Here is a 55,295-nt window from a genome sequence, read left to right on the forward strand (position 1 = left end):
GGTTCCCGTGTGAAAGTAGGTCATTGCCAGACTCCCCTAAAGAAGCCCAGCTCGGAAGAGCTGGGCTTTTTGCTTTACGCGGCGGAAGTGGTGGGGGGCTGAACACCAGCAAATCCAGGCCCCAAGCCAGCGGCGCAAATCTAACCCCAAAACAAAGCCCAGCTACGCTGGGCTTTGTTCATTCAGGCATGGAATACAGCAATCGTGGGGGGCTGTGAATGAATTTGTAGTTGGGGTATGTCTCTTAGGTTATTAATGTGTATGGCCTATGGGGCGATACCCTGCCTAGTATTCATCTTGGTTAATTTCAAACCTTAGAGCAATATTTAGCTCGTCCGTGCTTTTTGCAGATTACGTGGCGTGTCGATCACATTACCGCGTTGCAATGCGCAATGGTAGGCCAGTAGCTGTAGCGCAATCACGTAGGTGATCGGGCTGAGGCTACCCAGGCCAGTTGGCATGTGGATGACATGAAAACGCTCGCTGGAGGCGAGATTGCCATCGCTTAACACGAAGATTTCGCCGTGATTGCTGCGGATTTCGTGCAGATTGCTGAGCATGCGCTCGGCGTGTTCATTCCAGGGTAGGCAGGCAATGACCGGTAGTTCTTCATCAATCAGCGTGATTGGGCCGTGTTTGAGTTCGCCAGCGGCATAGCCAGTGGCATTCTGGTAAGCCACTTCTTTGAACTTGAACGCGCCCTCGAGTGCCACCGGGTACATCGCATGGCGGCCAATCACAAACAGATTGGCTTTGCGATGCAGCTCGCTGGCCCAGCGCCGGATTTCTTTGCTGTGCTCAAGGGTGGTTTGTACGGCCGCGCTTAAACGGCGCATTTGCTGCTCAGCCGTTTGCAAGGCTTCAGTGCTGAGTGCCTTACGTGCTTGCCCAAGCGCAAGAGCAAACTGATATAGCAGCAATAGCTGGGCGGTGAAGGATTTGGTGGAGCTGACCGAGAGCTCATGGCCGCTTTCGGTTAGTAAAGTGTGGTCACAGAGGCTGGTGAGTGTGCTACCGGGGGCATTCGTGAGTGCCACAGTTTGCGCCGCACCTTTGCGCTGCGCGAGGCGAATGGCTTCGAGCGTGTCGGCGGTTTCACCGGATTGGGAAATCCCAATCAGCATTTCATCGGGTGCAGGATGCACTTCACGGAAGCGATATTCGCTGGCCAACTCTACCTGCACTTTGCAGCCGCCGAGCTGCTCTAGCCAATAACTGGCGATCATCGCAGCATGAAAACTCGAGCCACTAGCGACCAAGGTAATGCTGCGCAGCGCGGAGAGCTTTGCCAATAGCGCGGTGCTAAATAATTTACCGCTGTGATAGCGATCAACTTGGGCTGCCAGCGTATGAGTCTGGCTCTGGATTTCATCCAGCATATGGTGCGGCACCTGAATCTGCTTGCCCGAGCTCATGCTGATGGGGGCGGTGCTTTCATCGGCGGCGATGAATGTGGGCTGGCTAAGGCCAAAGCGGACAACTTCCTGTGGTTTCATCTCGTAAGCGCTATTTGCGCTTTGCCGCATTGCCTTGGCACTGGTGGTGCAAATCTGGCGTAGGCCATCTTCCTGCCCGATCCATAGGCCCAGGCCGCCCTGAAGTGCGTACAGATACTGCGGTTGTAACTGGTCTTGCACGATCACGGCATAGTGGCCGCTGAGGGTGGCTGCGAGCTGATGTAGGGCGCTGGCCAGCGTCTGGCCGTCATTGAGTTCACTCGCCAGCATGGCTGTTACCAGCTGCGATAGGCTGGCACTGGGTAAAAGCTGATAACGCTGACACCAGCTGGCGTGTTCATCGCAATGCCCCAGTGCGGTTACGCTGAGGCGGCTTTGATGTAGATGGGGGCTAATCGCTCCGCTGGTGGAAAAGCTCGCCATGAGCCAATTGCTATGGGCTTGCGGAAACTGGATGGCCTGCACCGGTGCGGCCAACGTGAGCTTGTGCAGCGCCGGTTGCGCTTCACCCGCCAGAATGAGGGCCAGCTGATGTTCATGATGACCCAGTAAGGCGCAATGTTGGGTAAAGGCGGGTAGGACGTTTTGCGGGGCGGTAAGGGCAAGGATGTCGGGCATAGAAGGGATCAATCCGCAGTAAAAACGGCAGTAATTTGCCATCTCCTTATATTAGGAAAAAACCACTGCTTTGCCCGAGCAATCTACCGCTAGGTGTGGCTTTCCGGTGCGGTTTTGGCGCCTTTGAAGAGCGCCAAGGCGGCTTCACGCTGCACTGCGTGATCCACAATGGGAGCGGGATAATCCAGCCGCCCAAATAGATTGGCCTGCGTGCTACGGCCCTTGGCCGGTTGCCACGGCGCGTGCAGCTGCGCATCAGGCAAGTGCGCCAATTCCGGGCAATAGCGGCGGATAAATTTGCCTTGCGGGTCAAATTTTTCCGACTGGCTAACCGGGTTAAAAATGCGGAAATAGGGCTGCGCATCGCAGCCCGTTGAGGCGGCCCATTGCCAGCCGCCATTATTGGCGGCCAGATCGAAATCCAGCAGGTGCGTGGCGAAATAGCGCTCGCCCCAGCGCCAATCGATCAGTAGATCTTTCACCAAAAAGCTCGCTGCAATCATGCGCAGCCGGTTGTGCATATAGCCGGTTTGGTTCAGCTGGCGCATCGCCGCGTCCACAATCGGATAGCCCGTTTGGCCCTCGCACCAGGCGGCAAACCAGTCTTCGCGGTTCGGAAATGGCAGCTGATCGTATTCTGGCTTGAATGCGTGCGCCACTACATCAGGGCGATGCCAGAGCAGTTGCTGATAAAACTCCCGCCAGATTAATTCCGACAGCCACGTCTCCGCGCCGCTGCCACCGTGTTGTTGGGCAAAGCGCGCCAGCTCGCGGATCGAAACGGTGCCGAAGCGCAGGTGAACCGATAAATACGACACGCCTTTCACCGCTGGAAAATCACGCGCCTGCTGATAATCCGCAATCCGCTGCTGAAAATCGGCAAACAAGGCCTCGCCACCGCTGATGCCCAGCGGCATGCGCAGCTCGCTTAAATTGGTTTTCTCAAAGCCGAGTTCTTTAAGAATCGGAAAATACTGCACCGGCAGCGGCATGAGCTTATGCAGGAGCGATTGGCTGGGATAGCTCACCAGATCGGCTGGTTGCAAGCGCGCCAGCCACGCGCGCTTATAGGGCGTGAACACGCTATACATCCCACCGCTTTGGGTCAGGATCTGGTTTTGTTCAAAGATGACTTGGTCTTTGTGGGTATGTAGCGCTATGCCATTCTGCTTAAGCGCGCTAGCCACATACTCATCCCGGGTAATGGCAGTGGGCTCGTAATCACGGGCGCAATGCACACTGCCGGCTCCCAGTTTCAGCGCCAGAGCCGGGATTTCGTGGCGTGGATCGCCATGGCGGATCAATAGATCGCTGCCATGCTTGCGCAACTCGGTTTTCAGCTCTTTCAGGGTTTCCCAGATAAATTCCACGCGCCGATCAGCGCGCGGTAAATCTTGCAAAATCGTGGTATCGAACACAAAGGCCACCGCCACCTGATCGGCCTCTTGCAAGGCCGCCGCCAATGCCGCGTGATCAAAGAGCCGTAAATCCCGGCGCAACCAAACCAAAGCTGTGTTGGCCATGGTGTTTCCTGCTGAGTAACAAATGATACTGAATGGTAGCGCATTTTGGTGGCGATTCGCGAGGTGAGAAAACGTCAGCCATGGGTAATCTGTCTTGACTGTATATGTGTATTGATAAAATAATACACACATACAGTTGTGGAGCACCCGGATGTTCTTGCTAAACCCCCATTTGCCCACGCCGATCTATCGGCAAATCCAAGATCAGGTGCGCCGTCTGATCGCGGGTGGACAGCTTGCGCCGGGCGATGTCTTGCCCTCCGTGCGCGAAATTGCCGAAGCGCATGCGGTGAATCCGATGACGATTTCCAAGGCTTATAGCTTGCTCGAAGCCGAAGGACTGCTGTTGCGTCAGCGGGGTAAGCCGATGACGGTGGCCGCGGCAAGCGCTCATCACCGTAGCCCGCAGCAGCAGCTCGAACCGCTGCTCAATGATTTAATTATGGCCGCCCGTCAGCTTGGGTTGACCGACGCCGAGCTACAAGCCGCGCTGATGACCGCGCTGCAAAACCCTAGTCAGGAGTAAACCATGCATGTAAGCGATTCATTTCTAGTTGCCCGTGATGTCGAATTGGGCGCCGTGCAGTGCAAAGGCCAAAGCTTCACCATCGAGTCGGGGCAGGTGATTGGTTTGGTCGGCAAAAATGGCGCGGGCAAAACCACTTTGCTCGATGGCTTGTTCGGCTACACCTTTTTGGCAAGCGGTGAGGTCAAGGTATTTGGTCATCCGCCCACCGCAATGCCGAAAGAGGTTTGCAGCCAAATTGGCTTTGTCGCGCAAGTCGACGATTTAATGCCGTGGCTCACTGGCAAAGAAATGCTGGCCGCGGCCAAGCTGTTTCATACCCACTGGAATAAGGAGCTGGTTGAGCGTCTTGTTAACAATTGGCGCGTGCCGCTCTCGCAACTGATAAGCGAAATGTCGGTCGGGGAGCGGCAAAAGCTAGCTTTGATTGCGGCGATGGCGCATGAACCGAAATTACTGGTGCTCGACGAGCCGGCGGCCAGCCTCGATCCGGTCGCACGCCGCGCTTTAATCGAAGAAATCATCGCCATCGTTGCCGATGGCGAGCGTTCAGTGCTGCTATCTAGCCATATTTTCAGCGATATCGAGCGCGTGGCTAGCCATCTGTGGCTATTGGAAAACGGGCGCCTCAGTTTCGATGGCGAATTGGACGAGCTTAAAGAATCTATCGTCCGCCTACATTTGACTCACCCCTTGAAGATTGCCGACTCACTTGCGCTTACCACGAGCCGGGTGGTGCGCACCGAGATCAGCGCCGAGCGTGAAACATGGATTATCCGCGGCTGGAACGAACAGCTCGCCGCCGAATGTGCTGCAGCAATCACTTCACCGTATCACGTTGAATCTTTGGGTTTGGAAGCCGCTTTTGTGGAGATTTCGCAATGAGCTTCGTCGCGGACGTGTTCACCCATTGGCAAGATCCGGCGATCCGGGCGCAGCGAAATTGGATTTTTACCCTGCTCTGGGGGCGCACCAGCAATCAGCGGCTGATCTGGCCTTTGGCGTATATGCTGTTGTTGTGCGGCATGGCGATCTTTCCTACTGATTTTGTACGAGCGCTTTATTTTCCCTTGGCTTTTCTAGCCTTTGCGCCAAGCCTGAATACGGCCGCGCTGATTGAGGCTCTTGGGCGCTGGCGGATACGCAAACCAGCTGGCGCAGTGCTGATTGCGCAGGCACTGTTACTCAATAGTCTGGTATGGAGCTTGATTGGTTTGCTGTTCTGGTATCGCACAGCCAACCCAACAGTCTGGGTGCTCATGGGGTTTGCGTGGCTATTTGGTCAATTTATGGCCTTTGCGCTGCCGCAGGCCTTTGCCCAACGTAGCTTGCATCCCGCCCAAGGCCACGCCTGGCCAGTGCTGCTGGCATTGGCGGTGCTGTTTGTGCCGTTGTTTGCGCTATTGCTGTATCCACAGTATGAGATCTGGATTAGGGCCGCCTTGCTGCTGTGTACGGTGGGTTTGCTGTTAGGGTTGCGGGTGCAAATACAGCGCTTTGGCCAGCCACGAGTCATGTCGCCTCGCCCTGCAAGCACTGCTGCGCAACAGGCATCGCTAAGCGCTAAATCAGCGCTGCGGTTCCGGATCGAGACGAATTTAGGCTTTGCTCTGGATGCCAAAGGTTGGCGCAAATTGCTCGGTCAGTTATTGCTCACGCCTTATGCGCTGATTTTGCTGTATCAACATGTGTTGCCGATGCCTGCGGTAAATCAATGGGGTGCTGGTGCTCTGTTTGCGATGCAGACAGGGGCGTTCCTCGTGCACTTTTCGGCTCGTCGCCAATGGTCGAATGCCTGGTTAAGCCGCACGCATAGCCGTAGCCAACTCTGGTGGCAGGATGAGCAGCTGTTTGTGGGTGGCCTGCTGCTTATCACGGGGCTGAATTGTCTGCTGCTGCGCTTATTGGGGATGGATAACGGCACGCAAATCATGAATGCCGCGCTCCTGTTTGTGGTGGGCATGGCTTTCCTGCGCTATCTGGTGCTGAGCTTGCCGTGGCTTAATTTATTCGGCCTCAATGCCAGGGGGCGCACCGATCTGCAAGGCATTGGCTTGGCGTTTATTTTGCTCATGCCGATTTGGTTCGCCGTCGCTTGGGTTTGGAGCAAAGGCGTGCAAGATCAAATTGAACTGATGATTATTAGCTTGGCTGCGCCGACTCCGATCCTTGCGTATTTTTCTTATCGCTATGCGCTGCAGATTGATTTGGGGGCGATACGCCGCGCCAAATTGAGTTGATGTCATGGGTATATCCTTGTAGCCGATAGGTTGATTGGTTTACAGGGCTATACCTAAGGCATGGATGCCGCGGCAGAGGGCGAGGTGTTTGTGCGGCGTTGGCGCAGCGACTTTGCCAAAGCTATGCGATAATCACGGCTATGGAAAACACTGCCTCTCTGAATCTCAGTCGCCATTTTCTGGTGGCGATGCCGAGCTTGAGCGATCCGATTTTTGCGCGCTCGGTTATTCTGATTTGCGAGCACACGTCCTCCGGGGCGATGGGCATCATTCTCAATCGCCCGCTGGGCATGACTCTGCAAACCCTGTTTGATCAGCTCGAACAAGAGCTGCATCGGCCCGATGTGAGCGAGCTGGGCGTGCATTTTGGCGGCCCGGTGCAGACCGACCGCGGCTTCTTGCTGCATACCCCGATTGGCGATTGGCAATCGTCGCTGATTGTGAGCAGCGAGCTGGCGCTGACCACCTCGCGCGATATTCTCACCCAGATTGGCGAAGGCGGCGGCCCCGAGCGGCTGTTTGTGGCCCTGGGCTTCTCGGGTTGGGAAGCGGGCCAGCTGGAAAAAGAAATCGCCGAGAATTCTTGGCTCACCGTGCCGATGCAGGATATGCAAATCCTGTTCGATACGCCGGTGGATGCCCGCTACGACGCAGCGCTGGCGCTGTTGGGCATTGATATGGCGATGCTCTCGAAAGAGGCGGGGCACGCATGAGTACGGTGCTGGGCTTTGATTTTGGCGAAGCCCGCATCGGCGTGGCGATGGCCAGTACCGAGCTCGGGATTGCCCATCCGCTGGAAACCATTAGCGGCGAAGGCAATGACAGCAAATTCGCCCGCATCGCCGCCCTGATCGCCGAATGGCAGCCCAGCCAGCTGGTGGTGGGCCTGCCCACCCATCTGGATGGCACCGAACACGAAATGACCCGGCTGGCGCGCAAATTTGCCAATCGGCTCACCGGCCGCTTTGGCCTGCCGGTGGCGCTGGTGGATGAGCGCTTGTCGAGCGCGGGCGCAACCCAGGCTTTAAATGAAACCGGCTTGCGCGGGCGCAAGCAAAAACCAGCGCTTGATCAGGTGGCGGCTATGCAGATCTTGCAAAGCTATCTGGATGGCGGGGTGTAAAGCAATGATTAATGGGTATGTCTGTGTAAGCCAATTGATAAAAGGCTTGGTAGGCAATACCCCCGTAGGAATGATTGGCCGGCTTTGCTGGCCATTGTTTTAAAGTGCAGTAATCCGCAGCGAGGATGCTATGTATAACCCGCAATTGAACGCGCAAGGTGAGCTGATTCACCTGCTGACCACCGAAGGTCTGCCGCGCCGCATTCTGAACCAGATTTTGGATAAAGCGGCCGAATTTGTTTCGGGTGGCGAGCTCGTTAACCAGAAATTCACCGATCTGGCTGGTACGTCGGTGTTTAATCTGTTTTTCGAAAACTCGACCCGCACCCGCACCACCTTTGAAATCGCCGCCAAGCGGCTGTCGGCTGATGTATCTAGCTTGAATATTCAGGCTTCCAGCACCGCCAAGGGCGAAACCCTGCTCGATACCGTGCACAACCTCGAAGCGATGGGCGCCAATCTGTTTGTGGTGCGTCATTCGGAATCGGGCGCGGCGCATCTGATTGCCAAGCATGTGAAACCGGGCGTGGCGGTGGTGAATGCCGGCGATGGTCGCCATGCGCACCCCACGCAGGCGATGCTGGATATGTTCACGATTCGCCACTTCAAAGGCGACTTTACCAATCTGCGCGTGGCGATTGTTGGCGATATTCTGCATTCGCGCGTGGCGCGCTCGCAGATTCATGCGCTCTCGACGCTGGGTTGCCCCGAAATCCGCGTGATTGCGCCGAAAACCTTGCTGCCAACCGGTATCGAGCAGCTGGGCGTGCATGTGTACCACGATATGGAAGCGGGCCTGAAAGACGTGGATGTGGTCGCCATGCTGCGTTTGCAAAACGAGCGCATGGCCGGCGCGTATCTGCCCAGCACGCAAGAATTTTTCAAATTCTATGGCCTTACCCCAGAAAAACTGGCGCTGGCCAAACCTGACGCGATCGTGATGCACCCGGGCCCGATGAACCGCGGGGTGGAGATTGATTCGGCCGTGGCCGATGGCGCGCAAGCCGTGATTCTGCCGCAGGTGACGTTTGGTATCGCGGTGCGGATGGCGGTGTTGAGTATTGTGACGGCGAATCAGCGGGGGCTGCTGTAAATGAATGCGCATATGAAACAGATCCAGATTCTGAATGGTCGGCTGGTTGATCCATTGCAGGGCACCGAAACGCAGGCGGATTTATTCGTGGCCGGTGGCCAGATTGTCGGCGTGGGGAGCGCGCCAGCGGGCTTTGTGGCCGAAGAAACCATCGATGCTCGCGGGCTGGTGGTGGCGCCGGGGTTGGTGGATTTTGCCGCGCGTCTGCGTGAGCCGGGTCAGGAATACAAGGCCACGCTGGCCTCGGAAATGGCCGCTGCCGTGGCCGGAGGCGTTACCAGTGTGGTGTGTACGCCCGATACCGATCCGGTGTTGGATGAAGTAGGCTTGGTGACCATGCTGCGTCAGCGCAGTAAAACCCTCGATCTGGCCCGCGTTTATCCAGTGGGCGCGCTGACGCGCGGACTAAAAGGCGTGGAAATCACCGAGATGGCGCAGTTGCATGAAGCCGGCTGCGTGGCGTTCTCGCAAGGCGATGTGCCGATTGCCGATCTGCAAGTGCTGTACCGCGCCATGTTGTATGCGGCCAATTATGGCTTTGAGCTGCGCCTGCGCCCGGAAGAAGCCTCTTTGGTGAATGACGGTGTCGCGCACGATGGCCCGTATGCCTCGCGCCTGGGGCTGACCGGGATTCCGGTGGTGGCCGAAACCATCGCCATTGCCCAGATTACCCAGCTGATGCGTGCCACCGGTTGTAAAGTGCATCTGGCGCGCGTATCAAGCGCAGCGGGTTTGGAGCTGATTCGTGCGGCCAAACGCGAAGGGCTGAAGCTGACCTGCGATGTGAGCATCAACCACATTCATCTGGTGGATCTGGATATTGGTTTCTTTGACAGCCAATACCGCTTCGACCCGCCACTGCGCAGTGTGGCCGACCGCGATGCGGTCGTGGCCGCGCTGAATGATGGCACCATCGATATGATCTGCTCGGATCACGCCCCGGTGGATGATGATGGCAAATTGCTGCCGTTTGCCGAAGCTGAACGCGGCGCGACGGGCTTGGAATTACTGCTGCCATTAACCCTGGCCTGGGCGCGGCAGCAGCACATCAGCCTGCCGGTTGCGCTGGCCAAAATTAGCTCGACGCCAGCCAAAGCACTGGGCTTTGCCGCAGGGCTGGCCCTGGGTCAGCGCGCCGACTTGCTGATTTTTGATCCCGAAGGCAGCTGGTATGTCTTGCCGGAGAAGCTTAAATCACAAGGCAAAAACACACCGTTCATCGGGCATGAAATGATTGGCCAAGTGAAGTACACGCTGGTGAAAGGCAAATTGGTGTATCAAGGCTGATCTGGATCAGCGCAGCTAAGTCGCTGATTCCCGAAACTATAAGCGGATGGCATGCCATCCGCTTTTTCTTTGCGTGCGCAATAAATCGCTTGTGAGCTAGGGCAATGTCAGCGGCATGGCGGTTTTACGCTTTCAGGAAGATTGCAGTATCCTATTGGCTGCAAAAAGGGGAGAGAACCAATGCGTCATACTTTGCTGGCGGTCTGTGTGGCCGCTGCCTTGGCGGGCTGTGGGGAAAAAGCCGCCAAACCTGAAGCGGCTTCGGCCGTCGCCACGGTGGCGGATACCCAGGCCGCTCAGAGCTGGCTGAAAGCCAATGTGAAACCACTTAATAGTCTCAGTGCGGGCGAAGGCGTGGATAACGCCGATCTGGCCGAATTTGCCAGCGCGATTGGCGACGCCAAAGTGGTGGTACTGAATGAAAGCCATTACGCCGATGCCAATGCCTTTGAATTGATGAACCGCTTGGTGCAATACCTGCATCAGCAGCAAGGCTTTGATGTGCTGCTGATAGAAAGCGCGATGTTCGATGTGGATGGCATGTGGCGCAGCGCAGTGGATAAAAATGCCAGCCTCGCCGAATTGGCGCCGGGCCGCGTGTTTTATATGTATTCGCAAACCGAATCGGGTCGCAAAGTATTGCAGTATCTCGATCAGGCCCGTACCACTGCGCAGCCGCTGCAATTGGCCGGGTTTGATATTCCGTTGGCAGGCGCGAGCTCGACGCATGATTTATTGCCGCTGCTGGAAGCTTTCTTGAAGCAGCGCGGTTCTACCGTAGTGAGCCAGCCGGCTTGGGCTGAATATCTGACGGTGGCGAAAAAAGCCATCTCGCTCAATAGCGAAGGCGCCAAGCTGGCCGAATTTAATCAAGTATCGGCGCAGCTGGAAAAAGAACTGTGCAGCGATACAGCTCAGCCGGCAGATGTGCGCCAAAGCGCGGGCTGGTGGTGCCGGCAGGTGCGCGGGATTGCCACCAATGTCATGCGCCAGCAACATCGTGAAGACAAAAACTACGATTATCGCGACACCGCCATGGCCGACAATGCCAGCTGGTTGCTCGATAATGTGTTTGCCGGCCACAAAGTGATTGTCTGGACCAATGCGGCCCACGGTATTCCCGCCACCACCGGCACGAACCCGGATACCAAGCAGGCGATTCATTCTTTCGGCTGGCATTTGCAGGCCAAGCTGGGTAAAGATCTGTATATCGCCAGTTTGCTGCCGCTGGGTGGGCAGATTAATAAATACTGGGATCAGGGCACGGCGCCGGTGCAGTGGCCGGCGGATGCTGTGGCCAGCGCGCTCAAGGCCGCGGGCTTGGTGCAGGGCTTTGTGAACGCGCCGCAAGATCCAGCCGCGGTCGCAGGCTTGAGCGGGCCGGTGCTGGGGAAAGATGTGAACGGGGTATTCTTCTACAACGAAGCTAAACCGGCCACTCAGGGGCAATACCCCATCTTGCCATTGCCAAACTAAGCCTAATTCCCAACCAATCTGCGCGTGGCTTCTGCGGCGCGCGGCGAAAAAAAGCCCGCCAATTGGCGGGCTTTTTAGCGCATGGCCAGTGATACTGGCCAGATCGCGCTTACTTGATTTCAGCCATGGTTTTGGTCAGGGTGGCGTTAGCATCGTCACCATCGAGCGCCCAGCTGAAGTTACCACGCAGGCCTTTGGCCTTCAGGTATTCATTTTTCAGGCGGATGGTTTGCACGTCGTCATAGCTCCACCAGTCGCCTGTGGTGGTGTACAAGTACAGCTGTTTGGTCACTGGGTGGTATTTGCGTACCCCAGCCACATCTTTCAGCGCTTTGTAATCACCATAACCGGCTTCGGTTTGTACGCCGACTTTACCCGCAGCGCGCGTTTTCTTCTGATACAGACCATCATTGGTGCTCGCTACACCGCCAAAGCCGCGACCATAGTACGGAATACCCAGCACGATTTTATCGGCTGGCATGCCATTGGCCATCAGTTTGGTTAGCGCATCGTCGATGTTGTAGGTGCGGGCGATGCCGACGGTTGGATCAGCAGGGTCTGGATACAGGTGCGAATGGAAGTTGGTGGTGTCATCCCAATCACCGTGGAAGTCATAGGTCATGACATTCACCCAATCCATTGATTTGCTGTATTGCGCTGGCTCGGTTTGGTCGATTTTCTCGCTACCCGCGCCAATGGCGGCGGTGAGGTAGAATTTCTTGCCACCTTGGCTCGCGCCGTATTCATCCAGCTGTTTGCGGAACTCGGCCATCAGCAAGGTGAGGTTGTGCTTGTCGTTGACCGCATCCACCACGTTATTGCCAATCCCTTGTACGCCTGGGTATTCCCAATCGATATCGATGCCGTCAAAGATACCTTTGGCCACGCCAGTACCGCCAGCCGGATCACCGCCTGATTTTTTCAGGTTGCCCTTCAGGTAAACGTCGATACACGAAGCTACCAGCGCTTTGCGGTTGGCATCGGTTGCCGCTGCCGTTGAGAAGTAACGCGACCAAGTCCAGCCACCCAGAGAGATAAAGATCTTCAGGTTCGGGTTTTTGGCTTTCAGTTTTTTCAGCTGGTTGAAGTTACCTTTAAGCGTGCTTTCCCACGTATCGGCAACGCCATCGACTGAGTCTTTGGCCGCGTAATCCATCTGGTAGTCGGCCCAGGCATCGCCACCATCGCCGGCGGTATTGCCATCGTTGGCTTTATTAATGCCGCTATCGCACTTGATGGTGCCATCGGCTTGTTTGTAGATATTGCCAAACGCGTAGTTGATGAAGGTCAGCTTGGCCGCCGCGCCGCTATCTTGCACCGCTTTGGCGAAGAAGGCGCTGTCGTACACACCCCACTGGGTGAAGTAAGAACCGACTTCACGGCTACCCACCGGTGCTGGTGCCGGGGTTGGGCCAACTGGGGTCGGCGCAGCTGTTGGTACCGTCGTTGGCGCGGTGGTTGGCGCTACCGTTGGGGCAGCTGTTGGCGCTGTGGTTGGTGCTACCGTTGGCACGGCGGTCGGTTTTGGCGTCGCGGTCGGTGCAGTCGTTGGGGCCGTCGTCGGCGCTACGGTCGGCACGGCAGTTGGCTTCGGCGTGGCGGTTGGTGCCACTGTTGGTGCACTGGTCGGCGCCGTGGTTGGGGCGGCTGTTGGCACGACGCCGCAGCTGCCGCCGGCTTTCCAAAGCGTTGGGGTCGTGGCTGGAGTCCAGCCCGCGCCAACAAAGGCGGTGTGTGCGCTCAAGGCGGTGTAGCTCACGCCGTTGTAGCTCACGACGTCGCCAGTTTTATAGCTGGCGCCTTCGGCCCATACGGCACAGCTGCCACTTGGTGGCACGGTTACGGCGGGCGTTGCAGTCGGTTTCGCGGTCGGTGTTGGGGTAGCTGGGGCGGCGGTTGGAGCAGTTGTTGGTGCTACCGTTGGCGCTGCAGTTACCACTGGGCTTGGGGTGGCCGTACCGGCACCGCAGCTACCCAGATCAGTCCAGACGCCCCACGTGCCCGCTTTGCTCGGGTCTTCGTTCAGCGTCCACCATTTATTGCTGTAGTTATGCCCGGCTTGGCTCACCACGGTGCCAGATTGGCCGTAAGTGGTGGCGGCCGACCATGGGGCGGCACATTCAGCAGCCATGACTTGGCTGCCAATGATGACCAGCGAACTGGCCAGCACTGTTTTACACAGTTTGTTCATCTCATCCATCTCCTTGTTGGGGTAGCGCGCTGGCAGATCGCCGCTGCGGCAGTAGCTCTATCTTGAGCCTTGGTGCGGCAAGCTGTGACCCAAAGGCCAGCAGGCGCGGGCTTAGAATGCGCCGGATGAGATCAAAAGTAAATAATTGGTATCACATTAATTTTTATTAAGATACCAGTTTGCCGGGTAGGCTGGCGCTACGCAGCGACGGCAATGGCGCGCCGCTGCCGGCGCAGGCCGCTAGCTCGGCATACAGCGGGGCTAAGTGGTAGCCCTGGGCACTGAGCCACGCCGCATCGTAATAGCTGTGGCGGTAGCGCTCACCACTGTCGCACAGCAGGGTCACCAGGCTGCCGGTTTCGCCTTTGGCGCGCATCGCCTGAGCTAGCTCTAAGATGCCCAGCCAGTTGCAGCCGGTTGATCCGCCAACCTTTTTGCCCAGTTTGTCACTGAGCCAGTGTGCAGCGGCGAGGCTGTAGGCATCGGGCACGTGCAGCATCAGATCAATCACGCTGGGGATAAACGAGGGCTCTACCCGCGGGCGGCCAATGCCTTCGATGCGCGAGCCGCAAGTCAGGGTGAGGTCTTGCCGGCCTTCGGCGTAGCTGGTGAAAAACACCGAGTTCTCCGGGTCGACGCAGCAAATACCAGTGGCATGCTGGCGATAGCGTACATAGCGGCCGAGCGTGGCGCTGGTGCCACCGGTGCCGCAGCTGGTGACGATCCAGCGCGGGATCGGATGCCGCTCCAGCGCCATTTGCTTAAAGATCGATTCGGCGATGTTGTTATTGGCGCGCCAGTCGGTGGCGCGCTCGGCATAGGTGAATTGATCCATAAAATGTCCGCCGGTGGCGGCAGCCAGCCGCTGCGATTCGGCGCTGATTTGCGTGGGGTCAGCCACCAGATGGCATTGGCCGCCGTAAAACTCGATGGCAGCGATTTTGTCGCGGCTGGTGCTGGCCGGCATCACGGCGATAAAGGGCAGGCCGAGCAGGCGGGCGAAATAGGCTTCCGATACCGCGGTCGAGCCGCTGGAGGCCTCGATCACCGTGCTGTGGGGGTGCAGCCAGCCATTGGCCAGCGCATACATAAACAACGAGCGGGCCAGCCGATGCTTCAGGCTGCCGGTGGGATGGCTGGATTCATCCTTCAGATAAATATCAATCCCGGGAAAACCGGGCAGCTGCAGCGGGATCAGATGAGTGTCGGCCGAGCGATTAAAATCGGCTTCGATGGTCTGAATGGCCTGATTGAGCCATTCGCGATGAGCGCGCATCTGGATACTCCATGTGGTATGTGCTGCTAAGCATTGATATTAAATGGCTTGGCAGCAATACCACGTTAGATATCTAGCTGCCCTTGTTGCAGTAGCCCTTGTTTCACTTCCACTTTAATCGTGGCATCGCTAAAGCGAATATCCAGCATTTCCCCAGCGCGGGTGGCCTCGGCGGCGCGCACCAGGCTGCCATCGCCGCGTTGCACCAGCGCATAGCCGCGGGCCAGTACCTGCTGTGGGTCCCACGGCAGCAGCCGGTATTGCAATTGCCCCAGCTGGTGCTGCGCCGCGGTCAGTCCTTGCTGCCAGGCTTGCTGCAAGCGCTGGCGGGCACGGGCCAATTGCTGTTGCTGCGGCAATAGTTGCGGTGCCTGATGCTGTAGCCGCAGCGCATAGCGGCCCAGCTGTTGCTGGCGATGCTGCTGCTGGTAATGCAGGGTTTGCTGCAATTGGCGGGCTTTTTGCTGTAATTCGCGTTGCTGCTGCGCCAATTTTTGCCCCGGATGCTGCAAACGGCGGCCGAGTAAATCCAGCCGCTGCATTTGCCGCTGCAGCTGTTGCGCCAGCTGGCGTTGCAGCCGTTGGCCCCGTTGCGTCAGTTGCTGTAATAGTTCTTGCCGGTTGGGGCTGACAAGCTCGGCGGCGGCGGTGGGGGTAGGGGCGCGCACGTCGGCCACAAAATCGGCCATGGTGAAATCGGTTTCGTGCCCAACCCCGCTCACCACCGGCAGCGGGCAGGCGGCAATGGCCCGCGCCACCGCCTCTTCATTAAATGACCACAGGTCTTCCAGCGAGCCACCGCCACGGCAGACAATCAGCACATCCACCTCGGCGCGTTGGCCGGCGGTGTGAATGGCGCGGGCGATCTGCAGATGCGCATCCGCACCCTGTACCGCGGTGGGGTAAAGAATAATCGCCAGCCCCGGCATGCGCCGGCGCAAGGTGCTTAGCACATCGCGCAGTGCGGCCGCGGCTGGTGAGGTGACGATGCCGATCCGTTGCGGGAAGTGCGGCGGGGCTCGTTTGCGCTCGGCGGCAAACAGCCCTTCGGCGGCGAGCTGTTTTTTCAGCGCTTCAAAGCGCTCAAACAGCGCCCCTTGGCCGGCCGGGCGCATGGCCTCGATGGTGAGCTGAAAATCCCCGCGCGCCTCGTACAGCGACACCACCGCGCGCACTTCCACCTGCAGGCCTTCGCGAGGTTGAAAATCCAGTAGCGCAGCGCGGCCGCGGAACATCACGCAGCGCACTTGCGCATTGGCATCTTTCAAACTGAAGTAGCAATGCCCCGAATCGTAGCGCTTGAAATTCGAGATTTCGCCCGCCACCCACAAGCTAGGAAAGCCACTTTCTAGCAGCAGACGAACATCCCGATTCAGTTGTGTGACAGATACTACAGCTTTCTGGGGGCTTGACAAATCCGGAATCACGGCAAAAACGCCTCGAGTAATCCACAAAATCGAGCATCCAAGCCATGCGGCTGGCTAATCCAATCTTGTAGTTGAGAATTCATGGTTAAGTTGTTGATTTGTATGCTTATTGATCTGGCGCAAAATATGAGAAAATGATGACGAAACTGGCCGGTAGCGCTTGAAAATGGCTGGCTGGCGCAACTTAGTCACAAAGTTATCCACAGAAATTGTGGGTAAACGGATTTTTCTCAATCAGATCTGTCGCTTAGTGTCCGGCAAGCGGATTGCGACACTTCCCCCGCGCGCAAATAGCGGCTAAAGTTACGCGGTTTTCTGGCTTTACTCCAGAGCCTCCGGATTTCTTTTGATTAGGGTTCCCATACTATGTTCGCCATCATCCAGGCAGCGGGCTGGCCAATCTGGCTGATTATCGCCGCTTCCATCGCCACAGTGACCATCATCATCGAGCGCCTGCTAAGCCTGCGTAAATCGCAAGTCTTGCCGGCCGGCCTGTTGGCCAAAGTGGTGCAGGATTATCGCGCGAACGGCGTCAATGCCGAAACCCTGAATAAACTGGCCGCCTCTAGCCCATTGGGCCGCGTGTTTGCCGCTGGCCTGAAAAACGTGAAAAGCTCACGTGAAATCATGAAAGAGTCGATCGAAGAAGCCGGCAGCGCCGTGGCTCACGATCTGAATCGCTATCTGTCGACCTTGGGTACTTTGGCCTCGGTGACGCCGCTGTTGGGCCTGTTTGGTACGGTAGTGGGCATGATCGAGATCTTCGGCTCGCAGTCACCCACCGGCGGCAGCAACCCGGCTGCGCTGGCCTACGGTATTTCGGTGGCCCTGTATAACACCGGCTTTGGCATTATCGTGGCGGTACCTGCGCTGATGTTCTACCGCTATTTCGCCAGCAAAGTGGATGATTTCGTGGTGGAAATGGAGCAGCAAGCCATCAAGCTGGTCGAAGTCGTTCACGGCGAGCGCCACCAATAATTCGCTAAGAACGGGCGGCAAGCCCACGGCCAGCATAGAGCTGACGCGAAACCTATCTGTACTTGGTAGTGAATGTCGGTTTCTTGTCGCTTTGGTCGCTGGGCGTTTCGCGCCGTTCTTGAAGCCTGTTGAAGGACTGAAAAGCCATGAAATTTCGTAAAGGACGCGGCCGCGTCGAGCCGGAAATCAATTTCATCCCGCTGATTGACGTATTGCTGGTGATTTTGATCTTCCTGATGGCCACCACCACGTATTCCAAATTCGCCGAGCTGAAAATCAATCTGCCTACGGCCGATGCGGAAAAACAGCAGGAGCAACCGAAAACCATTCAGGTGGCGATTTCGGCGCAAGGCCAGTATGCGATCAATGGCCAGACTGCGGCCTTTGGTAGCCCGGATGATTTCTCGGTGCAACTGCGCCGCGCGGCCGGCGAGAGCACTGACCCGATGGTGATTATCAATGCCGACGCCCAAGCCACCCACCAAGCGGTGGTGAACGTCATGGAAGCCGCCCGCCTGGCCGGCTTTGGCAAACTCACCTTTGCCACGCAAACCACGGGTAAATAACTCGGTACTAATCACCCTAACGGCGCTGCGGCGCCGTTTTTTTATGATGCGAGAGGATCGGTTTTACTAGACTTCGTATGATGGTGTTTGAATAGGATGAATAATCAAGAGATTATCTTAAATGCCGCTAAAGGGACTCAAGAGTCCGGCCTCTTATTGGCTATTGTTTTCTTTTTAGGGGTGTTTATTTTTGTGCAGATTGCCTTTTGGGGCGCTGTTTATTTGCACTTGTTCTTGAGTGTGCTTTTATTGCTTGGGATTGTGCTTCTATCTTGGCTTGCCGCGACGGACACTGAGTTAGTATTTAACCCGCAAGATCGATCTATTTATAGTAGAAGTTTATTTTTTGGTCGACGATCGACTGAAACAAAAGTGTGTCATGTGAGTGACTATGACTATCTTTATATTCCTGTTTTTGATGCCAAGGCAGATCGTTCAAGGCGATATTTTCTAACATTGTTTAGTGCCAAGCTCGGAGAGCAGGCTTTGTATCGCGTTGAAAAAGAAAAAGCCGAAAAAGAAATAAGTCGGATTTCAGAAATATTTGGTTTGCCAAATAAAGGCTTTTTGGATCGGGTGGGTTTTCGAAACTATGCGGGAAGTCGAAAAAAAGACTCTTTTACATGAGAATGGGGCTAAGGGTGCACCCTCAGCTATTTTTTACAGCGCTGCTTGATTGGCCTAAGTTCGTTTGACTCGCAAGCTAGGAGGTAGGTCAGAGGGGCGTAGGTGGTAGCACAGTTTTTATTGCGGGTTGAAACATGCAGTGTGCTGAATTAAGCGCGACCGAATGGCCCTATCAGGGGCTTTTATTTAGCCCCAGTACGCCCGATCCGCAGCAGCGGGTCTTGGTGTATCTGCATGGTGCGGGGGAGCGGGGTGAGGATTTGAGCCTACTCACGCGCTATGGCTTGCCGGCGTTGTTGGCTGGTGGGGCGCTGGCGCTGGATTTTGCGGTGTTGTGCCCACAAACTGCGGCCGGCCAAGATTGGCAAATCCCGCAGCTCTGCGCCTTGCTGGATCAGCTTAAGCAGCAGGGTAAAACAGTGTTGCTGGTGGGGTATAGCCTTGGCGCTCTTGCCATTACTGACCTACTGGCGCATACCCATGCAGAATGCGCAGGCTATTTGGTGATTGCCGGTCAGGCCCGCATGTCGCCGCTGCCGCTGTCCGTTGGCTCCGCGGCGATATTGACCGTGCAGGGTGACTTGGATGATTGGGCCGATACCCGGCAGTGGTTGGCCCAGCTGCAGGCGCAAGGGCATGCGGCGAGTGCTGTGGTCTTGTCTGGCGCGGGGCATTTTATTTCTGAGCTGATTTACCAGCAGCCGGCCATTCTGCGCTGGCTGAACGCCCGCGGGTTTGGCTGGCCTGTGCCGCAATAATGGTGTGGCCACGTTCGCAAGGCGTTCACGCCGCCGTGATGGCATTTAGCCTGCGACCTAGGGTTTTCCACTATACTGCGCGCCGCTAGCCCGGCCCCGATCGGGCGCATAACTTGCGGAGCGATGAAATGAAGCAATTGGCATTCCTGTTATCTGCCTTGTGCCTGAGCGTGTTGGCGCAGGCGGAAGACGGCAAAGAAGTTTACAAAAAAGAAGTGACCGCCACCGTGGTGTTTAAATCGGGCAAAACGGCCAATGGCCAGCCGATTTTGTATCCGACCACCGACGCGCCCGAAGCCACCATGCTGCATGTGGAAATTCCGGTCGGCAAAGAAACCGGCTGGCATCAGCACCCGGTGCCGGGCTACGCCTATATCCTCAACGGCGCGCTCACCGTTTACCTGAAAGACGGCAGTAGCAATACCTTCCGCGCCGGCCAGGGTTTTGCCGAAGTGGAAAATACCCTGCACAATGGCAAAAACGAAGGCAATGAGCCGGTGAAACTGGTGGTGGTATTTACCGGGATTGCCGGGCAGCCGGTTACCGTGAAAGCCCAATAATCCTTGCATACGGCCGCCCCGGCGTGGGTGGTCAGAGATCTCATGAAGCTTGAAGCCCTGTTGCTGCGCATTTGGTATTGCCCTCGGCCACCGTTGCTGGCGTGGCTGTTGTGGCCGCTGTCTGGCCTGTTTGCGGCGCTGGCGGCGGTGAATAAAGCGTGCTTCAAGCTCGGGCTGAAAGCCACTATTCAACTGCCGGTGCCGGTGGTGGTGGTGGGCAATATTACCGTTGGCGGCACAGGTAAAACCCCGCTGACGATTGCGCTGGCGCGCCGGCTGGCCGAGCTGGGCTGGCAGGTGGGGATTATCTCGCGCGGCTATGGTGGCGCTGCGCAGCAGCCGACCGAAGTACTGCCCGATAGCCTGCCGGCCACGGTGGGCGATGAGCCGCTGCTGTTGCGCCGCGCGACGGGTGTGCCGGTGTTTGTGGCACGGCAACGCGCCGCGGCCGGGCAGGCGCTGCTGGCGCGCTATCCGGCGGTGAATCTCTTGCTGTGCGATGATGGCCTGCAGCATTACGCGCTGGGGCGTGCGCTGGAAATTTGCGTGGTGGATGGCGCCCGCGGGCTGGGCAATGGCCTGCGCTTGCCGGCCGGCCCTTTGCGCGAAAGCCCGGCGCGCTTGCGCACAGTGAATGCCGTGGTGGTGAATGGGGTATCTGCCATTGAATCAATCAAATCAATTGCTATAGATGAATACCCGGCTGGGTATCTGGGTGACTATCAAATGACGCTAGCCGCCGGTGCTTGCTATCGGCTCGATCAGCCCAGCCTGACTGCCACTGCGGCCAGTCTGCCGGTGCGCGGCGTTTTGCATGCGCTAGTGGGTATCGGGAACCCCGAGCGCTTTTTTGCCACGCTGCGCGCGCAGGGCTACGCATTTCGCCCGTGCGCGTTTCCCGATCATCATGCATTTGTGCCGGCTGATCTGCCGGTTTTGGGCGCTGATGACGCGCTGATCGTGACGGAAAAAGATGCGGTCAAGCTGGCGGCGATGAATCCGCCGCCGCCAAGTGATAGAATCTGGGTTTTGCCGGTGGCGGCGCAGTTGTCGCCCGATCTGGCCTGCCGAATCGACGAATTTTTGAAGAGATAATCACAATGGATGCCAAATTGCTGGAAATTCTGGTTTGCCCGGTCTGCAAGGGCCCACTGGTGTTCAACAAAGCCCAGCAGGAACTGATCTGCAAGGCCGACCGGCTGGCATTCGCAATTAAAGATGGCATTCCAGTCATGCTGGAAAGCGAAGCCCGCGCGCTGGCCGACGGCGAAGAGGCTTAAGCGCATGAGCTATGTGGCCATCATTCCGGCGCGTCTGAAATCCACTCGTTTACCGAATAAGCCGCTGGCCGATATTGCCGGCCAGCCCATGATTGTGCGCGTGGTGGCGCAGGCGCTGAAAGCGCAGGCCAGCCAAGTGATCGTCGCGACCGATGCCCCCGAAGTGGCTGCCGCGGTCAAAGCCGCCGGGCAGCAAGTTTTGCTCACCCGCGCCGATCACCCCTCGGGCACCGATCGGCTGGCCGAAGCCGTGGATTTATTGCAGCTGCCCGATGAGGCGATTGTGGTGAATGTGCAGGGCGATGAGCCGCTGCTTGATCCCGCCCTGATTGATGCCGTGGCCGCCCAGCTGGCCGCCAACCCGGCGCTGGCGATGGCGACCGCCTGCCATCCGATCCATGACGCCGCCGATTTTTTTAACCCGAATGTGGTCAAAGTCGTGTGCGATGCCGCGCAGCGCGCCATGTATTTCAGCCGCGCGCCGATTCCGTGGGATCGCGATGCATTTGCTGAAGACAACGAAGACGAAGACTGGGTATTGCCCGCTGAGCTAGGCGCACAAAGGCATATCGGCCTATACGCCTATAGGGCAGGGTTTTTGCGCGCCTATGCCAAGCTGGCCGCTTCGCGTTTAGAAGACATCGAAAAACTGGAGCAGCTGCGCGTGTTGTGGCATGGCTACCAAATCGGCGTGTATCAGGCCAGCCATGCGCCGGCTGCCGGGGTGGATACGCCGGAAGATCTGGCCCGGGTGCGGGCGGTGTTTGCTGGCGAGGCTGAGGCCTAAATGAAATTGATGTGTGATGTGCTCGCACGCCACGCGGTGCATGCTGATGAATTGGCTCCAGCAGAAGAAGCCAAAACAATGATTGGATTCACTTTTTAATTAACACGGGGAACCGAGCAATGCGTTTAATCCTTCTGGGCGCACCAGGCGCTGGTAAAGGCACTCAAGCCAATTACATCCGCGAAAAATTCAATATCCCACAAATCTCGACAGGCGACATGCTGCGCGCGGCGGTGAAAGCCGGTACGCCACTGGGCCTGGAAGCCAAGGCGATTATGGATGCGGGCGGCTTGGTGCGTGATGACATCATCATCGGCCTGGTGAAAGAGCGTATCGCTCAGCCAGACGCAGCCAATGGTTTCCTGTTTGACGGCTTCCCACGCACTATTCCACAAGCTGAAGCGATGATCGCTGCGGGCGTGGATATCGACTACGTGGTGGAAATCGATGTGCCAGATGCAGCGATTGTGGAGCGTATGGCTGGCCGCCGTGTGCATGTGGCCTCTGGCCGCACTTACCACGTGACGTTCAATCCACCAAAAGTGGAAGGCAAAGACGACGAAACCGGCGAAGACCTGATCCAGCGTGACGATGATAAAGAAGAAGTGGTACTGAAACGCCTGGGCGTCTACCACGAGCAAACCGAAGTATTGGTGGGCTTCTACGGCAAGATGGCCGCCTCGGGCGACGCTAAAGCGCCTAAATACATCAAGATCGACGGCACGCAATCGGTGGATGCCGTACGCGACGCGACACTGCAAGCGCTCGGCGCCTAAGCCGCTCGCCGCCGCAACACCTAAACCGCCCTTCGGGGCGGTTTTTTTATGCTGACGATTTCATGCCTGAGCATGAAGTCAGGGCTTGCAATGGGGTAGGGCTACGATCTTGCCGTTTAGCGGCTAAAAGCCGCCGTCGACGCGGCAACGGCTGTTGCAGTGCGCAAAAATAGCAGGATCAGGCTGACTTGGAGCACCCCATGCCGCGCAATGCTGTATACGCCCAATCGGGCGGTGTAACCCCGGTGATTAATGCTTCTGCAGCGGGTTTGCTGCTGACGGCGCGGCAGTATCCGGTGCATTTTGGCCGGCTGTTTGCCGCGCAAAACGGCATTCTGGGCGTCTTAAATGAAGCGTTGATCGATACCGCCGTGCTTAGCTCGCGTGAGCTGCAGCAGCTGAAAAACACCCCTGGCGGGGCTTTTGGCTCCTGCCGGCATAAACTCAAAACCGAAAGCGAGCTGCGCCGGCTGCTGGCGGTATTGCAGGCGTGGGATGTGGGCTACTTTTTTTACAATGGTGGGGGTGATTCGGCCGATACCTGCCTGAAAGTGGCAGAGCTAGCGCGCGCGGCCAACTACCCCTTGCAGGCCATTCATATCCCCAAAACCATTGATAACGATCTGCCGCTGACCGATTGCTCGCCCGGCTTTGGCTCGGTGGCCAAGTATGTGGCCACCAGCGTGCGCGAGGCGGGGCTGGATGTGGCCTCGATGGCGGCGAGCTCAACCAAAGTCTTTGTGCTGGAAGTGATGGGCCGCCACGCCGGCTGGATCGCCGCAGCCAGCGCGCTGGCCAGCCGCCACCATGCCGAACCGCCGCATCTGATTTTATTGCCGGAAGTGCCGTTCGAGCGGGCGCGTTTTGTGGCTGCAGTTGAAGATACCGTGGCCAGGTATGGCTATGTAGTCATTGTCGCGGCTGAAGGCGTGAAGGATACCCAGGGGTTGTATCTGAGCGAAGCCGGTGGCAAAGACGCGTTCGGCCATGCCCAGCTCGGCGGGCTGGCCCCTAATCTGGTGGAAATCATCAAAGCCGCGACCGGCTTTAAATGCCATTGGGCGGTCGCTGATTATCTGCAACGCGCAGCCCGCCATATCGCCTCGGCCACCGATGTGCAGCAAGCGTTTGCCGTCGGGCAGGCCGCCGCCCAGTTGGCGGTGGCGGGGCAAAACGAAGTGATGGTCAGTATCGAGCGCCTGAGCGATGAGCCCTACACCTGGGAAATCGGTGCGGTGCCGCTGGGGATGGTGGCCAATATCGAAAAACCGCTGCCGGCGGAGTTTATCAGCGCGGATGGCTTTGGCATTACCCCCGCTGCGCGCCGCTATTTGCTGCCACTCATCCAGGGCGAAGCGCCGCCGGCCTTTATCGATGGATTACCGGACTATGGCCAGTGGTCGTGGGTGACAGAAGGCGCTAAACTACCCCCGTATCGCCCATAAGGCGGCTACCCATCTAGCATAGCGGTCCATACCCCATGGAAAAAATCCTGTTTGAAATTCTAAGTACCATCCTGGCCACCATCTCGGCGCTGTTACCCATTGCCAACCCCTTGATGACCGTGGCCATTTTGCCGGGCCTGGCGGCGCATTTATCCGATGCCGAGCGTGACGCCCAAGTGAAGCGCGCCTGTATCTATATGGCCGCCATTCTGGTGACCTTTTTGCTGGCCGGCGCGCTGATTATGGATTTTTTCCAGATCTCGATTCCCGGCCTGCGTATAGCCGGTGGCCTGATCGTGAGTTATTTCGGTTTTGATATGCTGTTTGCCGAGCCGCACGACCCCGCCGCCAATAGCACCCCGGGCAAGCGCGATATTTCCTTCACCCCGCTGGCCATGCCGTCGTTGTCTGGCCCCGGCTCGATTGCGGTGGTGATCTCGATGTCATCAGGGGTGCACGGCCAGACCGCCTTGCCGATCTGGCTAGGCTATCTGACGGTGGTGTGCGGCATTTTGCTGGTGGCCTATATCGCCTGGATTACCCTGCGCGCCTCCAGCAAGCTGTACCGGTTTCTGGGCGAGGATGGCATTAACGCGATTTCCCGCATCATGGGCTTTTTGCTGATCTGTATCGGGGTGCAATTCATTATCAACGGTGTGGGTGGCCTCTTGCACGACCCGCATTTCTGGCCGCACGCGGTCAGCCGCTAAAAAAAACGGCGCCTCGGCGCCGTTTTTTTTAGCTAAACCCTTGTTTAGGCGAGATTCATTTTCCGGCGGCGGGCTGCCAATAGGCCCACTAAACCCACTCCCATTAGGGCATAGGTTTCAGGTTCAGGCACGGGGGCCGTTACTGCCGAATCCACCCCACTTAAGTGGATATTCCAGTTTTTTCCCATTCCCGTGTGATTGGCGGGCTGGCTCCAAACTGCCAAGTCAATCGGGCTTTGATTGTCGTATTTGAAGCCCTGACTCAGGCTGCTACCTTTTGCAAAGTTATTGTAGGTTGCAGTGGTAAACAGATAGTCACCTGCACCTAGAAAACTGAAAATCAGGCCAGAATCAAAGCGTGTTTGGCCCGCTGCGATCGTTGAATCGTCATCATTTTCTTTTACCAGCGTCCAGTCGTTGCCAGTTTTACGCCATACCGCAGTGATAGGGTCAAAGTTCACACCATTTTTGAACGAATCGGTCCAAACGCGTACGTTAGTCGCGTCATTTGCAAGCGTGAATGTGGTTTTTACCACTTGATTGTGGAAATTCAGTGTACCAGCAAAGTCAAACACCGCGGCGTTGGCCGCAGTCGTGCCCAGCAAGCTGAGGGCGAGAACGAGTTTTTTCATCTCTTGGATCCTAGGTCTGATTAGTTATGTCTGAGGAAAAACCAAGAGTTGATAATGGCATTGATTACATAATTTGAAAGTGATTGGCTTAACAAATTTGTATTTATTCGGTCATTATTTTGTCATTTCAGATGAGCGGTAATTTGATCCTTTATTTGCTGCACCGCATCGGCGGCCAAGCAATCCAACCGCAGCACATCATCCATACCGCGCAACCAGGTGAGCTGGCGTTTACACAGCTGGCGCGTGGCCACGATGCCGCGATAGCGCATCTCGGCGTAGTCGCATTCGCCGGCCAAGTGTTCCCACATTTGCCGATAGCCTACGCAGCGCATCGAGGGCAGCTCGATATTGAGCCGGTATTTCTGTTGCAGGGCGCGCACTTCATCGGCAAAACCATTCGCCAGCATCAGGTCATAGCGCAGGGCAATGCGTTCGTGCAGTACGCCGCGCTCGGAAGGCTCCAGCGCGATCTTCAGCAGGCGATAGGGCAAGGCGGCTGCGCCAGGCTCGGCCAGAATCGCTGACATGGGCCGTCCGGCCAGCAGGCAAATTTCAATCGCCCGCTCAATCCGCTGGGTTTCGCTGGGCATCAGCCGGGCCGCAGTGGCGGGGTCGAGCGCGGCGAGCTTGGCGTGCATATGCACCCAGCCATGGGTGTTGGCCTCGTGCTCCAGTTCGGCGCGCAAGGCTGGGTCAGCAGGCGGTAGCTCATGCAGGCCATTTTGCAGCGCATTGAAATACAGCATGGTGCCACCGACCAGTACGGGCACTTTGCCGCGTGCGCTAATGTCGGCCATCAGCGCCAGCGCATCGGTGCGAAATTGCCCGGCGGAATAGCTCTCTTCCGGGCTAATGATATCCAGCAAGTGATGCGGCGCGCGGCGCTGCTCCTCGGCATCGGGTTTGGCCGTGCCGATGTCCATATCCTTAAACACCAGCGCCGAATCAACCGAAATGAGCTCGACCGGTAAGCCCGCTTCCACCAGCGCAATCGCCGCTGCAGTTTTGCCGCTGGCCGTGGGGCCCATTAAAAAAATCGCGGGGGGAAGTTTATACATGTTGAGATTCCAAAGTGCGGCGTTGTGCGATCAAGTGCAGGCTGGCTGTGCAGCATACCGCTGCCAGCAGGGCCGGAATCAGGGCGGCAAAGCCCCATTGGCTGATTCCCAGTGGCCACAATAAGAAGCACACCGCAAAGCCGATCAGCCCGAGCACAAAGCCGCGTAATTGATGCAACAGTGCGCTGCGGCCCTGCAGTGCCAGGGTGAACGCTGGCAAGATGAGCGAAGCAACCGGAAAGCCGGTAAAGATGCCGCTATAGCTCGCCCCTACGCGGGGCGCGGTCAGGCTCAAGACCAAAATCAGGGCTGCGGCCAAGGCCATGCGCAAAAATAATTCGATTTTCGGTAGGCTGCTTTTGGCTTGGAGTTGATTTTGTCTAGGTATGATCTTGTAAGCCATGGCTAGAAACAATATCGAGTAGATACCGCTATAGGGTATCTGCTGAGCCGAACAGTGCACGAGCACGATCGCCATGACTACGTAGCCCAGCAGTGCCAGCAGAATGGTACCGCTGGTCTTAAAAAAGGGGCTCGCGAAGGCCAGCAACAAGATATACGTTGTATTGGCGAATAAGCCAATCGGCGCATACTCAATCACTTCGCGGGTAAATGTCGCACCTTGCTCCAGCCATATTATGCCGATAATCAACAGCGCCAGACTAGGCAGGCCAGCTAAGACGCCCGCCATCTGTTGGCCCCAGCGTTGGCCAGCCAGACTGGTGGCGCCGATCACCAAGGGGCCAGCGATCAGTTTGGCGAACACTACGCTCAGCATTACTGGCCTCGCATAAAGAGTTTATCCAGATCATGCATCGACAGGCGAAACCACGTTGGCCGGCCGTGATTGCATTGGCCTGAGCGCTCGGTGACTTCCATTTCGCGCAGCAAGGCGTTCATTTCCGGGATGGTGAGGGCGCGATTGGCGCGCACCGAGCCATGGCAGGCCATGGTGGCCAGTAGCTCATTGCGCCGGCCGGCGAGCACTTGCGATACGCCCACCATGCGGATATCACGCAGCATGGCTTGCGCGAGCTCCACCGGGTTGGAGTGTTGCAACAGCATCGGCACTGCGCGCACCGCCAGCTGGGTGGGGGAGGAGACGGATAATTCCAGCCCCAGCGCGGCCAGTTCTGCGCCATGATCTTCGACGGTGGCCACATCGAGTTTATCGGCGCTAAAAACATGCGGGATCAGCAGCGGCTGCATCGGCATGGTGTGCAGATCAAGGGCCGTTTTGAGTTTTTCGTACACCACGCGCTCATGCGCGGCGTGCATATCGACCACGATCAGCCCGTCCTCGGCCTGGCTGAGGATATACACGCCATGCAGCTGCGCCAGCGCAAAGCCCAGCGGTGGGATCGCGGCATCGTCGGCGGCGGGGATGGCTTCGCGGCGGGCAGCTCCGGCCGGTAGATAGGCATCCACGCGGCGGGCAGCTCCGGCCGGTAGATAGGCATCCACGCTGCGGGCGGCCACCGGGCGTTGGGCCGCCAGTTGCTGCATCCAGGCTGGTTTGTCGCTGCTGGCTACGCTGTTGGCTGCGGTGCTGGCCGTGGCCTCAGCGGGCGCTCCAGCAGCGCGGAAATCGCCAAAGAGCTGGTCATACAATGCCAGTGGTGCTGCGCCCACTGCGGGCGAGGCGGCGGGGCTGGCCTGATAGCGGGGTGGGTTTTCCTGCGCGAGCCGCGTGGCTGGCTCGCTGGGCATCGGTAGCGGCATCGCCTGCTGATGGCGGTAGGCGTGTTGCGCATAATCTTGCGGCTTCATGTCGCCTTGGGGTATGTTTACCTTGGCTATGATTTCTCCGGTTTCTGGGTCGATACCCTCCGGGGTATTGCTGGCGCCGGCGGTGGTTTTGGCCAGCGCTTTGGAAAGGCTGGTAAACAGAAAGCGATAGACGGCCTGACTTTCGCGAAAGCGCACCTCGATCTTGGTGGGGTGCACATTGACATCCACGCCTTCGGGGTCGAGCTCCAGAAACAGGCAGAACGCCGCATGCAGATTGTGATGCAGTACGTCGCGATAAGCTTCGCGCAGCGCGTGCTGTACCACTTTATCGCGCACAAAGCGGCCATTCACAAAAAAGAACTGTGCTTCGCGGCTGGATTTGCCCAGCGTTGGCGAGCCGGCGATGCCATACAGCCGCAGGCCTTTGCCCTCGGCGCCAAAGCCTTCGTCCACCATGATGCCGGTGTTGACGAATTCTTCGCCAATAATCGCCGCGGCGCGGCGGGCCAGATCGCCGGCGGGCCAGCGCTGCTGGGCGCGGCCATTGTGCAAGGTGGTAAACGCCACGCTCGGGTTGGCGAGCGCAATCCGCTCGATCATGGCCGCGCAGTGGGCGTATTCGGTGGCGTCGGATTTGAGAAATTTCTTGCGTGCCGGCACCTGATGATACAAATCGTGCACTTCAATCGTGGTGCCCGCGGCCAGCGCGGCTGGCTCCGGCTCAAGTAATCGGCCATGATCGGCCTCAACGCGCCAGGCATGTTTGGCCAGCTGGCCGTCTTCACTGAGCCGGCTGGTCAGGGTCAGGCGTGACACCGAGGCAATCGAGACCAGCCCCTCGCCGCGAAAGCCCAGCGTACCTACGCGAGCCAGATCGTCCATGCTGGCGATCTTGCTAGTGGCGTGGCGGTGTAGCGCCAGCGCTAGCTCGTCTTTGGCGATACCGCAGCCATCGTCAATCACCTTGATCAGCTTGGTGCCGCCGCCGTGCAGCTCGATTTGCAAGCTGCGGCTGCCGGCGTCGATGCTGTTTTCCAGCAATTCTTTCAGTGCCGAGGCGGGGCGCTCGACCACTTCGCCGGCGGCAATCTGGTTGACCAGATGGTCTGACAATAACTGGATACGTGGCATGGCGAGGGATGTTCTAAGATGAAGCTAGGCAGGCTGCCAGTATACCAGCCGGGCCGGGGATCAATCAGCAAACAAGGTGTGCGAGCATGTCGATGAAAAAAATCAGCTGTGTGATCGTTGACGATGACGCGATTATGCGCAATTTGATGGCCAGCCTGCTGCGGCGGCTGGAATTTAATGTGTTGGCCGATCTCGGACAGGGGCACGAGGCGCTGCGCATTTGTATGGATCGCAGCCCGCAGCTGGTGCTGCTGGACATCAATCTGCCGCAAACCGATGGCATGGAATTACTGCCGCAATTACTGCACCTCAATCCGGCGCCCAAGGTGATTATGGTGAGCGGTGAGGCCACGGGCGAGAAAGTGCGCGAAGCCTTGGCGCTGGGCGCGAGCGGCTTTGTGGTGAAACCCTTCACCCCGGCCCGCCTGCTGGATGCCATCAGCAAGGCAATGGGGGTGAAGATCGAGATGTAGTGGCTTGCCGGGTATTGCGCTGCCAGCCTTTCATCTATTGGCTTTCAACGCTATACCCTGCTTATTGCTGCGCCAGCTTGGTGCGCGACAAGGGCGGGTTTTTCGCAAAATAGCGTTTGATCCCGCGAAACAGCGCTTGCGCCATTTTTTGCTGATAGTCTTCGTCGATCAGCTTTTTCTCTTCTTCCGGATTGGAAATAAACGCCGTTTCCACCAGCACCGATGGAATATCCGGTGCTTTGAGCACCGCAAAGCTGGCTTGCTCCACATTGGGTTTGTGCAGGCGATTAATCCCGCCCAGCTCGCCCAGCATCACTTTACCGAGCTTCAGGCTGTCGTTGATGGTGGCGGTGGTGGTGAGATCCAGCAGCGTGCGGCGCAAATCTTCCGCACCCGATTTAATTTTCACCCCGCCAATCAGATCGGCATCATTTTGCGTTTGGGCGAGCCAGCGCGCCGCTGAGCTGGAGGCGCCGCCTTCCGAGAGCGCAAACACCGAGCTGCCATTGGCATCGGGCCGGGTAAAGGCATCGGCGTGAATCGAGACAAACAAATCGGCCTGCACCGCGCGGGCTTTTTTTACCCGTACGCCCAGCGGTACAAAAAAGTCGGCATCGCGCGTCATCACCACGCGGAAATTCGGCTCGTTTTGCAGTAATTCACGCAGTCGCTTGGCAATCTGCAGCACCACGGTTTTTTCATGCGTGCCTGATGGCCCCACTGCGCCAGGGTCTTCACCGCCGTGGCCGGGGTCGAGCACCACGGTGATCAGCCGATCAACTTTCAGTTTGTCGCGATCCACGCTGTCGTTAGCGCGGGTTTTCTCGCTCTGGCTGGCTTTATTGTCGGCGGGCTTGGCCTCGGCGGTTTTGGTTTCGCCGGCTTTGCTGGCTTGGCTGGCGGATTTATCCGGCTTATTAAAGGCTGGCGGATTAGGGTCGTTTTTGAGCTGGCCGTTGTCGTTCAAAAAGGCCAGTAGCTCGTCGGTTTGCACCGCCGGATACAGATCGATCACCAGCCGGTTTTTGTATTCGGCCACCGGATCAAGGGTAAAAATCTGCGGTTTGACTTCGGCTTTGAGATCCAGCACCAGCCGCACCACGCCGGGCTTATTGCGGCCCGCGCGCAAAAGCTTGATATAGGGGTCGTTGTCGCCGACTTTGCCGGCCAGGCTTTGCAGCTCGCTGTTTAAATCCACGCCTTCCAGATCGACCACCAGCCGCTCCGGGTCTTTGAGCGAAAACTGCTTAAAGCTCAGTGGCGCATTCGATTCAATGGTGACGCGGGTATAGGCATTGGCCGGCCACACCCGCACGGCGATCACGCTGGCCGCGGCGGCGGCGAGCCCCACCGGGGTCACCGAGAGCAGCAGCGTGCCGGCCAGCGTGCGCAGCACGGCACGGCGGGCGAGCGGGGTTTCGCTCAGGGCGCTGGTGAATGAGGGTGTAACTTGTTCTGACATGCCAAACCTAAAGTAGTGAGCGCGCGCAGGGTGAAGCACCGGCCTGCGCCTTCCGGGGTCAGGGTAATGATCCAGTCGGGGGAGGGTAATTGGCCCTGGGCTTTATCTGCCCATTCGATCAAACACACCGAGTCCGGATTGAAATAATCACGGAAACCGGCGTCTTCCCACTCGCTTGGATCATTAAACCGATACAAATCAAAGTGATAAAAGTATAAGTTAGAAATTACATAAGGTTCAACCAAGGTATAGGTGGGGCTTTTCACACGCCCCGCATAACCGAGGGCCCGCAGCAGGCCGCGGGTGAGGGTGGTTTTGCCGGCGCCGAGGTCGCCTTCCAGAAAGATGGTCATGCCGCCCGCCAGGGCTGGGGCCAATTGCTGGCCGAGCGCCAGCGTGGCGTCTTCATCGCTTAAAAAACCAGAGAAGGCGGTATCATTGTGCGTATGCATGCATCGAACCCAATGGATTATCAGGCGCTGGCGACTCAGATTAAAGAGTGGGCCAGCGAGCTTGGCTTTGCCCGCGCGGCGATTACTGGCGTGGATTTAGCACACGCCGAAGCAGGGCTGGCCGACTGGCTGGCGCGCGGGTTTCATGGCGAGATGGATTATATGGCAAGGCATGGTTTAAAGCGTGCCCGACCGGCAGAATTAGTACCAAATACCGTGGCGGTGATCAGTGTTTTTATGCCGTATCGCGCTGGAGGCCTTGATCCACATGCCGTGCTGGCCGATACCGAGCGGGCGTATATCTCGCGCTATGCCTTAGGGCGAGACTATCACAAGGTGCTGCGTAATCGCTTGCAGCAATTGGCCGACCGGCTGGCGGCGCAGATTGGCCCCTTTGGGCATCGGGTGTTTGTGGATTCGGCGCCGGTGCTGGAAGTCGAACTCGCCAAGCAGGCGGGGCTGGGTTGGCGCGGCAAACACTCTTTATTGCTCAATCGCGACTTTGGCTCGTTTTATTTTCTGGGCGAACTATTTACCGATTTGCCGCTGCCGCCTGATCCGCCGTTACCGAAAGAGCATTGCGGCAATTGCACGGCTTGTATCGAGGCCTGCCCGACGCAGGCGATTGTGGCGCCGTATCAGGTGGATGCACGGCGCTGTATTTCCTACCTGACCATTGAGCTGAAAGGCCCGGTGCCGCTGGAGTTTCGCCGCGCCATCGGTAATCGCGTGTATGGCTGCGATGATTGCCAGCTGGTGTGCCCGTGGAACCGCTTTGCCGCCACCAGCGCCGAAACCGACTTTGCCATTCGCCATGGTCTTGATGATGTGACGCTGCTGGCGCTGTTTGCCTGGAGCGAGGACGACTTTAATACCAAAATGGCCGGTAGCCCGATTTACCGCATTGGCTATGCCAAATGGCTGAGTAACCTGGCGCTGGGCCTGGGTAATGCTACCCCCAGCCCAGCTATCGGCGCGGCACTGGCCGCGCGGGCGGATGATCCGAGCCCGCTGGTGCGCGAGCATGTGGCATGGGCTTTGCAGGAAGGTGGGTATGTAGCTAAAGGCCTTTAGCTGTATGGCCTGTAGCTAGATACGGCGCTGGGTATTAGTCTTTGCGCGACTCACGGCCATAGCAGGCCAGCACATCATCGATCGTCAGCAGCGCCTGACTAATCTGCAGCGGCTTACTCAGATAGGCGACAAAGCCGCTGGCCAGTGCGTCGTTAATCTGCTCGGGCAAGGTGTTACCCGAGAGCGCCACGCAGGGGATATCGCGGGTGCTGGCATGGTTTTGCAGCTGGGTGTAAATGCTTTGCCCGGTGCCATCGGGTAGCTGCTGATCGAGCAAAATCAGGTCGGGTTTGAGCTGCTTGGCCATGGCGATGCCATCTTGCCCGGTTTTGGCCACATACACATGGTATTGCGGCCGCTGTTTGAGCAGCACATTTTGCAGCAGCTTTTGCGACAGTAAATCGTCTTCGATATACAGCAAGGTGCGGCTGCGATCATCGGCAGGGGCGGTGATGATGCTGGTCTGCGCCTTAAAGGGCTCCGCGCCCAGCAGCTCAATCCAGAAAGTACTGCCCACATCCAGTTGGCTGCTGACGCCGACTTGCCCTTGCATCAGTTGCGCCAGCTTGCGGGTAAACGCTAGCCCGATGCCGGTGCCCTCGATCCGATCCAGATGCGAGCCCACGCGGTTGAAGGTGGTAAAGAGCTGCGCCTGATCTTCTTCGGCAATTCCAAGTCCGGTATCGCGCACATTGATGCGCCAGCCGTGCTCGCCCGCACGCTCCACCTGAATATCCACCCGCCCGCCTTGGCGATTGTATTTAATGGCGTTCGAAATCAGATTGAGCAGCATTTGCCGCAGCCGGCGCTCATCAGCCAGCACGGTGGCAGCGGGCAGCGCTGCGGCGCTGAGCGTCACCTGATTATCCCGCGCCAGCAGCTGGGTGAGATTCAGGCATTCCTGAATACAGGTGGGCAGATTGACGGGCTCTAGTTTGAGCTTGAGCTTGCCCGCCTCGATACTGGCCAGATCCAGTACTTCATTGATTAATTCCAGCAAATGCCGGCCAGCCTGATGGATATAGCCACCCAGCACCTGATGCTCATTGCCGCTGTCGTTTTCAATCACCTGGGCAAAACCCATCATGGCATTGAGCGGGGTGCGCAGCTCGTGGCTCATGTGGGCGAGGAAGTCGGATTTGGCCTGATTGGCTTGCTGGGCCTGATCGCGGGCTTCGCGTAGCTGGGCTTCGATGGCTTTGAGTGCCGAAATATCATGCAGGCAAAACAGCCGGCCGATTGGCGCATCGCGGTATTGTTGCGGGCAGCTGGTGATTTCATACACTCGCCCATCGCGCAGGGCAAAGGTTTGCTGCTCGCTCACAAACGGGTCGTGATATAGCAGCCGCAGCCAGTCGTCAAAGCGGCGCGAGTCGGGTAATTGCTGTTTGAATTCGCTTAAGGGCTGGGCAAACAGATCGGGCAGACGCTGTTCAATCGGCCAGACTTGCAGCAGGCGATGGTTGTAATGCTGGATAACGCCATCCAGATTGGTAACCAAAATGCCATCCACGGTGGATTCCAGCGTGGCGGCCAGGAGGGCGCTGGTTTTGTCGCTTTCTTCTTCCAGTTTTTTGCTGGCGCTGATGTCTTGCACCGAGATAATGCACACCGGCCCATCGCCGCTATCCACCAGGCGGATGGTTTTACTCACGCTAAACAGATGCCCTTGCGCGTGGCGGTATTCGCCTTCGACACGGGTGACTTCCTGTAGCCCGCATTGGCGGACGTCTTCCCAGAAAAACACATCCTGCAGGCCAACTTCGATCTGGCTGATCGGCAGGCCCAGCAAGGTGCTCAGCGGATAACCGAGCAGGCTTTCGCAGGCCGGGTTGGCGGCCACAATGACTTCCTGCTGCGGATCCACCGCCAGAATGGCGATCGCACAATAATCACTCAGCAGGTGTGGGGCTATCATGCTTGGGGCTCGCTGGGGCTAAAGTAATACGTCATCCGTTTGCGCGGATTCAGGTAGCTCAGCACCGGCCGCGCCAGCTGGCTGGCTTTGAGTGCCTTGCTGATATTCAGATCCGGATGACGTTCCAGATCCAGCACCATGGCCTGCTCGGCCGGGATAGACGGATCATAAACCAGCACTTGCGGCTTTAAGGGGCGCGAGGCATTCACCGCCACCACCAGCCCGTAATATTCATTAGATAACTGCACCAGCGTGCCCGGCGGATATACGCCCAAGCTGCGAATCAGCATATTCATCGCCGCCGGATCGAATTTGGGCTTTTGCTGGGCAAACATCAGCGATAAGCCCTCATGCGGCGTGAGCGAGGTGGCCGGATTGATTTTATTGCAGTGATTGTCGTAGGTATTCACCACCGCCAGTATTCGCGCCAGCGGGTGGATTGAATCAATGCCCAGCTGCTTGGGGTAGCCACTGCCATCGCAGTGCTCATGATGCTGGGCGATAATCAGCTGGGTTTCGGCATCGAGCCCCGCGCGGCGGGCGGTATCGACGCCCCATTGGCAATGCTGCTCGTAGAGGCTTTTTTCGGCGCGGTTGAGAGGCTCGGTTTTCAGCAAAATCCGGTCGGGCACTTCGACCTTGCCGCAATCGTGCAGCAGGCTGGCCAGCGCCAGTTTTTCGATTTGCGCCCGGCTAAAATTCATTTCCCGCGCCAGCATCATTCCCAGCACGGTGGTGTTGAGCGAATGAAAATACAGATCATCGCCCAGCGCCTTGTCATTCATCAGGTGAATGGCAATGTCGTTGTCGGTGAGCAGTGTGTCGAGCATGGTGCCCACCAGCACTGTGGCGGCGGTCACACTGTCTTTGGGGTTGCTGTGTACCTCGCGATTGAGCTTGCGCACCGTGCCGGCCGCCGAACTAAAGGCCTTGGTACACTCGGCCAGTAGTGCCCGACGGCGCTCTTGTTCGAGCTGCCGTTGGCGTTTGGCCGCCATTTCGGCGGCAATGGCCGGGTCGATTTCGATGGGGGCGGCAGCGCTGACCGCCGCGGGCTCGAGCGCCTGAGTGGCTGCTTCAGCCGGGGGGCAATCGCTCTTTTCCGGGCTGTAACGGATTTGTTTCAAGCCAAGATTTTTAATTGTCTTAATTTGCTCGTCAGATTTGAGCTTGAAACTACCGAAAGGGAACGGGTGGTCCATCCAGTTCAGATCCAGATGGATAAACAGGCCGACTTGCAGTTGCTCCGGTGAAATATATGCGGCAGATTCGTCTTGGGGCATGGCCTGGCGGGGGATCTCGGTGGGCATTCAATCGTCTATTAGTATGAGCTAAAAATGTTACTTTTGCAGTGTCGACGGAGCTAGCCACGATGAGTTCGCCAATGATTCATCCGCTGGGGGAGGCCGCGCTGGTGCTGGATGCCGGGGTGAGTGCGCAAACACGCTTGCTGGCCATGGGGTATCTGGCTGAGCGTAAATCAAACCGCCTTTTCCAGCTTATACCCGGGGTGGGTAATATCACGATGCGCTTTAATCCGCTGCAGCTGGCGAGTAGCGAGGCGCTGGTGCTGCTGCAAAGCCTGTGGGCGCAAGCCGAAGCGGTCAGTTTGCCGCCGCCGCGGCAGTTTGAAATACCGGTGGTGTATGGCGGGGCCGCCGGCCCTGATCTGGCGCTGGTGGCCGAGCATTGTCAGCTCAGCGAAGCGGCGGTGATCGAAGCGCACGCTAGCCCGTGGTATGACGTGCTGTGCATTGGGTTTTTGCCGGGTTTTCCCTATTTAGCGGGCTTGCCCACCGCTTTGCACACCCCGCGGCGCAGTGTGCCCCGGCATCAGGTAGCCACTGGCGCCGTCGGGATCGGTGGCGCGCAGACGGGGATTTATCCTTGCCCCAGCCCGGGCGGCTGGCAGCTGATTGGTCAAACCAGCGTCAATTTGTTTGACCCGACCCGCGCCGAGCCCTGTTTGCTGCGCGCTGGCGATCAATTGCGCTTTGTGCCGCAGGAGGCCTGATGGGACACAAACACATACTGCTGCGGCTAGAAAAAGCCGGCGTACAAAGCACGGTGCAGGATCTGGGCCGGGTCGCCGCGGCCAGCTGGGGCGTGCCGGCCGGTGGCGCTGCTGATCCGCTGGCACTGCAGCTGGCCAATCTGCTACTGGGCAATCCACCCGAAGCCGCCGCGCTGGAAATCACGCTGGGTGGGCTGCGCGGGCAGTTTGAACACACGACCTCGTTTGCGCTGGCTGGCGCCGATTGCGAAGCGCGACTGGATGGCGAGCGCCTGCTGCCCAATGCTGTGTACCGCGCCTGCAAAGGGCAGCAGCTGGTGCTGGGCACGCCGGCGCACGGCATGCGCACTTATCTAGCTTTGCCGGGCGGGCTGGATGTGCCGCTGCTGGCCGGTAGCCGAGCTACCCTGCTGCCGGCGGCGCTGGGCGGCTGGCAGGGGCGGCCACTGCGCAAGGGCGATGTATTGCGTGGCCTGCGGCGTGACAAACACTGCCCGCCCTGTGCCATGGCCTTGCCGCCCCGCGGGCATATCTTGCGCTATTTGCCCGGCCCGCAATGGGGCGAGCTGGGGAGCGAAGGCCAGCGCCGCTGGCAACACACGGCCTGGCAGCTGGATCAGCAATCGAACCGGATGGGCTTGAAACTCAATGGCGCCGAGCTGGTCATGGAAACCCCGCTGCAGCTCCGCTCGCATGCGGTCTTGCCGGGGACAGTGCAGTTGCCGCCAGGTGGCCAGCCGATTGTGCTGCTGGCCGATGCGCAGCTCACCGGCGGCTATCCGGTGATCGCCCAGATTATTCAGGCTGATTTGTGGCGACTAGGGCAGTTGCGCGCTGGCGAGCGCGTGCAGATGCAGCAGGTCGATGAAGCTAGCGCGCTGGCTGCGCTGCGCGAGCAGCAGCAGTGGTTTCGCCGGCTGGCCCAAGTGCGTGCTAGCCTGCGCCCGCTGCAGCCAGCGCAAAGCAGCGTAGAATAAGGGCTATGCAGACTCATATTGATTTAAACGCCGATCTGGGCGAGGGCTTTCCGCTGGATGCCCAGCTGATGCCTTTACTCAGCTCGGTGAATATCGCTTGCGGTGGCCATGCCGGCGATGTCGATTCGATGCGCGCCACCGTGCGCCTGGCGCGCCAATATGGCGTGCGCATTGGCGCGCACCCTAGCTACCCGGATCGCGAGCAGTTTGGCCGGCGCAGCATCGATCTGACCGAGAGCCAGCTGGTGTTTAGCCTCACCGCCCAGCTATGGGCGCTGAAAGCCGTCTGTATCGAAGAAGGCGTCTCGGTGGCGTATGTGAAGCCGCATGGCGCGCTGTATAACGATGCGGCGGCGTCGCGCCCGCTGGCGCAGCAAATTGCGCAAATGATTCGCGAAGTAGACCCCGATCTGGCGCTGATGGGCTTGGCTGGTTCGGCGCTGATCGATGCCGGCCGTGCAGTGGGTTTACGAGTGATTGAAGAGGGCTTTGCTGATCGCGCGTATTTGCCCGATGGCCAGCTGCAGCCGCGCAGCCAGCCCGGCGCGGTGCTCACTGATCCCACTGCCGTGCTTGAACAGGCGCTGTGGCTGAGCCAGCGCGTTGATTCTCTTTGCCTGCATGGCGACAACCCTGCCGCGCTGGTGCAGGCCCAGCTGATTCGCCAGGCGCTGGAGCAGGCGGGCATCCGCATCGCGGCCGATTATGATCCGCATGCTGGTTTGTTTGTGAGCTAAATCGCGGCTTAATCCCAGCGCTGCGCGCCCAGCCAGGCGCACAGGCGTGCGCTGAAAGCCGCCGCGCTGCTATCCCACATCATCGCGTGCCCGGCCGCAGGCAGGCGCTCGGCGCTCACGCCCCAGGCTTGCGCGGTGAGCGCAACATCGGACCACGGGATAATATTGTCATGCTCGGCCCCGAGCACCCAGACCGGATAATTCACCGCTTGCGGCCAGTTTTTCCACCATTGCGGCAGCCATAATTCGCCGAGCGCGGCCATCGATTCGGGCTGGGCGCGGCTGGCAAAGGCTTCCACCTGCAGCATGGGGGTTTCTGGCGCGAATAAAAGATGCCGCAGCATGGCGGCATCCAGCTGGGTGGTGTGCCCGAGCGCAAAACCCTGCAAGCCCAGCAGCAATTGCGGATGCACGGTGCTCATGTATTGCAGCGAGCCGGCCAGCCCGTAAGGCGGAATACTGGCCAGCAAAATCAGCGCTTTAGGCGGTGTGGCGCGGGCGATTTCCTGCGCCAGATAGCCGCCCAGCGAATGGCCGAGCAAAATGCAGGGCTCGCCAATTTGCGCCAATGCCTGCCGCACATCGGCCAGATAATCGCCGAGCTGATTGTGCGCTAATTCCCAAAAGCCGCTGCTTTGGCCGTGCCCGCGCAGGCTCAGTGCATGGCTGGTGTAGCCGGCGGCGGCGAGCTGGGCTTGCACCCCTTGCCAGCACCAGGCGCCGGCAAAAGCGCCGTGGAGCAGCAGGAGGGGCGGGGCGCCATTGGCTTGGCTAGGTTTGAGACTAATCAGTTCGAGGTCGGGTGCGGGCATGGTGGGGAGCAAAAATAAAGAGGAAGAATGGGCGCCAAGCGCTTAGGCACCTTCGCGCGGGCCGGGCAGGCCCGGCTCGAGACCATCGTGGCGCTGCAGAGCGCGGCTCAGGCGCTGGCCGAGTTTGGCCAGATCGACACTATGCGCCGCGCTGCGCTCGCGGCACCGGCTTTGCAGCAGGCGATTGGCCGGCAAGCGGCCACTGGCTAAGGCATACACAATCCGATTGGCGCTGTGATCGGCGCCGATCGCGAGCGTGGCGCCATGAAAGCTGGTGCGGATGCGCTGGTAGTAGCTATCAAAGCGCGGATCACTGCCCCAGAGATTGACTACCAGCACCCCATCCGGGCGCAATTGGCGACGGCAGGTGTCAAAGAAAGTCTGGCTGGCCAGCCGCTCCGGCATGCCGTTGGGGCCGTAGGCATCGATCAATAGCACATCGAAGGGTGCATGTCGTTCTTGCAGCCAATCGCCCCCATCGGCGCAGCTAATCTGCAGCCGCGGGCTGTTGGGCACCGCAAACTGCGGGGCCAGCGCGATCACGGCCGCGCTGATTTCGGCCACGGCAATCTGGCTGGTCGGCAGGTAATGATGACAGTATTTGGCCAGCGAGCCACCGCCCAGACCTATCATGCCGATATGGTGGGTATCTTCCTGCAGCAAAACAAAACCAAGCATGCTGCGCGTATACCCCAGGATAAGCTCGTTCGGATGTTGTTTATTCATCCGGCTCTGGACGGTTTTTAGATCAAACATCAGCGAGAGCTCGTCGCCTTCGTCATAGACAAAGGGTTGGCCGGTTTCGCTTTCGGCCAGCAAGCTGGCAAAACTGGGGCTCTGACTCACGGGGCGAGGCCTGAAGGAAGAAGGCTTCACGCTACCGTCGCGCGCGCAGCTTGTCGAGTCTGCGCCCTCGTTTGCCACCCGTGATGCACACTGGCTTGATCTGCGCCAAGCTTGGCGCGGATTCTGCGCCGGCGGCGGCAGAATGCCCGTGCAATGCCTATCACGCCCCGCGCGCACAAGGTAGAATGGCGGCTTTTGTGGCTGCGGCGTGCGTATGCAAACTTCTTTGCCTTCTCATCCGATTGGGGTGTTTGATTCCGGGGTGGGTGGACTGACCGTGGTGCGGGCCCTGATGGATCGCCTGCCGTTTGAAAACATCATCTACTTTGGCGACACCGCCCGCGTGCCCTACGGCGTGAAATCGGTGGCAACCATCGAGCATTACACGCAGCAGATCGCCGATTTTCTGCAGCAGCAGCAAGTAAAAATGCTGATCATCGCCTGCAACACCATGGCGGCGGTGGCGGCGGACAAAGTGCGGGCCAATTCGCCCGTGCCGGTGCTGGATGTGATCGAGGCCGGCGCGCGCAATGCCGTGGCGCATACCCGCACTGGCGGCATCGGCGTGATCGGCACGCCCACTACGATTAATTCCAATGCCTATGCCCGCGCGATTCATCAGCTGAACCCGGCTACCCGCGTGTATTCACAAGCCTGCCCGCTGTTTGTGCCGCTGGTGGAAGAGGGCTGGCTGGATCATCCGGTCACGCGCATGACCGCGCAGGAATACCTCAAGCCGGTGTTCGTTGAATCGATCGATACGCTGGTGCTGGGCTGCACGCACTATCCATTATTGAAACCACTGCTGCTGGATGTGTGCGGCAACCGCATGCAGCTGGTGGATTCGGCCTTGTCGATCGCGGATCAGACCGCCGAAATTCTCAATAGCAGTGGCCTGGCCAATACCGCCCATCAGCTGCCCGAGTACCGCTTTGTGGTTACCGATTTGCCGGTGAAATTCCAGACCATTGGCGAGCGCTTTCTGGGGCGCAGTCTGGGCAAAATCGAGCTCACCCAGCTCTAAACTAAAGCTTGTGTCCCACGCAACAAAGCCCGCAGCAGCGGGCTTTGTGATTTTATGACATTGTGCATTATTGCCTAGGCGGCGCGGCGGCGGCTTTGGGCCCGATCGAATAAAATACACTCAATGGCCGCACACATCGAATGGGCCTTAAAGACCGAGAAGGCACTCGGGCGTTGCCGAATCAGCGTGTGCAGGCTGTCTTTCAAGACATTGAGCTCACTATCAGGTAACTCATACAGCCAATCGTACGGGGTAGAACCATAATTGGGGCGTGGCATGATCAAACCTCTGTGCAACAACAACAGCGTTAGTAATGACATTAGCTTTCAGCTTGAACCGATTTTGCGCTGATTTGAAGCTGTTGCTGATAAGTGGTTTGGTGTCTTGAATTTGTCAGTTTTGCTGTGGCTGGGGCAGTTGCTGCCCTTGGCATGGCCGGGGTGAATTAATCATGTTGTACGGCATCACCATTATTTTCGCGACTTTATTCGCTGGCGAAGCACTCAGCCGGCTGTTGCAGCTGCCGATTCCCGGCGCGGTGATGGGCATGCTGCTGCTCACGCTGATCGCGATTTTACGCCGTGGTCTGGATCGACGAGTGGTGGATGCTGCCGGCGCCATGCTGCGCTATCTGGGGGTGCTGTTTATTCCGGCCGGGGTGGGTTTGATGACCTTGGGTGACGAAATCGGCCGGCAGGGCTGGGCCTTGCTCGCTACCTTGCTGATCTCTACGGTGATAACCATGGCCGGCACGGCTTGGATGCTGCAACACCTGTTGCGCCGCAAAGACCGGCTAAATAAAAACGCCATTCAGGATGAGCTGCCATGAATACCTTGTGGTTGTTGTGGCTGCAGTTAAGTCATATTCCGGCGTTCTGGATTGCGCTGACCTTATTGGCCTTTGGGATTGGCGACGCGCTGTATGTACGGGCGGGCGGTTTTCCGCTGCTCAATCCGGTGCTGATTAGCGTGTTATTGCTGATTAGCCTCTTGCTGTTCACCCATGTGCCGTACCCGGTGTATTTCGCCGGCGCACAGCCCATTCATATGCTCTTGGGTCCAGCCACAGTGGCGCTGGCGATTCCGCTGTATAGCAATTTGCAGCGGGTACGCGATTACGCACTACCCCTGTTGTTGGCCTTGCTGTTTGGTTGTGTGCTGGGGATCGTTTCGGCGCTGGCTTGCGGGCAATTATTTGGGTTGTCGGCCAGTAGCTTGGCCTCGATTGCGCCCAAATCGGTGACTACGCCGATTGCCATGGCGCTGGCCCAGCATGCCGGTGGTAATGTTTCGCTGGCGGCGGGGTTTGTGATTCTGACAGGCATTTGCGGCGCCGTGTTGGCCGTGCCGATTTTCCGCCTGTTGCGCATCGAGCATGAAATTGCCCAAGGCTTTGCGCTGGGGATGGCCGCGCACGGGGTGGGTACATCGCGGGCGATTCAGCTCTCCGAAACCGCCGGTGCTTTTTCCGGCTTGGCGATGGGGCTGAATGGGGTGCTGACGTCCTTGCTGCTCTCGGTGGTGCTGGGCTCGTGGTGGTCGGTGTTTGGCTAACTATTGCTAGGGGTATTGCCCGGAAATCAAAGCTTTGAAAGGCGCTTTGGGTAATACGTGCCGGGGTATTTTGTAATATGCCATCGACGTGTGTTGGCTGATGGCTGGCACGCGCTAGCCGTGCTCTAATGCCAGCTCCGGACGATGGAGGAACAATAATGACAATCCGTATGACCCTGGCGCTGAGCGCGCTCTTGCTGTGCAGCCCGCTGGTGCACGCGCACGATGAGGCCACCATGGCCGCAATGAAAGCCCCTCATGGTGGCCAGCTGAAAATGGCCGGCTGGTATCACTTTGAATTGGTGCAGCAGGGCCGCAAAGCCGTGCTGTACATCACCGATCACGCGGGCGTGGCCAAGCCCTCGGTAGGTGTGAAGGGCGAGCTCAGCACCGTGAGCAATGGCAAAACCCAAACGCTGACGCTAAGCCCCGCTAAACCCAATCTGCTGCAGGGCCAATGGGCCAGCGCTCCGGCGAAGGGCGCAACCATTCAGGCCAAGATCACCTTTCCGGACGGCCGCAGCGAGCAAACCAGCTTTGGCCCCGCCGCCGCGATGGATCACAGCCAGCATCACTAAGATCGCTTTGCGAGTCCCCAGCGCCCACTGTGTGTATGCACAGTGGGCGTTGTTGTTTTACCGCGTTGGTCGCGCAGGAATAGCTGGCATTAGTGCACAAATGGGCGAGTTCCCTCCTTGTAAGGTGGATTCTTACGCAGACTGGTCATGATGGCGCTTGCTACGCTGTGGGCATTCATTAGCTGCGCCCACGGGCGCTATTTTGCTCAGGAGGTGCCCGATGGCCCGTGCTTTACCCATGTGGATGTTGTCAGTGTGTTTATTGGTATTCAGTGGCTGGGCGCAGGCGCGTGGCGAGCATGGCGGCAACTGGGAAAAACTGGCCAGTAAAAATGTGGGCATTCTGGGCGACCGCGATAGCATTCATGTGAATCGTGGCCCGTATAACAAGCTGCGCCTGAGTGTGCACAAGCGGGCGGTGCAGTTTTCTAGGGTGTTTGTTGAGTTTCGCAATGGCGATCGGATCGAAGTGCCGGTGCGCGAGCGTATCCACGCCGGCGGCCAAAGCCGGGTGATCGATCTACCCGGCCGCGGGCGCTATATCAAAAAAGTGATTCTCTGGTACAAAACCGCGCCGGGTACTCTGGAGCGGGCGCAAGTGGCGGTGTGGGCGCGGCGCTAGGGCTGTCGCGGGTGGGTGAATCTGTCATTGTTTTGTGCAGTGCAGCGTGATAGGCTCAAAGCCTGAGTGTTCACGCAAGTATTTGTTTCAATTGGTTTGCTCAGGTTTGTATTGCCTTTATTTGCACGACTCAGCCCGGAGACGCCCGCATGCCGTACTACTTCGAAGACCTGACGCTCGATCTGAGCGCCGAATACCGCAAAACCCTCACCGAAACCGATGTGGTGCTGTTCGCCGGCCTCACCGGCGACAACAACCCAATGCACATCGATGCCGAATTCGCCGGCCAAACCCGCTTTGGCGAGCGCATTGTGCACGGGATGCTGACCGCTAGTTTTCTCTCTACCGTGATCGGCATGCACTTGCCCGGGCCGGGTTGTATTTACATGGCGCAGAATATCCGCTTTGTAAAACCCGTTCACATCGGCGAAACCGTCCGCGCCACCGCCCGCGTTGTCGAGCTGTGGCCCGACAAGCAACGCGCCAAGCTGATTACCGAGTGTTTTGTGCGCGATACCGTGGTGCTGACTGGTGATGCGCTGGTGTGGGTGCCCAAACGGCCAGTGGGTTGAGCGTTTGCCAAAATCTTGCTCACCAAGCGCTTAGCGTTCACGGCCCGTTCGTTGTGCGGCTAGTTTGTGCTGAGCGCCGCAGTGCTTAATCCCAGTGTGAGCCACGACCGCGTTACCTGCCTGTATTAGAATCGCCGCCAATTCTAAAAAGAGCGAGGGGCATGGTATGGCATATTCTCAATCCTGGCGCGATGCGTGGTTTGCGCGGGTTTTTTCGCGGCTGGATGTCTTCAAAATCTTATTTGAAGACACGGATATTGAGCGGCGCTATTTTGCGCTTCAGCCTGATTCACGTGTGTTGGTGATTTCAGGCGCGGGCTGTGGCGTGGCCAGTATGCTGGCGCATCGTCCTGCCCGCATTGATGCGGTGGATATGAATCCGCATCATCTGGCGCTCACCGGCCTGAAAGTCGCCGCCACCCGCCAGCTCAGCTGTAGCGATACGCTGTATGCCTTGTTTGGTCATGGTCGACATGCGGATGCGCCACAGCTGATCAATACCTTAACGCAGGAGCTGCCGGCGTGGATGCAGCAGTATTGGCGCAAGCATGCGGGCAAATTCAGTCATGATTTTTACCGGCAGGGTTTTTTCTACCGCATTATCGGGACTTTGCATCGCCAGATGCAGCTGGATGCCGACTGGCTGCGGGCTTTAGCGGGGTTGCCGGTGGCTCAGCGTCAGCAACTGGCGGGAGCGCGTTATCGGCAGGTACTGGGCAAAAGCTGGATCCGCGCCGTGGTTGATTCACCATTACCTTTGCTGGCGCAGGGGATTAATTTCCGCCAGCGTGATCTGAATTTACACACCAATGCCGCCCAATCGATGGGTCAGGTGTTGCTGAATCTGGTGGATCAGCTTGCTACTACCGATGTGGCGCGCAACTGGATTATCTGGCATTGCCAGTTGGCTCAGTTTGATCATCAGGAGCCAGCCTGTCGACCGCCGTATTTGCGGCCTGAGTTACATCAGCAAGCGCATGGTGCACCTACCGCCACTCACTTTCACCGTGAAAACCTGTTTCATGTACTGGGGCGTGCCGCCGCTGGGCAGTGGACGCATTTTGGCCTGAGCGACGCCATGGACTGGATGCCACCCGAAGTGCAACGCCAAGTGCTGCAGGAAATCTGTCGCACGGCGGCACCCGGTGCGCGGGTCATCATCCGCAGTGTGGCGACAGATGACCTGGTGGCCAAACTGGGCATGCAAGCCCAGCTGCAGCGACTGGATGCCATTTCCGAGCGCGCCACGGCCGAAGAATGCAGCCGACTTTACCTGCGCACCGATCTGTATCAGGTGCTGGCATGAGTCGCGAGCTGGAAGAACACCGGGCGTTTTTAAATCGCTATTACCAGCATGTCCGCCATGTGTATGATCTGAGCCGCAAATTTTTCCTGTTTGGGCGCGACCGGGCTTTACGGGACTTGCTGGCGGGGCAGTGGGAAGATCTGGTCGAAATCGGCGCGGGCACGGGTCGCAATTTGCGTTGGCTCGCGCGCCGCCGGCCAGCCCATTACACCGGTATTGATGCCGCGGATGCAATGCTATTGCAGGCTCGCCGGCAAGCTCCAGCTATGCGCTTTCTGCATGGGTTTGCGGAAACCTGCGACATCGCGGGGCTACATGGGCGCGCGCCAGCGCGGATTTTGTTTGCCTATTCACTCTCGATGATGCCACAGCCGGCTGCTGCGCTAGCCAATGCGGCCGCTGCCTTGGCGCCGGGGGGGGAAATCTGGATTATCGATTTTGCCGATGCGGCCCATTGGTGGGCGCCGGCACGGCGTGCGCTGCGGCGCTTTCTGGCGCCATTTCGGGTTTATCCGCCGCCAGCCAGCCTGTATACCCCGTATGAGACCCAGCTAGAATATGGCCTGGGGCGCTATTATCAGCTGGTGCGGTTGCGGCCACGGTTGGCCAGTTGCCAAGCTTGAATCGCTGGAAATACATCGCGGCGTAGTTCATCACCCAACAGTAAATCGGCATGGCCATAATCCACCCTGCAAGCCGCCGCGCACTGACAGGGCAAAAGAGTGAGCTGCGGCGGCTGGGCACTGCCCACCGGAAAAGTACGGGCTAGCTCATCGGCCAGCACCTGCGCCCGCGCCGAATAAGGGTTGGCGCCATACACCAGCAGCACGGGCAGGCCGGCCAATACGGCAGGCTGATAGCTGGGTTCGTGACCATCAATCCAGCGTAGTAGTTGACGGGCCACGCCGATGGGCACGTTATCAAAGGTGCGGGTGATGATCTCGGCAAGGGGAATCTGCTGCAGATTATTAAAGTTCGCCCATTTCTGCCAGCTGGCTGTTTTTTGTAACAGTGGCGCGAGTAAAGCGAGTATAGGATTTAGCCAGCGATAGGGTATATGGCTAAAACCAAATATCTGCAAGGCTCGCAGAGTCATACGTGCAGGGGTACTGATGGGGTAGCCGCTTAAATCAACAGGGGCTTCCACCAAGGCCAAGGTAGTCAGGAATGACTGGTTTTCCCCATGTATGAGGTTGAGTGACTGTTGTTGCGCTAGCGCCGCTAGCCATTGCAAACCGCCCAGCGAAAACCCTACCGCATGCAAAGTCGTGTAGCCGGCAGCCGTGCGTAAGCTCGTGCACCAGTCATGCAGTGCTCTGGCTTGTTCGGCGAGCGTGCAATCGCCAGCCAGTGGCAGCAAATCAATGGTGAAGACATCCATCCCCGCCCCCTGCCAGTGCGCGATCCAGTCGCAATGCGCCCGCAGCGAAAAAGCGCGCGGATGAATCCCAAAGCCGCTGAGCAAAATCACCGCCTCCCGACTTGAGGGCGTGGCGGCTGGGTGACGCCAAAACTGAAACTGCAGTCCGCGCGGCCCGAGTAGCAGCTCAGGGAGAGGTCGGTAAGTATGCTGAGGCACGATGAACAAGGGCCGCTGGTGAAGAATAGGGCATGCTACTGATTGCCGACAGGACTGGCAATTTGCGTGCCCCGTGCTGCCCTGCTTGAGCGCAAAAAAGCCCCGCACAGGCGGGGCTTGGCTAAATGCTAGGGGCTTACTTCCTCGCGTGCGCCACCAGCACCATTACGGCGGCGGAGGCTAGGCGGGTTTTCACATCATCGGCGCGGCTGGTGAGCACAATCGGGACACGGGCCCCGAGCACAATCCCGGCCGAATCGGCGGCGGCGAAGTAGCTCATTTGTTTGGCCAGCATATTGCCGGCCTCAATATCGGGCACCACCAGGATGTCGGCTTGGCCGGCCACGGGCGAATTGATTTTCTTGGTTTTGGCGGCGGCCATTGAAATGGCATTATCAAAAGCCAGCGGGCCATCCAGCTGCGCGCCATGAATCTGGCCACGATCGGCCATTTTGCACAGCAGGGCGGCATCCATGGTGGAGGGCATTTTGTCGGTCACGGTTTCTACCGCCGACAGCAGCGCGACTTTCGGGCATTCAATGCCCAAAATATGCGCCAGATCGATGGCGTTTTGGGTAATGTCGACTTTATCGGCCAGGGTGGGGGCGATATTAATTGCCGCATCGGTCACCAGCAGCGCGCGCTCATACGCTGGCACATCCATCACAAACACATGGCTAATACGCCGCGCCCCGCGCAGCCCGGTGCTGCCGCTCATCACGGCCGACATCATTTCATCGGTATGCAGGCTGCCTTTCATCAGGGCGCTGGCTTCGCCATTGCGACAGAGCTCAACGGCCTTGAGCGCCGAGGCGTGGCTATGCTCGGTGCCCACAATGCGCACGCCGCCTAGATCAACGCCCACTTGCTGTGCCAGCGCCCGGATTTTGCCTTCTGGCCCGACCAGAATTGGCACGATCAGTTTTTCATGCGCAGCGGCCATCGCGCCGAGCAGGGAGTCAGGGTCGCACGGGTGCACCACGGCGGTGGGAACGGCCGGGAGCAGATCGGTTTTGGCGCGTAATTCGGCAAAAACATGATGGGCGCGCAGGGTAAATTGCGGCGCTTCGGCGTATTGGCTGCGCTGTTTTTCGGTGGGGGCTGCTACTTGAATGGGGCCAGAGCAAAGCCGATCACCATGCTGGTTTTCACACACGGCTTCCAGCGTTACGGTGTGATTGCTGGCGTGTTTTTCGCTCACGGTGAGGGTGAGATTGAGAATATCGTCTTCATGCACCCAGCCACTGCTGCGCAGGCCATGCTCACGGATCAGCGAGCCGGGGCCGGGGAAGGAGTTGGTGGCGGTGGCGGTCAGAAATAAAAACACGCCGGTGGCGGGTACTTTGATCTGGCCTTCTTCTTCCACCTTGCCGCCCATCATGCCCAGCATCTCCACATCGCTGCGGCGGATCAGATGCTGACGGTGGTATTGCTGGCCGAGGGCCAGATCAGCAAACAACACATTTTGCGTACTCATGATCAACTCCTGCGGCCCCGGGCCGCCTGCTGTGGCCGGCGCACCGGCCGAGGTTTAGCCCATGATGTTGACGCCACCATCAATATAAAAAGTGGAGCCGGTCAGGCGTTTGGCGCCATCCGAACACAAAAACACTGCCGCGGCGCCCACATCATCGATGTCTACCAGCTCGCGCATTGGCGCTTGCTGAGCGGCTTGCGCCAGCATGGCGTTAAATTCGGGAATGCCGCTGGCTGCGCGGGTCATGATCGGGCCGGGCGATACCGCATGTACGCGGATTTTCTTTGGCCCCAGCTCGTTGGCGAGGTATTTCACGCTGGCTTCCAGTGCGGCTTTCACCGGGCCCATTACGCCATAATTGGGCACCACGCGCTCGGCACCCAGATAGCTCATGGTGAGCAGGGTGCCGCCTTCGTGCATCAGCGGCTCGGCCAGCTTGCACATGCGGATAAATGAATGGCAAGACACATCCATGGCCAGGGCAAAGCCTTCGGCACTGCTATCCACCACGCGGCCGTGCAGGTCGTCTTTAAGCGCAAAGGCAATTGAATGCACCGCCATATCCAGCTGGCCCCATTGCTGGCGGATTTTGCTAAACACGGCTTCAAGCTCGCCCGGCTCTTGCACATTACATTTTTCCAGAATCGCCGGCTCCAGCTCGTCCAGCAGCGGGGCGATAAAATCGCGGGTGCGCTCGGTTTGGTAAGTGATCGCCAGCTCCACACCCTGGGCTTTTAAGGCCTTGGCCACCCCGTAGGCAATCGAATTGGCATTGGCCAAACCCAGAATCAGGGCGCGTTGCCCGTTCATTGCTGTGCTCATGGTAGATATCCTGTTGATTAAAATGGCGAAAGTGGTAAGCAAGCGCTGGCGCCGTCAGCCGGCATGCTGCACTGCGAGATACTTTGCATGCTAGCCTTTGCCGCTTTGTTGTGCAATGCAATATAACCGGCCAATATGACCAAACCAAGATGGCCAAGTCGGGTGCATTAATCCCCAGCGATGTATTGCCACTGTCGGCAATAAATTCATAGCTTAGCGCCCGATACGGCAGCGGGTATCTTGGCGTGCAGTGCTTTCGATCTAGATCAAAAGTGCAACTTGTCAGCGGCGGGCGAAGCGGCAATACTCTTGTCGCTGCAATGGAAGGAAAACCCGTGTTTAGTGCTGCCTATCAGGCCCTTATGGCCACTGACCCCCAAGAAAAAATCGCCCTGGTGCAGGCGATTGTGATCCCCGCCGCGCCCCCCATGGCCGAGGCTTTACCGATTCAAACGGTTAACCCACCAGGCCGGCCACAGCGGCCGGAGCTGGTGCTGCCGGCGAAAGTGCCCAAACGCAGCAATCTGCGCCTGACTGAAAACCGCGCCGCCATGCTGCATGCCTTTGCGCATATCGAATTTAACGCGATCAATCTGGCGCTGGATGCCATCTACCGCTTTCGCGAGATGCCGCTGCAGTTCTACCACGACTGGCTGCAGGTCGCGCGCGAAGAGGGCTATCACTATAATCTGCTGTGCGCGCATCTGGCCGATCTGGGCTATCAGTATGGTGATTTTGCTGCCCACAACAGCCTATGGGAAATGGCCGTGAAAACCGATGCGGACGTCATGGCGCGTATGGCGCTGGTGCCGCGCATTCTGGAAGCGCGCGGGCTCGATGCCGTGCCCCCCTTGCAAGCCAAGCTCGGCGCGGTGGGCGATCAACGCGCCTGCGAGATTCTGGATATTATCCTGCGCGATGAGATCGGCCATGTGCGCATCGGCAATCGCTGGTTTCACTGGTGTTGCGATCAGCGCGGCCTAGAGCCGATTGCCACCTTTGTTCGCCTGGTGCGGGAATACGATGCGCCCCAATTTCGCGGTGCGATGAATCATTTGGCGCGGGTGGAAGCGGGCTTTAGCCAAGAAGAAATCGAGCTGATCGAATCTCTGCGCACTTAGCCCAGATGGGGGGCTGATGCATCCTCGCAAGTTGTTTGTCTCGCTATCTTGCATTAAAAGGTACCGGGTAATATGATGGTTGTGCCGAGAAGGGATATGCAAATGCAATGGAGAGGCGATGAAAATCCAGCTTAAGAAAGGGGTGCTGGAAATGTGTGTGCTATCAGTGCTCGCGCGTGGCGATAGCTATGCCTATGAAATTGTCAGCACTCTATCCAGCACGATGGGCATCAGCGAAGGCACGATTTATCCATTGATGCGCCGGCTTGAAGCCGAGCAGTTTGTGAGTACGTATCTCAGCCAATCCAGCAACGGGCCTGCACGCAAATACTACAGCTTGACCGAATCTGGGCGGTTAGCGCTGCGGCAAATGCAGCGGGAATGGCAGGAATTTGTGGGTGATGTCGAACAAGTAATACAGCAAGGAATCGCGAAATGAATCAGCAAGAATTTATCGCGCAGCTTGAGCGTGCATTACGGCAGTTACCCGCCGCTGAAGTGCGGGATATTGTGACTGAGTATCAAGGCTACTTCGCCGAAGCGATAGCGAGCGGGCGCAGTGAAGCCGAGTTTTCCGCCGCATTGGGATATCCGGAGCAATTAGCGCAAGAGATTTTGGCGCGCAGTAATGTACCTGCATGGCAAAAAACAAAATCGTACGTATTTCAGACCAATGAAAACTCGGGCTGGGCTTGGGTACGTCATGCTTGGCATATTTTCAAGCAAGCTCCCGTGATGTTTACCACTTTAGGTGTGTTGTTTGTCGCTGTGGAAATGAGCCTGCCTGATTCTTTCCTCAAAGAACTTGAGGCGTTTGCTTTAGCGTTTTTGACGAGCCTCTTTATCTCCGTTGTGGTGGCGTTGGCATGGCAAGTTGAGGAAGGTGAGAAATTACTTCCCCATCTGAAGTATCACCAGCAACGCAAACAAGTATTGTGGCGCATATTTTTCGGCGCAGTGATATGGGCAGTGATCTGGAGTGTGCAGGAATGCTTGGGTGATTTGATCGCAGGGCGTGAGCTCGGGATATCAATTGCTGCGGAGAAAACCGGGCTAGAAGAACTTTTTTTCTGGAGCACAATGGTGCTGGGTTTACTGTTTTTATTCACGAATGCGTTGGTTGTGATCGAACGGGTATCGATTTGGTCAGCATTTAAGTTGAGTTTAAAAGCGGGATTCAAGTGCTGGCGGCCTTTGTTAGCTAGCGTTGCGATGGTGTATGCGTTGGCGATGATTGGTGCGGTTGGTGTGATCGCCTTCTTTGTTAATGCTGAGTATGTCACTGGCATCGATGTTCCACTTAGTGCCATATTTGATCATGCGTATTTTTATGCCCCAATATTTGGGTGGGTTGCGGCCTTATTGAGTCTGTTGTCTTACTCTTGTTGGGCTGCCGTTTTCCGTGATGGGCCGATGCGAATGCAAGTCCACCGGTCTTAAAATAAAATGACCTTAGAAAAATAAAAAAACCGACCTACATGGTCGGTTTTATTTACTGATCGGCGGGGTATTTCGTATTGCTTAGTCTTTAAAAGGGCAGCTGCGATATACCCTAGGGGCTATTTCTGCGCGACTTTCTGTCCGGTCGGGTTGTCCCAGTCGTAATAGCCTTTCCAGGCGTTGTAAACCAGATTGGGGTATTCCGGCCGGCCGAGGCTGCCGTTGTAGCGGCCGAGCGCCCGAAAGAGATCGCCGTTTTCGATATCCAGATAATGGCGCAAGATGGTGCAGCCATAGCGCAGATTGGTGTTCATATCGAATAGGCTTTGGTCGGGCGTGCCGATGGCGCGTTGCCAGAAGGGCATCACCTGCATCAGGCCGCGTGCGCCCACCGGGCTGATGGCGTAGCGGTTAAAGCGGCTTTCGATGTGAATCAGCCCTAGCACCATTTGCGGGTCTAGCCCGGCGCGGGTGGCTTCGTATTGAATGGCGGTGAGTAATTTGCGGCGGACAAATTCATCGGGAATGCGCGATTTTAGCCGCTCGGACATTTCATCCAGCCAGGCTTCCCCTTCGGCTTTATTGGCAAACATCAGGCGTGGCTCGATGCGATCGGCAATGCTGCGGCGCAGGCTGGTGGCCACCGAGTCCGAGAGAAATTCCTCGCGCTGCGCGCCAGCATGGGCGGCGCCGGTTAGGAGGGCAAGGCAAAGGCTAAGGGGGAGAGCGAACTTCAACATCATGAATTTGCAACCAAAATTACTGTCGCCATTGTGGCGGCTGATGGCGCTAGGGTCAATCGCTGCGCGCCTCAGTGTGAGCCAAACGGCAATCTGGTGCCCGAATGCAAACAGCCCATACGCGGGGTATGGGCTGTTCAGGCTTACCAGGGGTATTGCTTGCAATGGCTTTCAAAAATTAGCCTAGCAGGTCATACCCCAGCGGGTACTTAGGCCAGTTGCTGCTGGATAAAGCTCAGTGCGTCGCCCACAGCGATTTTTTGCATTTCACCGGCGCGGCGGGCCACGTATTCGACTTCGCCATTGGCCAGCGCTTTATCACCCACGGTAATGCGATGCGGAATACCGATCAATTCCATATCGGCAAACATCGAACCCGGCCGCTCGTTGCGATCATCCAGCAGTACTTCGATGCCGGCGGCACTGAAGTCGGCATACAGCTGCTCGGCGGCGGCTTTGACGGCGTCTGATTTGTGGTAGCCCACCGCTACGATGGCCACGGCAAATGGTGCCATCGCTTGCGGCCAGATAATGCCGCGCGCGTCGTGATTTTGCTCGATGGCGGCGCCCACAATCCGTGAAACGCCAATGCCATAGCAGCCCATTTCCATTGGCGTGAGCTGGTTTTGCTCGTTCAGGAATTCGGCTTTCATGGCTTGCGAGTATTTGGTGCGCAGCTGGAAGATGTGGCCGACTTCAATCCCGCGGCACAATTCCAGCACGCCGCCTTTACCATCCGGGCAAACGTCGCCGTTTACTACATTGCGGATGTCTGCCACCACGGCAGGCTCGGGCAGGTCACGACCAAAGTTCACGCCGGCCAGGTGGAATTTCGGCTTGTTGGCGCCGCAGACAAAGTCGCTCATCGCAGCCACGGTGCGATCGGCAATCACGCGGATATTCGCGTTGATCCCCACGGGGCCGATAAAGCCGGGTGGGCAGTTCAGATTGCTGCGGATTTCTTCTTCGGTGGCGAAACGGAAATCGAGCATGCCATCTACTTTGCCGATTTTCACTTCGTTCAGGTTATGGTCGCCGCGCAGCAGAGCCAGCACAAACTCGCCGGCGGTGGTCACCAGCGCAATAGCTTTCACTGTGCGCTCGATACCAATGCCGAGCAGGGCGGCTACGTCTTCGCAGGCGGTTTGTTTCGGGGTGTCGACTTCGCGCAGCGCTTCGCTGGCGGCCGCGCGTGGGGCGGCTGGCGGCAGTGCTTCTGCCAGCTCCACGTTGGCGGCGAACTCAGAAGTCGGGCAGTAGGCCAGCAAATCTTCGCCGGCATCGGCCAGGACATGGAATTCATGCGAGCCATCGCCACCAATGGCGCCGGTATCGGCGGCCACGGCGCGGAACTGCAGGCCCAGGCGGCTAAACACGTTTGAATAGGCGCCATACATCACTTTGTAGGTGTCTTGCAGCGAAGCCAGATCCGCGTGGAAGGAGTACGCGTCTTTCATCATAAATTCACGCGCGCGCATCACGCCAAAACGCGGGCGGATTTCGTCGCGGAATTTGGTTTGCACCTGGTAGAAATTCACCGGCAGCTGTTTGTAGCTTTTGATTTCCGAACGCGCGATGTCGGTGATGACTTCTTCGTGGGTTGGGCCAAAACAGAAATTACGCTCGTGGCGGTCGGTGATTTTCAGCATTTGCGGGCCGAAGACATCCCAGCGGCCGGTTTCTTGCCACAGCTCGGCCGGTTGCACGGCGGGCATCAGCAGCTCTTGGGCGCCGGCTTTGTTCATCTCTTCACGCACCACGCTCTCTACCTTGCGCAAGACGCGCAGACCCAGAGGCATCCAGGTATACAGGCCCGAGCCCAGCCGTTTGATCAGGCCCGCGCGCAGCATCAGCTTGTGCGAGAGCAGTTCGGCCTCGGAAGGCGCTTCTTTCAGGGTAGAGAGAAATAAGTGTGAGGTGCGCATAATGGCAAAATCCAATAGAGAAGAGGGTCGTGGCCCCGGCAAAGGGGCCATTTTAGCTGATTGGCGCTGATTATTCAGTACGCTCGGCCGCTTCACCCTGGGCGCGCTCGGCTTCCAGACGGGCGATTTCGGCGGCTTTTTGCTCGGCGCGTTTGGCGGCAAATTTCGGGCGCAGCAGATTCATCAAAATAATGTCACGACCTTTCATCAAAGCCAGCAGCCACACCACCAAAATTGCCGCGTACGACCACGAATCATTGCGCAGGCCCGGCGCCAGCGCCGCCATCAGTGGGTTGAGGGCAAACTGTACGCTGCCCAACACCACCAGCAGCAAAATCACCGTCGAGATGGCGCGCTCACGCAGGAAAGTCCCGCGCAGCAAAACGCGCTGCTCCCAGGCCGAGAGGCCAGCTAATTCAGGAACGGAATCCGGGCGGAAATAGAAGGTCATAACGCTGTTATCCAGTTAACACATTGGCGGGCAATGTTAC

General features: G+C 58.0%; 58 protein-coding genes and 1 pseudogene. 36 read left to right on the plus strand and 23 right to left on the minus strand.

Features of this window, described 5'->3' with window-relative positions; genetic code table 11:
- Positions 1-326 precede the first annotated feature (326 nt).
- Together L991_RS16375 and L991_RS05145 are read right to left on the minus strand one after the other, a co-directional pair.
- Entirely contained in the window at positions 327-2,075 is a 1,749-nt protein-coding gene (locus tag L991_RS16375) for an isomerizing glutamine--fructose-6-phosphate transaminase (protein ID WP_052190638.1), read from the minus strand.
- An 89-nt stretch (positions 2,076-2,164) separates the two neighbouring features.
- The gene (locus tag L991_RS05145) at positions 2,165-3,598 is read right to left on the minus strand and encodes a deoxyribodipyrimidine photo-lyase (RefSeq protein ID WP_047393046.1); all 1,434 of its coding nucleotides are present in this window, start codon (positions 3,596-3,598) and stop codon (positions 2,165-2,167) included.
- Between the two features lie 151 nt (positions 3,599-3,749).
- Here L991_RS05145 and L991_RS05150 point away from each other — a divergent pair, with 151 nt between their 5' ends.
- The 8 genes from L991_RS05150 to L991_RS05185 all read left to right on the plus strand — a co-directional run bounded on the left by L991_RS05150 (position 3,750) and on the right by L991_RS05185 (position 11,343).
- Entirely contained in the window at positions 3,750-4,124 is a 375-nt protein-coding gene (locus tag L991_RS05150; RefSeq protein WP_047393048.1) for a GntR family transcriptional regulator, read from the plus strand.
- Between the two features lie 3 nt (positions 4,125-4,127).
- Positions 4,128-5,009 (plus strand): ABC transporter ATP-binding protein, encoded by an 882-nt coding sequence (locus L991_RS05155; protein WP_052190639.1) that lies wholly within the window; start codon positions 4,128-4,130, stop codon positions 5,007-5,009.
- Positions 5,006-6,364, plus strand: coding sequence for a hypothetical protein (locus tag L991_RS05160; protein ID WP_047393050.1), 1,359 nt, complete (start codon positions 5,006-5,008; stop codon positions 6,362-6,364). Before L991_RS05155 ends, L991_RS05160 begins: the two co-directional genes overlap by 4 nt.
- Positions 6,365-6,504: 140 nt before the next feature.
- Positions 6,505-7,077 (plus strand): YqgE/AlgH family protein, encoded by a 573-nt coding sequence (locus L991_RS05165; protein ID WP_028449063.1) that lies wholly within the window; start codon positions 6,505-6,507, stop codon positions 7,075-7,077.
- Positions 7,074-7,487, plus strand: a complete 414-nt coding sequence (ruvX, locus tag L991_RS05170; protein WP_028449064.1) for a Holliday junction resolvase RuvX — start codon at positions 7,074-7,076, stop codon at positions 7,485-7,487. Before L991_RS05165 ends, ruvX begins: the two co-directional genes overlap by 4 nt.
- 130 nt (positions 7,488-7,617) lie before the next feature.
- Positions 7,618-8,580, plus strand: coding sequence for an aspartate carbamoyltransferase catalytic subunit (locus tag L991_RS05175; protein WP_047393054.1), 963 nt, complete (start codon positions 7,618-7,620; stop codon positions 8,578-8,580).
- A gap of 12 nt (positions 8,581-8,592) precedes the next feature.
- Positions 8,593-9,867, plus strand: coding sequence for a dihydroorotase (locus L991_RS05180; RefSeq protein WP_047393433.1), 1,275 nt, complete (start codon positions 8,593-8,595; stop codon positions 9,865-9,867).
- A gap of 180 nt (positions 9,868-10,047) precedes the next feature.
- Positions 10,048-11,343 carry an erythromycin esterase family protein gene (locus tag L991_RS05185; protein WP_047393058.1) on the plus strand — a complete coding sequence of 432 codons (1,296 nt, stop codon included), beginning with the start codon at positions 10,048-10,050 and terminating at the stop codon, positions 11,341-11,343.
- Positions 11,344-11,452: 109 nt separating this feature from the next.
- Here L991_RS05185 and L991_RS05190 read toward each other — a convergent pair whose 3' ends face one another.
- Positions 11,453-12,922, minus strand: coding sequence for a glycoside hydrolase family 18 protein (locus tag L991_RS05190; protein WP_374749638.1), 1,470 nt, complete (start codon positions 12,920-12,922; stop codon positions 11,453-11,455).
- Here L991_RS05190 and L991_RS18015 point away from each other — a divergent pair.
- Complete coding sequence (locus L991_RS18015) at positions 12,834-13,097, plus strand: glycine zipper domain-containing protein (protein ID WP_197053820.1); 264 nt, start codon at positions 12,834-12,836, stop codon at positions 13,095-13,097. The two genes, L991_RS05190 and L991_RS18015, sit on opposite strands and share 89 nt — an antisense overlap.
- Here the strand turns inward: L991_RS18015 and L991_RS18020 are convergent.
- The 3 genes and pseudogenes from L991_RS18020 to xseA all read right to left on the minus strand — a co-directional run.
- A pseudogene (locus L991_RS18020) lies at positions 13,034-13,543 on the minus strand (carbohydrate-binding protein); the annotation flags it as partial. The gene L991_RS18015 and the pseudogene L991_RS18020 sit on opposite strands and share 64 nt — an antisense overlap.
- A gap of 157 nt (positions 13,544-13,700) precedes the next feature.
- Complete coding sequence (locus tag L991_RS05195; protein WP_047393059.1) at positions 13,701-14,810, minus strand: PLP-dependent cysteine synthase family protein; 1,110 nt, start codon at positions 14,808-14,810, stop codon at positions 13,701-13,703.
- 65 nt (positions 14,811-14,875) lie between these two features.
- Positions 14,876-16,258 (minus strand): exodeoxyribonuclease VII large subunit, encoded by a 1,383-nt coding sequence (gene xseA, locus L991_RS05200; protein ID WP_052190675.1) that lies wholly within the window; start codon positions 16,256-16,258, stop codon positions 14,876-14,878.
- A 345-nt stretch (positions 16,259-16,603) separates the two neighbouring features.
- On the opposite strand from xseA, the gene L991_RS05205 reads away from it, so the two are divergent.
- The 11 genes from L991_RS05205 to L991_RS05255 all read left to right on the plus strand — a co-directional run bounded on the left by L991_RS05205 (position 16,604) and on the right by L991_RS05255 (position 24,724).
- Positions 16,604-17,215, plus strand: coding sequence for a MotA/TolQ/ExbB proton channel family protein (locus L991_RS05205; RefSeq protein ID WP_028449071.1), 612 nt, complete (start codon positions 16,604-16,606; stop codon positions 17,213-17,215).
- A 146-nt stretch (positions 17,216-17,361) separates the two neighbouring features.
- Complete coding sequence (locus L991_RS05210; RefSeq protein ID WP_028449072.1) at positions 17,362-17,781, plus strand: biopolymer transporter ExbD; 420 nt, start codon at positions 17,362-17,364, stop codon at positions 17,779-17,781.
- Positions 17,782-17,877: 96 nt separating this feature from the next.
- Positions 17,878-18,408 (plus strand): hypothetical protein, encoded by a 531-nt coding sequence (locus L991_RS05215; protein WP_047393064.1) that lies wholly within the window; start codon positions 17,878-17,880, stop codon positions 18,406-18,408.
- 134 nt (positions 18,409-18,542) lie between these two features.
- Complete coding sequence (locus L991_RS16380; RefSeq protein WP_052190640.1) at positions 18,543-19,166, plus strand: alpha/beta fold hydrolase; 624 nt, start codon at positions 18,543-18,545, stop codon at positions 19,164-19,166.
- A 128-nt stretch (positions 19,167-19,294) separates the two neighbouring features.
- A complete protein-coding gene (locus L991_RS05225; protein ID WP_028449073.1) occupies positions 19,295-19,726 on the plus strand; it encodes a cupin domain-containing protein in 432 nt (143 codons plus the stop codon).
- Between the two features lie 42 nt (positions 19,727-19,768).
- On the plus strand, positions 19,769-20,821 hold the full coding sequence (gene lpxK / locus L991_RS05230; RefSeq protein WP_047393067.1) for a tetraacyldisaccharide 4'-kinase: 1,053 nt from the start codon (positions 19,769-19,771) through the stop codon (positions 20,819-20,821).
- Positions 20,822-20,826: 5 nt separating this feature from the next.
- Positions 20,827-21,006: a Trm112 family protein gene (locus tag L991_RS05235; RefSeq protein ID WP_028449075.1), complete on the plus strand. Its 180-nt coding sequence runs from the start codon at positions 20,827-20,829 to the stop codon at positions 21,004-21,006.
- Positions 21,007-21,010: 4 nt separating this feature from the next.
- Positions 21,011-21,793, plus strand: coding sequence for a 3-deoxy-manno-octulosonate cytidylyltransferase (kdsB, locus tag L991_RS05240; protein WP_047393071.1), 783 nt, complete (start codon positions 21,011-21,013; stop codon positions 21,791-21,793).
- Positions 21,794-21,912: 119 nt separating this feature from the next.
- Positions 21,913-22,569: an adenylate kinase gene (gene adk / locus L991_RS05245; RefSeq protein WP_028449077.1), complete on the plus strand. Its 657-nt coding sequence runs from the start codon at positions 21,913-21,915 to the stop codon at positions 22,567-22,569.
- 200 nt (positions 22,570-22,769) lie between these two features.
- Entirely contained in the window at positions 22,770-24,014 is a 1,245-nt protein-coding gene (locus L991_RS05250) for a 6-phosphofructokinase (RefSeq protein ID WP_047393074.1), read from the plus strand.
- Positions 24,015-24,049: 35 nt separating this feature from the next.
- Positions 24,050-24,724, plus strand: a complete 675-nt coding sequence (locus tag L991_RS05255) for a MarC family NAAT transporter (protein ID WP_051258737.1) — start codon at positions 24,050-24,052, stop codon at positions 24,722-24,724.
- 44 nt (positions 24,725-24,768) lie between these two features.
- Here the strand turns inward: L991_RS05255 and L991_RS05260 are convergent, their stop codons facing one another.
- The 4 genes from L991_RS05260 to mutL form a co-directional block, all read right to left on the minus strand.
- Positions 24,769-25,356: a DVUA0089 family protein gene (locus L991_RS05260; RefSeq protein ID WP_047393077.1), complete on the minus strand. Its 588-nt coding sequence runs from the start codon at positions 25,354-25,356 to the stop codon at positions 24,769-24,771.
- A 122-nt stretch (positions 25,357-25,478) separates the two neighbouring features.
- Entirely contained in the window at positions 25,479-26,417 is a 939-nt protein-coding gene (miaA, locus tag L991_RS05265; RefSeq protein ID WP_047393081.1) for a tRNA (adenosine(37)-N6)-dimethylallyltransferase MiaA, read from the minus strand.
- Positions 26,410-27,195 carry a hypothetical protein gene (locus L991_RS05270; RefSeq protein ID WP_047393084.1) on the minus strand — a complete coding sequence of 262 codons (786 nt, stop codon included), beginning with the start codon at positions 27,193-27,195 and terminating at the stop codon, positions 26,410-26,412. The genes miaA and L991_RS05270 overlap by 8 nt, the downstream gene beginning before the upstream one ends.
- Positions 27,195-29,279, minus strand: a complete 2,085-nt coding sequence (gene mutL / locus L991_RS05275) for a DNA mismatch repair endonuclease MutL (RefSeq protein WP_047393086.1) — start codon at positions 29,277-29,279, stop codon at positions 27,195-27,197. The genes L991_RS05270 and mutL overlap by 1 nt, the downstream gene beginning before the upstream one ends.
- Positions 29,280-29,365: 86 nt before the next feature.
- Between mutL and L991_RS05280 the strand changes: the two genes are divergently transcribed.
- Complete coding sequence (locus L991_RS05280; protein WP_028449083.1) at positions 29,366-29,752, plus strand: response regulator; 387 nt, start codon at positions 29,366-29,368, stop codon at positions 29,750-29,752.
- A 61-nt stretch (positions 29,753-29,813) separates the two neighbouring features.
- Here L991_RS05280 and L991_RS05285 read toward each other — a convergent pair whose 3' ends face one another.
- Together L991_RS05285 and tsaE are read right to left on the minus strand one after the other, a co-directional pair.
- Entirely contained in the window at positions 29,814-31,214 is a 1,401-nt protein-coding gene (locus L991_RS05285) for an N-acetylmuramoyl-L-alanine amidase (RefSeq protein ID WP_052190641.1), read from the minus strand.
- Complete coding sequence (gene tsaE / locus L991_RS05290; protein ID WP_047393089.1) at positions 31,175-31,666, minus strand: tRNA (adenosine(37)-N6)-threonylcarbamoyltransferase complex ATPase subunit type 1 TsaE; 492 nt, start codon at positions 31,664-31,666, stop codon at positions 31,175-31,177. The genes L991_RS05285 and tsaE overlap by 40 nt, the downstream gene beginning before the upstream one ends.
- Between tsaE and queG the strand changes: the two genes are divergently transcribed.
- Positions 31,661-32,740 (plus strand): tRNA epoxyqueuosine(34) reductase QueG, encoded by a 1,080-nt coding sequence (gene queG / locus L991_RS05295; protein WP_047393093.1) that lies wholly within the window; start codon positions 31,661-31,663, stop codon positions 32,738-32,740. The genes tsaE and queG overlap by 6 nt on opposite strands.
- 34 nt (positions 32,741-32,774) lie before the next feature.
- On the opposite strand, the gene L991_RS16385 is transcribed toward queG, so the two are convergent.
- Positions 32,775-34,658 (minus strand): PAS domain-containing hybrid sensor histidine kinase/response regulator, encoded by a 1,884-nt coding sequence (locus L991_RS16385; RefSeq protein WP_052190642.1) that lies wholly within the window; start codon positions 34,656-34,658, stop codon positions 32,775-32,777.
- On the minus strand, positions 34,655-35,968 hold the full coding sequence (locus L991_RS05305; RefSeq protein ID WP_051258740.1) for an HD domain-containing phosphohydrolase: 1,314 nt from the start codon (positions 35,966-35,968) through the stop codon (positions 34,655-34,657). Before L991_RS05305 ends, L991_RS16385 begins: the two co-directional genes overlap by 4 nt.
- Before the next feature lie 62 nt (positions 35,969-36,030).
- Here L991_RS05305 and pxpB point away from each other — a divergent pair, with 62 nt between their 5' ends.
- From pxpB to pxpA, 3 genes are read left to right on the plus strand one after another with little or no spacing between them, the layout of a single operon-like run.
- Complete coding sequence (gene pxpB, locus L991_RS05310; protein WP_047393096.1) at positions 36,031-36,672, plus strand: 5-oxoprolinase subunit PxpB; 642 nt, start codon at positions 36,031-36,033, stop codon at positions 36,670-36,672.
- Complete coding sequence (locus L991_RS05315) at positions 36,672-37,649, plus strand: biotin-dependent carboxyltransferase family protein (protein WP_052190643.1); 978 nt, start codon at positions 36,672-36,674, stop codon at positions 37,647-37,649. The genes pxpB and L991_RS05315 overlap by 1 nt, the downstream gene beginning before the upstream one ends.
- Before the next feature lie 5 nt (positions 37,650-37,654).
- Positions 37,655-38,386, plus strand: coding sequence for a 5-oxoprolinase subunit PxpA (gene pxpA, locus L991_RS05320; RefSeq protein WP_047393099.1), 732 nt, complete (start codon positions 37,655-37,657; stop codon positions 38,384-38,386).
- Between the two features lie 8 nt (positions 38,387-38,394).
- Here pxpA and L991_RS05325 read toward each other — a convergent pair whose 3' ends face one another.
- Positions 38,395-39,198 carry an alpha/beta fold hydrolase gene (locus tag L991_RS05325; protein ID WP_047393101.1) on the minus strand — a complete coding sequence of 268 codons (804 nt, stop codon included), beginning with the start codon at positions 39,196-39,198 and terminating at the stop codon, positions 38,395-38,397.
- Between the two features lie 42 nt (positions 39,199-39,240).
- Positions 39,241-40,044: a fused MFS/spermidine synthase gene (locus L991_RS05330; RefSeq protein WP_052190644.1), complete on the minus strand. Its 804-nt coding sequence runs from the start codon at positions 40,042-40,044 to the stop codon at positions 39,241-39,243.
- Positions 40,045-40,258: 214 nt separating this feature from the next.
- Between L991_RS05330 and murI the strand changes: the two genes are divergently transcribed.
- Positions 40,259-41,068: a glutamate racemase gene (murI, locus tag L991_RS05335; RefSeq protein WP_028449091.1), complete on the plus strand. Its 810-nt coding sequence runs from the start codon at positions 40,259-40,261 to the stop codon at positions 41,066-41,068.
- A gap of 74 nt (positions 41,069-41,142) precedes the next feature.
- On the opposite strand, the gene L991_RS05340 is transcribed toward murI, so the two are convergent.
- A complete protein-coding gene (locus L991_RS05340; protein ID WP_028449092.1) occupies positions 41,143-41,346 on the minus strand; it encodes a hypothetical protein in 204 nt (67 codons plus the stop codon).
- A 173-nt stretch (positions 41,347-41,519) separates the two neighbouring features.
- Between L991_RS05340 and L991_RS05345 the strand changes: the two genes are divergently transcribed.
- The 7 genes from L991_RS05345 to L991_RS05375 all read left to right on the plus strand — a co-directional run bounded on the left by L991_RS05345 (position 41,520) and on the right by L991_RS05375 (position 46,323).
- On the plus strand, positions 41,520-41,897 hold the full coding sequence (locus L991_RS05345) for a CidA/LrgA family protein (RefSeq protein WP_034618961.1): 378 nt from the start codon (positions 41,520-41,522) through the stop codon (positions 41,895-41,897).
- Complete coding sequence (locus tag L991_RS05350) at positions 41,894-42,622, plus strand: LrgB family protein (RefSeq protein WP_028449093.1); 729 nt, start codon at positions 41,894-41,896, stop codon at positions 42,620-42,622. Before L991_RS05345 ends, L991_RS05350 begins: the two co-directional genes overlap by 4 nt.
- Positions 42,623-42,780: 158 nt before the next feature.
- The gene (locus L991_RS05355; protein WP_156128994.1) at positions 42,781-43,200 is read left to right on the plus strand and encodes a hypothetical protein; all 420 of its coding nucleotides are present in this window, start codon (positions 42,781-42,783) and stop codon (positions 43,198-43,200) included.
- Positions 43,201-43,420: 220 nt separating this feature from the next.
- Positions 43,421-43,822, plus strand: coding sequence for a hypothetical protein (locus L991_RS05360; RefSeq protein WP_047393104.1), 402 nt, complete (start codon positions 43,421-43,423; stop codon positions 43,820-43,822).
- Positions 43,823-43,971: 149 nt separating this feature from the next.
- A complete protein-coding gene (locus tag L991_RS05365) occupies positions 43,972-44,394 on the plus strand; it encodes a MaoC family dehydratase (RefSeq protein ID WP_047393107.1) in 423 nt (140 codons plus the stop codon).
- A gap of 166 nt (positions 44,395-44,560) precedes the next feature.
- On the plus strand, positions 44,561-45,700 hold the full coding sequence (locus L991_RS05370) for a DUF3419 family protein (protein ID WP_047393110.1): 1,140 nt from the start codon (positions 44,561-44,563) through the stop codon (positions 45,698-45,700).
- Positions 45,697-46,323 carry a class I SAM-dependent methyltransferase gene (locus tag L991_RS05375; RefSeq protein WP_052190646.1) on the plus strand — a complete coding sequence of 209 codons (627 nt, stop codon included), beginning with the start codon at positions 45,697-45,699 and terminating at the stop codon, positions 46,321-46,323. The genes L991_RS05370 and L991_RS05375 overlap by 4 nt, the downstream gene beginning before the upstream one ends.
- On the opposite strand, the gene L991_RS05380 is transcribed toward L991_RS05375, so the two are convergent.
- From L991_RS05380 to fabI, 3 genes are all read right to left on the minus strand, one after another.
- The gene (locus tag L991_RS05380; protein ID WP_156128995.1) at positions 46,278-47,288 is read right to left on the minus strand and encodes a hypothetical protein; all 1,011 of its coding nucleotides are present in this window, start codon (positions 47,286-47,288) and stop codon (positions 46,278-46,280) included. The two genes, L991_RS05375 and L991_RS05380, sit on opposite strands and share 46 nt — an antisense overlap.
- Before the next feature lie 127 nt (positions 47,289-47,415).
- Positions 47,416-48,756, minus strand: coding sequence for a bifunctional enoyl-CoA hydratase/phosphate acetyltransferase (locus L991_RS05385; RefSeq protein WP_028449100.1), 1,341 nt, complete (start codon positions 48,754-48,756; stop codon positions 47,416-47,418).
- 54 nt (positions 48,757-48,810) lie between these two features.
- Positions 48,811-49,578: an enoyl-ACP reductase FabI gene (fabI, locus tag L991_RS05390; RefSeq protein WP_047393116.1), complete on the minus strand. Its 768-nt coding sequence runs from the start codon at positions 49,576-49,578 to the stop codon at positions 48,811-48,813.
- Positions 49,579-49,940: 362 nt separating this feature from the next.
- Here fabI and L991_RS05395 point away from each other — a divergent pair, with 362 nt between their 5' ends.
- From L991_RS05395 to L991_RS16390, 3 genes are all read left to right on the plus strand, one after another.
- The gene (locus L991_RS05395) at positions 49,941-50,699 is read left to right on the plus strand and encodes a ferritin-like domain-containing protein (RefSeq protein WP_231550489.1); all 759 of its coding nucleotides are present in this window, start codon (positions 49,941-49,943) and stop codon (positions 50,697-50,699) included.
- 118 nt (positions 50,700-50,817) lie between these two features.
- On the plus strand, positions 50,818-51,138 hold the full coding sequence (locus L991_RS05400) for a PadR family transcriptional regulator (RefSeq protein WP_028449103.1): 321 nt from the start codon (positions 50,818-50,820) through the stop codon (positions 51,136-51,138).
- Positions 51,135-52,139 carry an HAAS domain-containing protein gene (locus L991_RS16390; RefSeq protein ID WP_052190647.1) on the plus strand — a complete coding sequence of 335 codons (1,005 nt, stop codon included), beginning with the start codon at positions 51,135-51,137 and terminating at the stop codon, positions 52,137-52,139. Before L991_RS05400 ends, L991_RS16390 begins: the two co-directional genes overlap by 4 nt.
- Before the next feature lie 119 nt (positions 52,140-52,258).
- Here L991_RS16390 and L991_RS05410 read toward each other — a convergent pair whose 3' ends face one another.
- From L991_RS05410 to L991_RS05420, 3 genes are all read right to left on the minus strand, one after another.
- On the minus strand, positions 52,259-52,879 hold the full coding sequence (locus L991_RS05410) for a lytic transglycosylase domain-containing protein (RefSeq protein WP_231550490.1): 621 nt from the start codon (positions 52,877-52,879) through the stop codon (positions 52,259-52,261).
- Positions 52,880-53,088: 209 nt separating this feature from the next.
- Complete coding sequence (locus L991_RS05415; RefSeq protein WP_047393121.1) at positions 53,089-54,804, minus strand: proline--tRNA ligase; 1,716 nt, start codon at positions 54,802-54,804, stop codon at positions 53,089-53,091.
- A gap of 70 nt (positions 54,805-54,874) precedes the next feature.
- Positions 54,875-55,255 (minus strand): hypothetical protein, encoded by a 381-nt coding sequence (locus tag L991_RS05420; protein ID WP_047393123.1) that lies wholly within the window; start codon positions 55,253-55,255, stop codon positions 54,875-54,877.
- Positions 55,256-55,295 lie beyond the last annotated feature (40 nt).

Origin of the sequence: Chitinibacter sp. ZOR0017, assembly GCF_000799095.1 — a bacterium.
Lineage (GTDB): Bacteria > Pseudomonadota > Gammaproteobacteria > Burkholderiales > Chitinibacteraceae > Chitinibacter > Chitinibacter tainanensis.

Bases quoted from the DNA above. Each gene is read 5' to 3' on its own strand.
- L991_RS05205 (WP_028449071.1), top strand. From the start codon at position 16,604: ATGTTCGCCATCATCCAGGCAGCGGGCTGGCCAATCTGGCTGATTATC.
- L991_RS05150 (WP_047393048.1), top strand. From the start codon at position 3,750: ATGTTCTTGCTAAACCCCCATTTGCCCACGCCGATCTATCGGCAAATC.
- L991_RS05345 (WP_034618961.1), top strand. From the start codon at position 41,520: ATGTTGTACGGCATCACCATTATTTTCGCGACTTTATTCGCTGGCGAA.
- L991_RS05165 (WP_028449063.1), top strand. From the start codon at position 6,505: ATGGAAAACACTGCCTCTCTGAATCTCAGTCGCCATTTTCTGGTGGCG.
- pxpB (WP_047393096.1), top strand. From the start codon at position 36,031: ATGAGTTCGCCAATGATTCATCCGCTGGGGGAGGCCGCGCTGGTGCTG.
- lpxK (WP_047393067.1), top strand. From the start codon at position 19,769: ATGAAGCTTGAAGCCCTGTTGCTGCGCATTTGGTATTGCCCTCGGCCA.
- L991_RS05225 (WP_028449073.1), top strand. From the start codon at position 19,295: ATGAAGCAATTGGCATTCCTGTTATCTGCCTTGTGCCTGAGCGTGTTG.
- L991_RS05160 (WP_047393050.1), top strand. From the start codon at position 5,006: ATGAGCTTCGTCGCGGACGTGTTCACCCATTGGCAAGATCCGGCGATC.
- L991_RS16385 (WP_052190642.1), bottom strand. From the start codon at position 34,658: ATGATAGCCCCACACCTGCTGAGTGATTATTGTGCGATCGCCATTCTG.
- L991_RS05360 (WP_047393104.1), top strand. From the start codon at position 43,421: ATGGCCCGTGCTTTACCCATGTGGATGTTGTCAGTGTGTTTATTGGTA.
- L991_RS05175 (WP_047393054.1), top strand. From the start codon at position 7,618: ATGTATAACCCGCAATTGAACGCGCAAGGTGAGCTGATTCACCTGCTG.
- L991_RS05285 (WP_052190641.1), bottom strand. From the start codon at position 31,214: ATGTCAGAACAAGTTACACCCTCATTCACCAGCGCCCTGAGCGAAACC.
- L991_RS05350 (WP_028449093.1), top strand. From the start codon at position 41,894: ATGAATACCTTGTGGTTGTTGTGGCTGCAGTTAAGTCATATTCCGGCG.
- L991_RS16380 (WP_052190640.1), top strand. From the start codon at position 18,543: ATGCAGTGTGCTGAATTAAGCGCGACCGAATGGCCCTATCAGGGGCTT.
- L991_RS16390 (WP_052190647.1), top strand. From the start codon at position 51,135: ATGAATCAGCAAGAATTTATCGCGCAGCTTGAGCGTGCATTACGGCAG.
- L991_RS05195 (WP_047393059.1), bottom strand. From the start codon at position 14,810: ATGCGCGCTCATCGCGAATGGCTCAATCAGGCCATTCAGACCATCGAA.
- L991_RS05215 (WP_047393064.1), top strand. From the start codon at position 17,878: ATGAATAATCAAGAGATTATCTTAAATGCCGCTAAAGGGACTCAAGAG.
- queG (WP_047393093.1), top strand. From the start codon at position 31,661: ATGCATGCATCGAACCCAATGGATTATCAGGCGCTGGCGACTCAGATT.
- L991_RS05185 (WP_047393058.1), top strand. From the start codon at position 10,048: ATGCGTCATACTTTGCTGGCGGTCTGTGTGGCCGCTGCCTTGGCGGGC.
- L991_RS05305 (WP_051258740.1), bottom strand. From the start codon at position 35,968: ATGCCCACCGAGATCCCCCGCCAGGCCATGCCCCAAGACGAATCTGCC.
- kdsB (WP_047393071.1), top strand. From the start codon at position 21,011: ATGAGCTATGTGGCCATCATTCCGGCGCGTCTGAAATCCACTCGTTTA.
- fabI (WP_047393116.1), bottom strand. From the start codon at position 49,578: ATGAGCACAGCAATGAACGGGCAACGCGCCCTGATTCTGGGTTTGGCC.
- L991_RS05145 (WP_047393046.1), bottom strand. From the start codon at position 3,598: ATGGCCAACACAGCTTTGGTTTGGTTGCGCCGGGATTTACGGCTCTTT.
- L991_RS05410 (WP_231550490.1), bottom strand. From the start codon at position 52,879: ATGTTGAAGTTCGCTCTCCCCCTTAGCCTTTGCCTTGCCCTCCTAACC.
- L991_RS05280 (WP_028449083.1), top strand. From the start codon at position 29,366: ATGTCGATGAAAAAAATCAGCTGTGTGATCGTTGACGATGACGCGATT.
- L991_RS05325 (WP_047393101.1), bottom strand. From the start codon at position 39,198: ATGCCCGCACCCGACCTCGAACTGATTAGTCTCAAACCTAGCCAAGCC.
- miaA (WP_047393081.1), bottom strand. From the start codon at position 26,417: ATGTATAAACTTCCCCCCGCGATTTTTTTAATGGGCCCCACGGCCAGC.
- L991_RS05315 (WP_052190643.1), top strand. From the start codon at position 36,672: ATGGGACACAAACACATACTGCTGCGGCTAGAAAAAGCCGGCGTACAA.
- L991_RS05355 (WP_156128994.1), top strand. From the start codon at position 42,781: ATGACAATCCGTATGACCCTGGCGCTGAGCGCGCTCTTGCTGTGCAGC.
- L991_RS05250 (WP_047393074.1), top strand. From the start codon at position 22,770: ATGCCGCGCAATGCTGTATACGCCCAATCGGGCGGTGTAACCCCGGTG.
- ruvX (WP_028449064.1), top strand. From the start codon at position 7,074: ATGAGTACGGTGCTGGGCTTTGATTTTGGCGAAGCCCGCATCGGCGTG.
- L991_RS05155 (WP_052190639.1), top strand. From the start codon at position 4,128: ATGCATGTAAGCGATTCATTTCTAGTTGCCCGTGATGTCGAATTGGGC.
- L991_RS05395 (WP_231550489.1), top strand. From the start codon at position 49,941: ATGGCCACTGACCCCCAAGAAAAAATCGCCCTGGTGCAGGCGATTGTG.
- pxpA (WP_047393099.1), top strand. From the start codon at position 37,655: ATGCAGACTCATATTGATTTAAACGCCGATCTGGGCGAGGGCTTTCCG.
- L991_RS05415 (WP_047393121.1), bottom strand. From the start codon at position 54,804: ATGCGCACCTCACACTTATTTCTCTCTACCCTGAAAGAAGCGCCTTCC.
- L991_RS16375 (WP_052190638.1), bottom strand. From the start codon at position 2,075: ATGCCCGACATCCTTGCCCTTACCGCCCCGCAAAACGTCCTACCCGCC.
- L991_RS05260 (WP_047393077.1), bottom strand. From the start codon at position 25,356: ATGAAAAAACTCGTTCTCGCCCTCAGCTTGCTGGGCACGACTGCGGCC.
- L991_RS05180 (WP_047393433.1), top strand. From the start codon at position 8,593: ATGAAACAGATCCAGATTCTGAATGGTCGGCTGGTTGATCCATTGCAG.
- tsaE (WP_047393089.1), bottom strand. From the start codon at position 31,666: ATGCATACGCACAATGATACCGCCTTCTCTGGTTTTTTAAGCGATGAA.
- L991_RS05270 (WP_047393084.1), bottom strand. From the start codon at position 27,195: ATGCTGAGCGTAGTGTTCGCCAAACTGATCGCTGGCCCCTTGGTGATC.
- murI (WP_028449091.1), top strand. From the start codon at position 40,259: ATGCAAACTTCTTTGCCTTCTCATCCGATTGGGGTGTTTGATTCCGGG.
- mutL (WP_047393086.1), bottom strand. From the start codon at position 29,279: ATGCCACGTATCCAGTTATTGTCAGACCATCTGGTCAACCAGATTGCC.
- L991_RS05420 (WP_047393123.1), bottom strand. From the start codon at position 55,255: ATGACCTTCTATTTCCGCCCGGATTCCGTTCCTGAATTAGCTGGCCTC.
- L991_RS05385 (WP_028449100.1), bottom strand. From the start codon at position 48,756: ATGAGTACGCAAAATGTGTTGTTTGCTGATCTGGCCCTCGGCCAGCAA.
- L991_RS05235 (WP_028449075.1), top strand. From the start codon at position 20,827: ATGGATGCCAAATTGCTGGAAATTCTGGTTTGCCCGGTCTGCAAGGGC.
- L991_RS05400 (WP_028449103.1), top strand. From the start codon at position 50,818: ATGAAAATCCAGCTTAAGAAAGGGGTGCTGGAAATGTGTGTGCTATCA.
- adk (WP_028449077.1), top strand. From the start codon at position 21,913: ATGCGTTTAATCCTTCTGGGCGCACCAGGCGCTGGTAAAGGCACTCAA.
- L991_RS05375 (WP_052190646.1), top strand. From the start codon at position 45,697: ATGAGTCGCGAGCTGGAAGAACACCGGGCGTTTTTAAATCGCTATTAC.
- L991_RS05365 (WP_047393107.1), top strand. From the start codon at position 43,972: ATGCCGTACTACTTCGAAGACCTGACGCTCGATCTGAGCGCCGAATAC.
- L991_RS05210 (WP_028449072.1), top strand. From the start codon at position 17,362: ATGAAATTTCGTAAAGGACGCGGCCGCGTCGAGCCGGAAATCAATTTC.
- L991_RS05340 (WP_028449092.1), bottom strand. From the start codon at position 41,346: ATGCCACGCCCCAATTATGGTTCTACCCCGTACGATTGGCTGTATGAG.
- L991_RS05370 (WP_047393110.1), top strand. From the start codon at position 44,561: ATGGCATATTCTCAATCCTGGCGCGATGCGTGGTTTGCGCGGGTTTTT.
- L991_RS05255 (WP_051258737.1), top strand. From the start codon at position 24,050: ATGGAAAAAATCCTGTTTGAAATTCTAAGTACCATCCTGGCCACCATC.